Source organism: Alteromonas sp. 5NS40-0096 (assembly GCF_057544385.1).
In genome coordinates this window covers 1-57,671 of sequence record NZ_BAAJLQ010000006.1, presented here as the reverse complement: position 1 = coordinate 57,671, position 57,671 = coordinate 1, and the positions used below count along the sequence as shown (strand labels likewise).

53 protein-coding genes and 1 tRNA gene (1 of these 54 running past the window's edge) are annotated in these 57,671 nt (G+C 44.8%); 27 read left to right on the top strand and 27 right to left on the bottom strand.

Annotated features, from left to right (window positions below; translation table 11 throughout):
• Positions 1–1,162: the 3' portion of a heme biosynthesis HemY N-terminal domain-containing protein gene (locus tag AC27G9_RS17030; RefSeq protein ID WP_487075680.1), read on the top strand. It extends 8 nt beyond the left edge of the window; the window shows 1,162 of its 1,170 coding nt (coding positions 9–1,170); its start codon lies beyond the left edge, outside the window; it ends in the stop codon at positions 1,160–1,162.
• On the opposite strand, the gene feoB is transcribed toward AC27G9_RS17030, so the two are convergent.
• Complete coding sequence (gene feoB / locus AC27G9_RS17025; RefSeq protein WP_487075679.1) at positions 1,159–2,973, bottom strand: ferrous iron transporter B; 1,815 nt, start codon at positions 2,971–2,973, stop codon at positions 1,159–1,161. The genes AC27G9_RS17030 and feoB overlap by 4 nt on opposite strands.
• Positions 2,974–2,996: 23 nt before the next feature.
• Positions 2,997–3,224 carry a FeoA family protein gene (locus AC27G9_RS17020; protein WP_487075678.1) on the bottom strand — a complete coding sequence of 76 codons (228 nt, stop codon included), beginning with the start codon at positions 3,222–3,224 and terminating at the stop codon, positions 2,997–2,999.
• Positions 3,225–3,527: 303 nt separating this feature from the next.
• Between AC27G9_RS17020 and AC27G9_RS17015 the strand changes: the two genes are divergently transcribed.
• The 10 genes from AC27G9_RS17015 (at position 3,528) to AC27G9_RS16970 (ending at position 14,406) form a co-directional block, all read left to right on the top strand.
• Positions 3,528–4,346 carry a MipA/OmpV family protein gene (locus tag AC27G9_RS17015; protein ID WP_487075677.1) on the top strand — a complete coding sequence of 273 codons (819 nt, stop codon included), beginning with the start codon at positions 3,528–3,530 and terminating at the stop codon, positions 4,344–4,346.
• Complete coding sequence (locus AC27G9_RS17010) at positions 4,334–4,762, top strand: DUF3019 domain-containing protein (RefSeq protein WP_487075676.1); 429 nt, start codon at positions 4,334–4,336, stop codon at positions 4,760–4,762. Before AC27G9_RS17015 ends, AC27G9_RS17010 begins: the two co-directional genes overlap by 13 nt.
• 120 nt (positions 4,763–4,882) lie before the next feature.
• Positions 4,883–5,581 carry a hypothetical protein gene (locus tag AC27G9_RS17005; protein WP_487075675.1) on the top strand — a complete coding sequence of 233 codons (699 nt, stop codon included), beginning with the start codon at positions 4,883–4,885 and terminating at the stop codon, positions 5,579–5,581.
• A gap of 54 nt (positions 5,582–5,635) precedes the next feature.
• Positions 5,636–6,364: a response regulator gene (locus AC27G9_RS17000; RefSeq protein WP_487075674.1), complete on the top strand. Its 729-nt coding sequence runs from the start codon at positions 5,636–5,638 to the stop codon at positions 6,362–6,364.
• 81 nt (positions 6,365–6,445) lie between these two features.
• Positions 6,446–7,768 carry an ATP-binding protein gene (locus AC27G9_RS16995; protein ID WP_487075673.1) on the top strand — a complete coding sequence of 441 codons (1,323 nt, stop codon included), beginning with the start codon at positions 6,446–6,448 and terminating at the stop codon, positions 7,766–7,768.
• Positions 7,769–7,856: 88 nt separating this feature from the next.
• Positions 7,857–10,355 carry an efflux RND transporter permease subunit gene (locus AC27G9_RS16990; RefSeq protein ID WP_487075672.1) on the top strand — a complete coding sequence of 833 codons (2,499 nt, stop codon included), beginning with the start codon at positions 7,857–7,859 and terminating at the stop codon, positions 10,353–10,355.
• On the top strand, positions 10,342–11,151 hold the full coding sequence (locus AC27G9_RS16985) for an outer membrane lipoprotein-sorting protein (RefSeq protein ID WP_487075671.1): 810 nt from the start codon (positions 10,342–10,344) through the stop codon (positions 11,149–11,151). Before AC27G9_RS16990 ends, AC27G9_RS16985 begins: the two co-directional genes overlap by 14 nt.
• Position 11,152: 1 nt before the next feature.
• On the top strand, positions 11,153–12,403 hold the full coding sequence (locus AC27G9_RS16980) for a hypothetical protein (RefSeq protein ID WP_487075670.1): 1,251 nt from the start codon (positions 11,153–11,155) through the stop codon (positions 12,401–12,403).
• Between the two features lie 153 nt (positions 12,404–12,556).
• Complete coding sequence (locus AC27G9_RS16975) at positions 12,557–13,477, top strand: lipase family alpha/beta hydrolase (protein ID WP_487075669.1); 921 nt, start codon at positions 12,557–12,559, stop codon at positions 13,475–13,477.
• Positions 13,477–14,406: a lipase secretion chaperone gene (locus AC27G9_RS16970; protein WP_487075668.1), complete on the top strand. Its 930-nt coding sequence runs from the start codon at positions 13,477–13,479 to the stop codon at positions 14,404–14,406. The genes AC27G9_RS16975 and AC27G9_RS16970 overlap by 1 nt, the downstream gene beginning before the upstream one ends.
• Before the next feature lie 17 nt (positions 14,407–14,423).
• Here AC27G9_RS16970 and AC27G9_RS16965 read toward each other — a convergent pair.
• Positions 14,424–14,498 (bottom strand) — tRNA-Arg (locus AC27G9_RS16965).
• Between the two features lie 301 nt (positions 14,499–14,799).
• On the opposite strand from AC27G9_RS16965, the gene AC27G9_RS16960 reads away from it, so the two are divergent.
• Positions 14,800–15,195: a c-type cytochrome gene (locus AC27G9_RS16960; protein WP_487075667.1), complete on the top strand. Its 396-nt coding sequence runs from the start codon at positions 14,800–14,802 to the stop codon at positions 15,193–15,195.
• Between the two features lie 77 nt (positions 15,196–15,272).
• Positions 15,273–17,882 carry a bifunctional diguanylate cyclase/phosphodiesterase gene (locus tag AC27G9_RS16955; RefSeq protein WP_487075666.1) on the top strand — a complete coding sequence of 870 codons (2,610 nt, stop codon included), beginning with the start codon at positions 15,273–15,275 and terminating at the stop codon, positions 17,880–17,882.
• On the opposite strand, the gene rep is transcribed toward AC27G9_RS16955, so the two are convergent.
• The gene (rep, locus tag AC27G9_RS16950; protein WP_487075665.1) at positions 17,860–19,878 is read right to left on the bottom strand and encodes a DNA helicase Rep; all 2,019 of its coding nucleotides are present in this window, start codon (positions 19,876–19,878) and stop codon (positions 17,860–17,862) included. The two genes, AC27G9_RS16955 and rep, sit on opposite strands and share 23 nt — an antisense overlap.
• 121 nt (positions 19,879–19,999) lie before the next feature.
• Between rep and ubiK the strand changes: the two genes are divergently transcribed.
• A complete protein-coding gene (gene ubiK, locus AC27G9_RS16945) occupies positions 20,000–20,242 on the top strand; it encodes a ubiquinone biosynthesis accessory factor UbiK (RefSeq protein WP_487075664.1) in 243 nt (80 codons plus the stop codon).
• 45 nt (positions 20,243–20,287) lie between these two features.
• Here ubiK and AC27G9_RS16940 read toward each other — a convergent pair whose 3' ends face one another.
• Both AC27G9_RS16940 and ubiA read right to left on the bottom strand, forming a co-directional pair.
• Entirely contained in the window at positions 20,288–22,204 is a 1,917-nt protein-coding gene (locus AC27G9_RS16940; protein ID WP_487075663.1) for a methyl-accepting chemotaxis protein, read from the bottom strand.
• A gap of 26 nt (positions 22,205–22,230) precedes the next feature.
• The gene (ubiA, locus tag AC27G9_RS16935) at positions 22,231–23,103 is read right to left on the bottom strand and encodes a 4-hydroxybenzoate octaprenyltransferase (RefSeq protein WP_487075662.1); all 873 of its coding nucleotides are present in this window, start codon (positions 23,101–23,103) and stop codon (positions 22,231–22,233) included.
• A gap of 135 nt (positions 23,104–23,238) precedes the next feature.
• Between ubiA and AC27G9_RS16930 the strand changes: the two genes are divergently transcribed.
• Complete coding sequence (locus tag AC27G9_RS16930; RefSeq protein WP_487075661.1) at positions 23,239–23,664, top strand: flagellar basal body-associated protein FliL; 426 nt, start codon at positions 23,239–23,241, stop codon at positions 23,662–23,664.
• Here AC27G9_RS16930 and glpG read toward each other — a convergent pair.
• The 8 genes from glpG to AC27G9_RS16890 all read right to left on the bottom strand — a co-directional run bounded on the left by glpG (position 23,661) and on the right by AC27G9_RS16890 (position 32,580).
• Positions 23,661–24,533: a rhomboid family intramembrane serine protease GlpG gene (gene glpG / locus AC27G9_RS16925; protein WP_487075660.1), complete on the bottom strand. Its 873-nt coding sequence runs from the start codon at positions 24,531–24,533 to the stop codon at positions 23,661–23,663. The two genes, AC27G9_RS16930 and glpG, sit on opposite strands and share 4 nt — an antisense overlap.
• Entirely contained in the window at positions 24,500–24,811 is a 312-nt protein-coding gene (gene glpE, locus AC27G9_RS16920) for a thiosulfate sulfurtransferase GlpE (protein WP_487075659.1), read from the bottom strand. The genes glpG and glpE overlap by 34 nt, the downstream gene beginning before the upstream one ends.
• A gap of 4 nt (positions 24,812–24,815) precedes the next feature.
• On the bottom strand, positions 24,816–25,841 hold the full coding sequence (gene tdh / locus AC27G9_RS16915) for an L-threonine 3-dehydrogenase (RefSeq protein ID WP_487075658.1): 1,026 nt from the start codon (positions 25,839–25,841) through the stop codon (positions 24,816–24,818).
• Positions 25,841–27,034 carry a glycine C-acetyltransferase gene (kbl, locus tag AC27G9_RS16910; protein ID WP_487075657.1) on the bottom strand — a complete coding sequence of 398 codons (1,194 nt, stop codon included), beginning with the start codon at positions 27,032–27,034 and terminating at the stop codon, positions 25,841–25,843. Before kbl ends, tdh begins: the two co-directional genes overlap by 1 nt.
• Before the next feature lie 233 nt (positions 27,035–27,267).
• Complete coding sequence (locus tag AC27G9_RS16905; protein WP_487075656.1) at positions 27,268–29,736, bottom strand: putative bifunctional diguanylate cyclase/phosphodiesterase; 2,469 nt, start codon at positions 29,734–29,736, stop codon at positions 27,268–27,270.
• A 4-nt stretch (positions 29,737–29,740) separates the two neighbouring features.
• Positions 29,741–30,919 carry a hypothetical protein gene (locus tag AC27G9_RS16900; protein WP_487075655.1) on the bottom strand — a complete coding sequence of 393 codons (1,179 nt, stop codon included), beginning with the start codon at positions 30,917–30,919 and terminating at the stop codon, positions 29,741–29,743.
• On the bottom strand, positions 30,916–31,332 hold the full coding sequence (locus tag AC27G9_RS16895) for a type 2 periplasmic-binding domain-containing protein (protein WP_487075654.1): 417 nt from the start codon (positions 31,330–31,332) through the stop codon (positions 30,916–30,918). The genes AC27G9_RS16900 and AC27G9_RS16895 overlap by 4 nt, the downstream gene beginning before the upstream one ends.
• 189 nt (positions 31,333–31,521) lie before the next feature.
• Positions 31,522–32,580, bottom strand: a complete 1,059-nt coding sequence (locus AC27G9_RS16890; protein WP_487075653.1) for a glycosyltransferase family 9 protein — start codon at positions 32,578–32,580, stop codon at positions 31,522–31,524.
• An 87-nt stretch (positions 32,581–32,667) separates the two neighbouring features.
• Between AC27G9_RS16890 and AC27G9_RS16885 the strand changes: the two genes are divergently transcribed.
• The gene (locus tag AC27G9_RS16885; protein ID WP_487075652.1) at positions 32,668–33,423 is read left to right on the top strand and encodes a 3-deoxy-D-manno-octulosonic acid kinase; all 756 of its coding nucleotides are present in this window, start codon (positions 32,668–32,670) and stop codon (positions 33,421–33,423) included.
• A gap of 69 nt (positions 33,424–33,492) precedes the next feature.
• Positions 33,493–33,984 carry a pantetheine-phosphate adenylyltransferase gene (gene coaD, locus AC27G9_RS16880; protein ID WP_487075651.1) on the top strand — a complete coding sequence of 164 codons (492 nt, stop codon included), beginning with the start codon at positions 33,493–33,495 and terminating at the stop codon, positions 33,982–33,984.
• 59 nt (positions 33,985–34,043) lie between these two features.
• Here the strand turns inward: coaD and mutM are convergent, their stop codons facing one another.
• The 9 genes from mutM to radC form a co-directional block, all read right to left on the bottom strand.
• Positions 34,044–34,853 (bottom strand): bifunctional DNA-formamidopyrimidine glycosylase/DNA-(apurinic or apyrimidinic site) lyase, encoded by an 810-nt coding sequence (gene mutM, locus AC27G9_RS16875; RefSeq protein WP_487075650.1) that lies wholly within the window; start codon positions 34,851–34,853, stop codon positions 34,044–34,046.
• A gap of 3 nt (positions 34,854–34,856) precedes the next feature.
• Complete coding sequence (locus AC27G9_RS16870; RefSeq protein ID WP_487075649.1) at positions 34,857–35,327, bottom strand: hypothetical protein; 471 nt, start codon at positions 35,325–35,327, stop codon at positions 34,857–34,859.
• A 130-nt stretch (positions 35,328–35,457) separates the two neighbouring features.
• Positions 35,458–35,613 carry a 50S ribosomal protein L33 gene (gene rpmG / locus AC27G9_RS16865; RefSeq protein WP_012516577.1) on the bottom strand — a complete coding sequence of 52 codons (156 nt, stop codon included), beginning with the start codon at positions 35,611–35,613 and terminating at the stop codon, positions 35,458–35,460.
• Between the two features lie 11 nt (positions 35,614–35,624).
• Positions 35,625–35,861, bottom strand: a complete 237-nt coding sequence (gene rpmB / locus AC27G9_RS16860; RefSeq protein WP_487075648.1) for a 50S ribosomal protein L28 — start codon at positions 35,859–35,861, stop codon at positions 35,625–35,627.
• Positions 35,862–36,091: 230 nt separating this feature from the next.
• A complete protein-coding gene (locus tag AC27G9_RS16855) occupies positions 36,092–38,146 on the bottom strand; it encodes a YjbH domain-containing protein (RefSeq protein WP_487075880.1) in 2,055 nt (684 codons plus the stop codon).
• A gap of 47 nt (positions 38,147–38,193) precedes the next feature.
• On the bottom strand, positions 38,194–38,940 hold the full coding sequence (locus AC27G9_RS16850) for a capsule biosynthesis GfcC family protein (protein WP_487075647.1): 747 nt from the start codon (positions 38,938–38,940) through the stop codon (positions 38,194–38,196).
• A 4-nt stretch (positions 38,941–38,944) separates the two neighbouring features.
• Positions 38,945–39,616: a YjbF family lipoprotein gene (locus AC27G9_RS16845; protein ID WP_487075646.1), complete on the bottom strand. Its 672-nt coding sequence runs from the start codon at positions 39,614–39,616 to the stop codon at positions 38,945–38,947.
• Positions 39,617–39,695: 79 nt separating this feature from the next.
• Entirely contained in the window at positions 39,696–40,049 is a 354-nt protein-coding gene (locus tag AC27G9_RS16840) for a hypothetical protein (RefSeq protein ID WP_487075645.1), read from the bottom strand.
• A 247-nt stretch (positions 40,050–40,296) separates the two neighbouring features.
• The gene (radC, locus tag AC27G9_RS16835) at positions 40,297–40,968 is read right to left on the bottom strand and encodes a RadC family protein (protein WP_487075644.1); all 672 of its coding nucleotides are present in this window, start codon (positions 40,966–40,968) and stop codon (positions 40,297–40,299) included.
• Positions 40,969–41,114: 146 nt separating this feature from the next.
• On the opposite strand from radC, the gene coaBC reads away from it, so the two are divergent.
• Positions 41,115–42,314, top strand: coding sequence for a bifunctional phosphopantothenoylcysteine decarboxylase/phosphopantothenate--cysteine ligase CoaBC (gene coaBC / locus AC27G9_RS16830; protein ID WP_487075879.1), 1,200 nt, complete (start codon positions 41,115–41,117; stop codon positions 42,312–42,314).
• 122 nt (positions 42,315–42,436) lie between these two features.
• Positions 42,437–43,024, top strand: a complete 588-nt coding sequence (gene slmA / locus AC27G9_RS16825; RefSeq protein WP_487075643.1) for a nucleoid occlusion factor SlmA — start codon at positions 42,437–42,439, stop codon at positions 43,022–43,024.
• 69 nt (positions 43,025–43,093) lie between these two features.
• On the opposite strand, the gene AC27G9_RS16820 is transcribed toward slmA, so the two are convergent.
• On the bottom strand, positions 43,094–44,728 hold the full coding sequence (locus AC27G9_RS16820) for a M28 family metallopeptidase (protein WP_487075642.1): 1,635 nt from the start codon (positions 44,726–44,728) through the stop codon (positions 43,094–43,096).
• A gap of 139 nt (positions 44,729–44,867) precedes the next feature.
• On the opposite strand from AC27G9_RS16820, the gene AC27G9_RS16815 reads away from it, so the two are divergent.
• The 8 genes from AC27G9_RS16815 to AC27G9_RS16780 all read left to right on the top strand — a co-directional run bounded on the left by AC27G9_RS16815 (position 44,868) and on the right by AC27G9_RS16780 (position 54,343).
• Positions 44,868–45,440: a TetR/AcrR family transcriptional regulator gene (locus AC27G9_RS16815; RefSeq protein WP_487075641.1), complete on the top strand. Its 573-nt coding sequence runs from the start codon at positions 44,868–44,870 to the stop codon at positions 45,438–45,440.
• Positions 45,441–45,519: 79 nt separating this feature from the next.
• Positions 45,520–45,846 (top strand): DUF1820 family protein, encoded by a 327-nt coding sequence (locus AC27G9_RS16810; RefSeq protein ID WP_487075640.1) that lies wholly within the window; start codon positions 45,520–45,522, stop codon positions 45,844–45,846.
• Positions 45,847–45,876: 30 nt separating this feature from the next.
• Positions 45,877–47,625: a DUF885 domain-containing protein gene (locus AC27G9_RS16805; protein ID WP_487075639.1), complete on the top strand. Its 1,749-nt coding sequence runs from the start codon at positions 45,877–45,879 to the stop codon at positions 47,623–47,625.
• A gap of 3 nt (positions 47,626–47,628) precedes the next feature.
• Positions 47,629–48,135 (top strand): hypothetical protein, encoded by a 507-nt coding sequence (locus AC27G9_RS16800; RefSeq protein WP_487075638.1) that lies wholly within the window; start codon positions 47,629–47,631, stop codon positions 48,133–48,135.
• A 131-nt stretch (positions 48,136–48,266) separates the two neighbouring features.
• Entirely contained in the window at positions 48,267–48,956 is a 690-nt protein-coding gene (imuA, locus tag AC27G9_RS16795) for a translesion DNA synthesis-associated protein ImuA (protein ID WP_487075637.1), read from the top strand.
• A gap of 9 nt (positions 48,957–48,965) precedes the next feature.
• Entirely contained in the window at positions 48,966–50,357 is a 1,392-nt protein-coding gene (locus AC27G9_RS16790; RefSeq protein WP_487075636.1) for a Y-family DNA polymerase, read from the top strand.
• 3 nt (positions 50,358–50,360) lie between these two features.
• Positions 50,361–53,438 carry an error-prone DNA polymerase gene (locus AC27G9_RS16785; protein ID WP_487075635.1) on the top strand — a complete coding sequence of 1,026 codons (3,078 nt, stop codon included), beginning with the start codon at positions 50,361–50,363 and terminating at the stop codon, positions 53,436–53,438.
• 134 nt (positions 53,439–53,572) lie between these two features.
• Positions 53,573–54,343, top strand: a complete 771-nt coding sequence (locus AC27G9_RS16780; RefSeq protein WP_487075634.1) for a type 2 periplasmic-binding domain-containing protein — start codon at positions 53,573–53,575, stop codon at positions 54,341–54,343.
• Here the strand turns inward: AC27G9_RS16780 and AC27G9_RS16775 are convergent.
• The 3 genes from AC27G9_RS16775 to AC27G9_RS16765 form a co-directional block, all read right to left on the bottom strand.
• Entirely contained in the window at positions 54,340–55,086 is a 747-nt protein-coding gene (locus AC27G9_RS16775; RefSeq protein ID WP_487075633.1) for a type 2 periplasmic-binding domain-containing protein, read from the bottom strand. The two genes, AC27G9_RS16780 and AC27G9_RS16775, sit on opposite strands and share 4 nt — an antisense overlap.
• A gap of 21 nt (positions 55,087–55,107) precedes the next feature.
• A complete protein-coding gene (locus AC27G9_RS16770) occupies positions 55,108–56,061 on the bottom strand; it encodes an alpha/beta hydrolase (RefSeq protein WP_487075632.1) in 954 nt (317 codons plus the stop codon).
• Positions 56,062–56,125: 64 nt separating this feature from the next.
• The gene (locus AC27G9_RS16765) at positions 56,126–56,989 is read right to left on the bottom strand and encodes a hypothetical protein (protein ID WP_487075631.1); all 864 of its coding nucleotides are present in this window, start codon (positions 56,987–56,989) and stop codon (positions 56,126–56,128) included.
• Between the last annotated feature and the right edge of the window lie 682 nt (positions 56,990–57,671).

Below are 57,671 nucleotides of genomic sequence, written 5' to 3'. Positions count from 1 at the left end.
GCTTATCTGGTTAACGTTGGTCGTCGTTACGGTATTAGCGCTTCTGGTCATTGCACCGAGCTTAATCAACCAAAAAGGTTACGTGTTGATTCAAGCGGGTACGCATGTCATTGAGACTAACTTAGTAAGTCTTGGCATTATTGCGGTATTGGCGGGTGTCGCCTTGGTGATACTCAAATGGGCCGTGAAGCGTCTCGTTAGGTTACTCACGGGATCTCGCCATTGGTTGGGGAGACGAAAAACGAAGAAGCAACAACAGCTTTTCGAACAGGGTATGCAAGCCCTAATGTTAAACCAGCCTGAAAATGCAGTCTCGAAGCTACAAGATACCGTTGGTACAGAATTTGGTGGCATGAATTACCTCAGCCTTGGACTGGCAAATATTAGGCTTGGTCAATTTGAAAGTGCAGAAACGTTCCTCAAGTTAGCACAAGAGTATCCGGAGACATCAGAAGCCGCTCTTGTATTGAGTGCAGAAGCGAAGATGGACCAAGGTCAGCCAGCCCAAGCCATTACTTTACTTCAACCGAGTATGGAAGCGAACAAACCATCGCCAATGCTTATCAAAACTTTTGCAAAAGCACTCGCTGAAGATGGCCAATGGAGTACACTCGAGCGCTCATTGGGTCGCTGGAAAAAGCCTTTAGGAGAAGATTATTCGAGATGGGCGGGCAAAATTGCACAAGGTAAATTAAGCGAAGTCGCAAGTCGTCACGGCGCTAATCAGCTCAAACAAACGTGGGCAGACATGCCCCGTAAGCAACGCAATGACGATGCTTACATTTTTGCTTATGTTGAACAGCTATTGGCTCAGGGGATGCACTCTGATGCTCAAGCTTTCTTGCTAGACAGCCAAAAGAAAGGCCCTAATCCTCTGTTGTTGCCACTGTTTAAACGCTTAGAATTGGCGGATCCTTCGCCCAGTTTTAAACGGATTGAGCAGTGGATCAAAGCAGACAGTGACAACGAAAAACTGTATTCAACCCTCGGCCATCTCGCCTATCATTGTGCTGATCCGGTACTGGCTCAAAAAGCGTTAAGCAAAGCAATTACCTTAAAACCGTCACAAGAGGATATGCTGTTATTGGCACAAATCAGCGAAGACAACAATGATGCAAATCAGGCACTTTCCCTATACAAACAAAGTGCCGATTACGTTTAGATAACGGCATAGACTAGGGCTGCAATGCCATAGGCAAGTAGCCCATACGCCACATAAACACCCCACGCTAGCTTGCTACTACCGGTTTCAGCTCGAATCATCGCAACGGTTGCCACACACTGCAGTGCTACTACGTAAAATAGTACGAGTCCTAAGCCCGCACCCAGTGTGAGTCCATCCGCTTGAACCTGCTGTGCTAATCCTTCTACATTCTCCTCAGCATCGTCCATGCCGAAAAGCGTCCCCAGAGCGCCAACAAATACTTCTCGCGCTAAGAAAGACATCAAGATAGCAACACCGTATCGCCAATCCAAACCCAGCGGTGCGAAAACAGGTTCAATGAATTGCCCAATCTGGCCTAAATAAGAATCTTCCAACGGGGTATTCATCGGAAAGTATCCAAGTACCCAAATGCCCACCGAGACCATAAAAATAATCGGTCCGGCACGGCGAATAAAGCTCAAACCACTGCCAATAACTCGTTGGTACAAGGGTTTCCAGTGGGGTAGGCGATACGTCGGTAATTCGAGAATAAATGGCATGTCAGACTGCTCTAAATCCTTTGGCAGTAGTTTATTCAATACCTGGCTAACTACTAGTGCCATAAGAATACCGAAGAAATAGAGACCAAAAAAAGCGGCGCCTTGGAGATTGAACAACCCGAGAAATACACCGTCAGCAGGCACCAATACTGCAATGAGCAACGCATAAACAGGAAGTCGTGCTGAACAGGACATAAGCGGGATGGTCAGCATAGTAATCAATCGTTTATGAGGAGACTCGATAGTCCTCGCTGCCATGATGGCCGGTATGGCGCAAGCGTGGCCTGATAAATAAGGTATAAAGCTACGGCCAGATAGACCAAAAAAACTCAAAGGGCGGTGGCACACCAAAGCGGCTCGGGCGAGATACCCAGAATCCTCCAACAAACCAAGGATAAATGTCAGAACCATAATCTGGGGGACGAATACGAGGAAAGAACCGAAGCCACCAAAGAGGGCGTCATTGAGAAAGTCACTGACTATACCCTCGGGGGTAAAGACGGTGATCCATTGGGCGAGGGCACTAATGGCCGCTTCTGTACCATCCATCAGCGGTGCAGCCAATGTAAAAATACTTTGAAACAAGACAAACATCAGTGCAAAAAAAACGACGCTTCCAAACGCACTGTTGAGCATGAAACTGTCTATTTGATGCTGATTTTTCAGGACAACATCTTGTTTAACACCAAATTGTTTAGCCAATTGTCGGCTGCGGTGTATTGCCGCGGCATTGGAATCGATTGTATTTATCGGTAACCGTGGTGACGACTGTGAGACCATCTCAAGCGCACCTTGCTTCAGTTCGTGCACGCCAGTTAAAGCGCGTGCCGACAGCGCGATTACCGGGCTCCCTAGCTCTCGGCTCAATTGTTCAGTGTCTATATCTTTGCCAAAACGGTGTACTTCGTCGATAAAATTGAGTGCGAACAGCACGGCTTTGTTGTTTTCGGCTGCTAGTTTTTGTACTTGAAGACCAAGTACTAAGCTACGCTCAAGCCGAGTGGCGTCGAGTACACACATTACTAATGCCGTGGCGTCATCTTGAATCGATCGCGTAATTTCCTTTACCGCGATATCTTCGTCTCGAGTAATCGCTGACAATGAATAGGTGCCAGGTAAATCGACAAGTTCATGCTCGCCAAATCGACCAGACTTCACTTCAACAGTTACCCCAGGATAGTTGGCCACTTTTTGGCGTAATCCTGTAAGTTGGTTAAACAACAAGCTCTTACCACAATTTGGCTTGCCAACCATGACAATACGTTGCATATCAACGACCTTATAAAACGGAATTAGAGACGAACGAAAATGGCTTCTGCGAGCGCTTGTTCTAACGCAAAGACACTACCACCTAACTCGAGCACGATCGGGCCGTTAAACGGACCTTTTCTCAAACAATGAATTGATTGTTCAGTTTCAATGCCCATCTCGGTTAATCTAGACAAAACGGCTGGAGAGACTGTATCAGCGATTGTTACGACAACTGCCGTCTGCGTTGGCGAAAGTTCCCATAATGTCATCGAAATTCTCACTACTGAAATAGATTTGGCCGGCAATTTCACCTTCCAAATAATAATAATTATTATTTAGAGTACCAAACTTTTTGATTGAGCTCTATGAGATAGATCTAAAGTCGCGAGTTTATACTGGGTGGTTTGGATGGAATCACAATGAAAAGTGCCGACTTACTCAGTACAAATGTAACGTTTTGTAATAAACCGCAGCTTTTTGATGATTTTAAATACAAGTCACCGCTAAAATTCAGACTCGATAAATATAACAAGCGCAATTATGTGCGATGGACTCCTTTGGAATACTGAGCTGTGAATGTCTCAAAGACCGTAACGATTATTTTTTCTGCCTGTTTGCTGCTATCGAGTTGGCTCGTAAGTGCCGCAGAGTCAACAGAAACCAAAATAGAGTGGCAAGTCGATCTCGGCTTAACCGTTAACTACAATCGCCATTTTATTGAAGGCCTAACAGAAAGAGACGACTCTTTTGGTTTATCGCCCTTTGTAAGTGGTGGCGTTTATTACGGTAAGTTTTACGCCGAGGCCTCGCCTAATACACTACACCCTCTGACATTCGGCTATGTTCTTCACGATTCGGACTCACACCAGTTTAATCTGGTCGCAGAGTCATGGTTTTTCGAAATATCAGAAGAAAACCAAAGTGAGGATAGTTCTAATCTAGACGGTATCATCACCAGAAAGGCCTCTTTCGAAGCCGGTGTTGAGTACATATCAACGAACCACAAATACGACTTTAGAGTCAGATTACTCCACGATGCACTGGGTCGCCACAACGGTACCGTAGCGACAATTGAAATGGCGCGCCCAATCTATACTGAAACGACGCTATGGTTGCCGGCACTGAGTATTGCGTTTGTCAGCAGTAATGCCGTCGACTACTACTATGGCGTGCATGCCAGTGAGGTAAGAGTTGGCCGTCCCGAATATACCGCCGGTTCAGCCTACATCACGGCAGCTCAACTGTATGTTGAAAGACCATTTGGTGAAAGATGGTCGATCATAGGCTTTGCTGGAATAGCATTACCGAGTCGAAATATAACGGAAAGTCCATTAGTGACTCCTCGAAGCAATGGCTTCAACGTTGGTGTAGGAGCAATATGGACGTTTTAAACACAAGGCAGTGTATACCATTTTTCCTTTTCGCTGTTCTGTTGGGCATCTCAACCAATAGCCACGGTGAAGACACTGCGAAAACAGCGGTTGCGAGCCTCGTTGCTGGCCCACAAGTTTGTATTCGCGAACAAGGAAAAACACTTTGCGAGATGGAAGCTGCATTAATATGGGAAGTACCCGAGTCAGGAGGCTATTGCCTGTGGGATGAAGGTCGTGAAGAGCCAATACAGTGTTGGTCGGAAGCCGTTTCAGGAACGGTAAAGCTAACCTTCAGTGGAGACACTAGCAGGACCTTTAGGCTTACTCGCTCAGAACAGCGTGTTGTATTGGCTACTGCGACTATCAAAGTCATGGGAGCCTTGGAACAACGTTTACGCGCAAGACGACGAAATCGCTTCTGGCGAGTCTTTTAAACGCATTACATAAAATTACAAACACACAACACTTTTGCACATCAACGCGAAAGATTAAGACAAACAGTGTCTTTACACTTTGCTCATCAAATCAGGAAACACAGAAAACGGAGCAAAACCATGAAAAAGACACTCACAACACTATTATTAGGACTGGCCAGCTTTTCATCATTTGCCGATGAAGTAAGCCCAGACAACCCTGTTCTTCGACCGCTTACACTAGTCGATAATGAAATCTTCTTGGCGGCAGGTGTCGCCCATGAAGTAACAGAAGGCAACGATTGGAAAATTGGCCTACAAGCAGCCTACGGGATCAATGACAATTTAACCATTGGTCTTGATGGATTGCGTTATAAAATCGTCGGTCGTGAAAACAACGGACTCGGTTGGGATGTGGCGCTAGGCGGTGGACTCAGAGGCTACAGAGAGAACGGCAATGGAGAGGCATTTGCTTACGGCGTAGATTTAAGTAGCAAATATGTAGTCAGCGAAAATCGTGCTTATCTATTCGCAGCAGAGTATATTTTGTGGGACGAAGAACGCAGAGACAACCGGAACGAATATCGTTTTAGCGTGGGCGCGATGCAAAACATTACAGACCAGATTACACTGACAGGAACATACAGCTACAGTGTACTGAATGATTTTGTTACTGATGACGCTCACAGCGTATCCTTGGGCGCAGAGTACGTTTTCTCAAAGCACACAAGTATGGGCGTATTCGCCGAATACACTAACTTTGATGCGGTAGAAAACGGCTACGATCAACGAACCAACTACGAGTCTTTGGTCGGTGCATTTTTGACATATCGATTTTAAAGTAGCACTGGGAGGCATCAACTGTCTCCCAACTCTACAAAAGGAAAATAAGGTTTGAGCAATACAAACAATCTCGCACACATCTTCTTAGTAGAAGACGATCATAGCCTAGCAACCCTGGTCAAAGAGTATTTTGAATTACAGGGGTTCAAAGTCAGTGTCGAGAACATGGGTGACAACGCCACAGATCGCATATTGCAAACACAACCTGACTTAGTCATTTTAGACTTGATGTTACCCGGTAAAAACGGCCTCGATATCTGTCGTGAGCTGCGCCTCCAAAGTCAGGTACCCGTTGTCATGCTTACAGCAAGAACCGATGATATTGACCAAATTGTCGGTCTAGAAGTAGGCGCTGATGACTACATCTGCAAGCCGGTACAGCCGCGATTACTACTCGCTCGTGTGACAGCACTTCTCAGACGCACACCGCAACAATCAACCGTATCACAAAGCGGCAAACTCAATGAAAATGAGTACCAGTTTGGCGAGCTGTATATCAATAGCCTCAAGCAGATTGTTTCTCTTGAAGATCAAAATATTGATATCACAACCAACGAGTTGTCACTGCTATGCTTGTTTGCTGAAAATGCCGATAAGGTCTTATCCAGAGACGATCTATTGAACAACTTAAGAGGGTTTGGCTACGATGGCATGGACAGAACAGTAGACATGCTGGTATCGCGATTGCGCAAAAAGCTGGGCGACAATGCGACTAAACCGGAAAAAATCAAAACGGTTTGGAAGAAAGGCTATTTGTTTGTTAGCGATGCTTGGGCGTAAGCAACGAAGCCTCGAATAACACTGTATTTTTAGACGTCCACGTGAGCGTTGCATGCGCTTCTTTTTAGTTGATATTTGCTTATGAAAAACCTCTTTTTTCGTCTCTACCTTTTTATCATTGTTATGGTTATTGGTTTGGGCTGGAGTCTCGATAGGCTCTACGATGAGCACATGCAAGAAGCGAACGTCACAACCGATTTGGACTTGCATAAGGGCACTTTTTTTCTGCTGAACCGCGAATTGGCCAGACAGTCTGCCGAACAACAGCAAGATTATCTCAGCGCGATTTCTGCGTCATTTGGATACCCATTATCTTTACAACCTGCCTACAAGGTTATACAAGGTGAAACACTTAACCAAACACCGCTTACTGAATCGCAACAATTCTTTCTTGAAGAAGGCGGAATTGTCACTATTTTCGACGATTTCAGCGGTGAAAGCTGGTTTATTCAACGTTACGCTCAGTCTGAAAACATCATTGTCATCGGGCCAATCGTCAACCATTCCTCAACCGAAAATGATGCAATTTTTACCAGTGTTTTCTTGTTCGGGCTTGCACTGGCGGTATTTGTTTGGGTATGGCCAATTTCGAAAGGGCTAGTTAACCTCACCAGAGCGGCAGAACAATTCGGCAAAGGCGAATTCGATGCGCGAGTTGATGCGCATGTCGCCGCGCCGCTCAAACCCCTCGCTGAGCGTTTCAATAGTATGGCCCAGCGCATACAGCGCTTGATCAAGTCACACAAAGAGTTGTCTCATGCTGTCTCTCACGAGCTGCGAACCCCTATCGCGCGTATCCGCTTTGCAATGGAAATGGTCAGTGCTGTGGATTGCAATAATTCTCGACAAAAATACCTAACAACGATGGATGAGAACATCGTTGAGCTTGATAGCTTGGTAGACGAGCTATTGGTTTACGCTCGATTTGATAGAGAAGAGCCGCAACTTACTATTAAACCGATACCACTGTGCAAAGTCATCGCCGATACGCTGGCTAAGTTTCAAATGATTCACAGCCACCTGAGGTTCGAATTGAAGACAGCATTACCTGTTGAGACTCTCATTCAATGTGATGAGGATGCCATGGTAAGGGTGTTAGATAACCTCGTTCGCAACGCCGTGCGCTATGCAGAAACTCACATTTTGATTCAATTACAAATCAATGATGGCCATACCAACCTCAGTATAAACGATGACGGTCCTGGGATTCCGCCATCGAGCTGGCAAACGCTTTTTGAGCCCTTTGTACGTTTAGATCAAAGCCGAGATCGCAATTCTGGCGGTATTGGGTTGGGGCTCGCTATCGTAAAACGCTACGTTGAGCTCCATAAAGGTAGTATCAGTATCGGACAATCTGATATGGGCGGCGCCGCGTTTATCATCGACTTACCCGCCTCCGCGTAAGCAACATTAATACATAGACTTTAGTCGACTTGTATTTCTTCGGCATAAAATATAAGATTTTACTAATATTAGATAAACCTTATGTTTTATGCATTTTTTATTTTCTCATTCCAAATCCGTTATTACAGCAATTGTGCTGATCGTGTTGGGCTGTGCGTGGCAATTGCCACAAATTCAGATTGATACGGATCCTGAGAATATGCTGGTGCAACACCACCCAGACCGAGTTTTTCATAATCAAATAAAGCAAACCTTTGCGTTGAAAGATGTCATTGTGCTCGGTATCTCAGTTGATAAAGCGTTGTTTGAGCCTGCTTACCTGGCGGATATCGATGTCGTTAGTCAATTTGTATTGGCAAATCCACACGTCGTACATCGCGACGTATTGTCGTTAAGTACCGTGGATAACATCAAACATATCGATTCAGGCACACTTCGTTTCGAGTGGTTAATGAAGGAAGCACCTGATAGCCCAGCCAAAGCCATTCAAATTCGCGAGGCCGCGCTCAACATTCCTCTTTTTAAAAATACACTGGTGTCGGAAGATGGTAAGGCATCGATTATTTTTATACCTGTTACCGATAAGCAAAAAAGCTATGAAATTGCACAAGTTTTGCGTGAGTTCATCTCTCAATTACCTTCTGCTCCTCATTGGTATATCACAGGTTTACCTATCGCAGAAAACCAGTTTGGCGTAGAAATGTTCGTTCAAATGGCGATTTCGGCGCCGCTTGCTGGACTGACGATTTTCGGTTTGATGTGGCTGTTTTTTCGTAGTATTCCACTGATTCTTGCGCCCATGTTCGTCGCCATTGCGACTGTCATCATCACTATGGGGGCACTCATTGGAATGGGGTTTACCGTCCATATCATGTCATCAATGATCGCTATCTTTCTCATGCCAATAGCTGTGGTTGACGGTGTACATGTATTGTCGGAATTCAGTGAAAAATACGACGGTAATAGCGATGTTAAATATACTATCGCCTTGGTTTTAAAAGACCTGTTCAAACCTATGTTGTTAACATCGGTGACTTCATCAGCTGGCTTCTTATCATTGCTGTTAACTCCTATTCCCCCAGTACAAATATTTGGTGCGTTTATCGGGCTAGGGATTCTCGTCGCTTTTGCCCTAACGCTTGTTATTATCCCGATATACATCAACAGTATGTCGGCATCTTCACTGCAATCACTGCATCGCATTCATACTAACAAGGGAGCAATTCAGCATTTGTGCAGTGTCATTGGCAACCTCGCGATGAATCACAAATCAGTTTGGGTTGGTTTAGCTGCATTTGTGTGCGCCGTGGCAATAGTAGGTATGACCAAAATCCAGGTTAATGACAACCCGGTACGTTGGTTTAAATCAAATCATGAGATCCGCATAGCAGATGCCAAGCTCAATGAACAATTTAGTGGCACTTACAATGCCTATCTCGTAATTTCGCACACCGGCAAACGCCAATCTGTTGCTCAATTAATGCCGACAAACCCACCCGCCAAACTAAAGCCTTGGATTGCGTCGCTGGCGGAAGATATAAGTTTGCCGTCACTACTCAACGAAATTGAAGACCAGTTATTCTTGAACAATGTTGAGACAGAACAATGGTTGCTAGAGTTTGCCCATACTGTTGAACAGGCAATCGGGTCGCAACAAATTATGTTACAACCCGACGTACTAAAATACATTGATACCTTAGAACAGGCTCTTGAAGAGCAGGCCTTTGTTGGTAAGGCGAATTCTGTGATCGATATCGTCAAGTTAATGAATAGGGAGATAGTGAGCGGTAATCAAAGCGATTATCGACTCCCCCTTCGTCGCGATGCGATTGCGCAATTACTGTTGCAATATCAGTCATCCCATCGACCTCAAGACCTTTGGCATTATGTTACGCCGGACTATCGACAAACCTTGTTGTGGCTGCAAATGACAAGTGGCGACAATACGACTATGTCTTCGGTCAAAGCGTTCGTGGAGGATTACACTAAAACGAACCCGCTACCCAAAGCGCTTAAGCTGCAATGGGCGGGTAAGTCGTATCTCAATTTAGTGTGGCAAGAGAACATGGTCGGCGGCATGCTGGAGAGCTTGATCGGGGCATTTGCCGTTGTTTTTGTTGTCATGTTGTTGCTTTTGCGGTCGGTGCAACTGGCGGTAATAGCCATGCTTCCGCTGAGTATCTCCATTTTGGGCATTTATGGCCTTATTGGCTTTATCGGCAAAGATTACGATATGCCAATTGCCGTGTTATCAGCACTGACGTTGGGATTATCTGTTGATTTCGCCATTCACTTTCTTGTCCGTGCGAAATCTCACCTTGAACAAAGCAAGGACATACAAGCCACCCTTGAGTATATGTTCACCGAACCATCAACTGCGATTGTCAGAAATGCTTTAGTGGTCGCGTTCGGGTTTGTTCCCCTGCTCTTTGCGCCACTCGTACCATACATCACTGTTGGTTTTTTCCTCGCTGCAATCATGCTGATTTCTGCCTTAGTCACATTACTAATTTTGCCTGTTTGTTTGCATTGGCTACACCACAAAACGACTCGTCGTTATGAAGGATTGAATTATGAAACACATTAGATGCTGGCTGACGTTTTTACTGTTGTCACTTATGGCGTGTTGCCCACAATCATTCGCCAGTACTAGCCCGAAGGAGGCGAAGAAGTGGGCGCTAAAAGCAGAAAAGGCGGCTTATTACAGCGGCAATACTGCCAGGTCTCAGGTGCGAATGATGATTGTCGATGGTCAACAAAGAAAGCAATTCCGCCAGTTTACATTGCTAAGGAAAAACAATGTGGAAAACGCAGACCAACAAATGATGGTATTTTTTTCTCGTCCTGCAGAAGTCAAAAATACTGTCTTCAGAGTAGAAAAACACGCTGGTAACAACACTACAGATGATCGTTGGCTTTACCTCCCTGCCCTCGATCTCGTCAAGCGAATCGCATCGACGGACAAGCGAACATCCTTCGTCGGATCACATTTTTACTACGAAGATGTGTCTGGTAGGAACATTCGAGAAGACACTTTCGAAATCGCCGAAGACAAGCAGTCTGAGGTCTCACTATTGGCCACTCCCAACTTGCCAGATTCTGTCGAGTTTACGAGCTATTTAGTTACCATAGATAAAGCCACTTTTCTGCCGGTAAAAATAGACTACTTAGATGGCAAAGGCCAAGTATATCGGCGAGTAGAAGCGATCGAAACGAAGGTGATTCAGGGTTTTCCCACTGTCGTTAAAAGCAAAGTATCGGATCTTGTCACTGGCGGCTTTACGCTTATGGAATTTCGCAACATACAGTATGAACTTGCGATATCAGATGACGTATTCACCGAGCGAAGCTTACGCACTCCGCCTACTCGTTTTTTGAAGTAATATGAGATTAATTGTTCTTTTAACGCTATTTCTGTTTACCCAGTGGCTTAACGCGCAGGAAATGGCCGAATCCGCAGATAGTGTGTGGGAAGAAGCATGGACAGATTGGGAGGACGATTCCACATTAAATGCTTTTTTCGAAATTGGTATGGGCAATAGGTTCCACCGTGATCCTGCGTTGCTCCAAGCTGCAACGATGAGAGATACAAGGCTTAACCTATCTTGGCAAAAAGCGCTCGATCGAATATCGATGTCCCCAGAAGTAGAATTGGTCCATGACGCCGTCACGAAGAAATTCACTCTAAACGTAAGAGAATTGAGTGCTTCCTTAGCAACGTTTGAAAAAGCCGATATTAAAATAGGTCGTCAGATTCTGACTTGGGGTGTAGGAGATTATCTATTCTTAAATGATTTATTTCCTAAAGACTTCCAGTCTTTTTTTAACGGTAGAGATGACAGATACCTAAAAGCCCCTTCTGACGCTATCAAATTTAGCTACTTCCACACATTGCTAACCCTTGATGTGATTTACAGCCCTCGCTTTGAACCCGATAACTATATCAATGGCGAGTATTTCTCATTTTACCAACCAGCAATAAACGGTAACACGAGCACCTCCCCTCATGTGCAGTTACCCAATGGGAGAGAATGGTCTACTCGAATTTCCACTCAATTGGGCCGCTCGGACATTGCTCTCTATGCGTCGCAAGGTTTTGCCAGATCTCCTTTAAGTACAGACATGCAGGGCGCTCCAGCTCATCACAAAATGGAGAGTATCGGTTTAAGCCTTGTAGTACCCAGTTCTGTGGGACTGTTGAAAGCCGAATATAGTTACTATTCAATACCTCGAGGACAGGCCCTGATATCTCATCCACCAAACGAGTCTCGTTGGTTGTTCGGAATAGACACAGAAATTGCCACGTCGCTTGTCTTGAATCTCCAACTTTACACTGAGCAATTTCACAACAAACAATCTCATGAAGCTAACAATGTGGCAGTATCAAACCGCTGGCTGTTGACGACAGGGCTGAATTACACCACACCACGCCAATATTGGTCGTTCAAGGCATTTCACTTTTATTCGATAGAGGATAACGATGGCTATTTACGATTATCGAGTTCGTATAAGTTCAATGACACCACTTCGATTACGACAGGTATCAACTACTTTTACGGTAAAAATCCAACCACATCTTTTAATCAGTTTGAAAAGGCGAGTAACGCTTACGTGCGAATGCGTTGGTATTTTTAGTATTCGATACTTAACAAAAACGCTTTGATTTAGCATAAATTTTCAACTTCATCATTTGTTCAATTAATAACCAGCATTCACCACATCTAGTTTGACCTCTGACCAGCTTAATGATAATTATTTGTAAACAAACTGTTAAAAGAGAGAGTTGGCGTGAAAAAACTAATAAAAACCCTACCTGCCCTTCTGCTTGCACTGAGTTTTAACGCATTTAGTGGGACTTACACGAAAACCGAACACCCGATTGTATTGGTCCACGGCATATTTGGCTTTGACTCGGTACTCGGCGTGGATTATTTCTATCGTATTCCTTACTCGTTAAGTAAAGATGGTGCAACAGTGTTTACGACAGCAGTATCCGCTGCCAATAGCTCAGAACTCAGGGGAGAGCAGCTATTAGTACAAGTGGAACAAGTGCTGGCGATAACAGGTGCCGACAAGGTTAACTTGTTTGCCCATAGTCAAGGCGCACAAACCGCCCGATACGTGGCCAGCGTAAGGCCTGACCTCGTCGCTTCTGTCACCAGTATTGGTGGCGTGAATTGGGGCAGCCCTGTTGCCGACGTTATCCGTGATAAAGTACCTGAGGGCTCTGTTAGTGAGACCTTGGCGGCAGGTGCTGCAAACGCGTTGGCTACTGTGATTGACTGGTTTTCGGGCAACGAAAATTTACCACAAGATTCACTCGAAGGTTTGGAAGTATTAACTACCCAAGGCACACTGGCGTTTAATGCAAAGTATCCAGAAGGCGTGCCCTCGAGTTACTGCGGACAGGGGGATTTTCTTGCCCCCAATGGCGTCTATTATTTCTCATGGAGCGGCACTCGCCCACTGACAAACGTGTTTGACCCGCTAGATGGACCCATGTTTACTACCAGCCTTCTCATCGACGAAGCCAACGATGGTTTAGTACCTCGTTGCAGTAGTCATTTGGGCTACGTGATAAAGGACAACTACCGAATGAATCACATAGATGAAGTCAATCACACGTTCGGTATCCATCACTTGTTTGAAACAGACCCCATTACGGTTTACCGCCAGCAAGCAAATCGTCTCAAAAACATGGGCTTGTAATGTTTCAAAAAGGGCTAGTATTCAGTGCAGCAACGATGGTTGCTGCCTTCTTGCTTTTCCATGTCTTCACTCAGACACCGGAACCGTCGGTCTCACCCAAAGCCCGTGTTGAAATCAATCCGCAGGAATCGCCACAAACCCCGCCAAGGGTACTGACGATCGATATCGACGGCGCGCAAAGCAACGATGTTGAGCACTGGTTGACCCAAAACACTCGGCGTCTATTTGATCATTTTCTGTTGCGCTACCAAGATGGCGAAGAGGAAATGTGGGTGGCATTTAAGGCCCACTGTAAACCACTGAGCTATTGTCCCGAACTGACGGCTTTGTTCAAGCGTTACATCGACTACAAGCTCGCCCTTTCAGCAATAGACACCGGGCCTATTCGTCAAGCCGATGGCTTCTATCGCCGATTGGATTTGCTAAAAGACCTTCGCGCGCGTTTTTTTACTGAAGTCGAAAAATTAGCATTGTTTGCTGGTGACGAACATTGGGATGAGAACGCATTACAACGCCTAGCGATTTATTACGACGATGCGTTAGACAGCGAGCAAAAACAAGCGCTTTTAGACGCGCATTTTGCGGGCTTACCCAAAGATCAACTGGATGCCATACAACCCACCCAACAGCTTCAAAAACTGCAACAGATGACTCTGTCTAACGGCAATCCATACAATATGCTCGCCGCCGAATTTGGTCACACTGCCGCTCAGCGCCTGGTCGAAGTAACACAAAAACAAGAACAATGGAAAAGCCGAGTCAATGCGTTTCTTGAGGCATCACGAGAATTGACAGAGACGTTATCAGACAACCCGCAAGCGGCAGAGTATGAGATTAACGCGTTGAAACAGTCGTCATTTGACGAGAAAGAACAGAAAAGGCTAGCGGTATTTGTTGCCAACCCGCAGCTTTTAGACAAAAGCCACTGAGCATAAAAACAAAGAAATGGCGCTCCCGGTAGGAATCGAACCTACGACTTATCCTCCGGAGGGACACGTGATATCCACTTCACCACGGGAGCGTTACATTGATCTAGCGCTACAAATGGTCAGATAAACCGACGATTAGCTGGTGTTTAATCGTTAAACCTGAGTAATCTAATGTAGCGTGATCGGCGTAATCATACTGACCGAGACTCTCTGCATCAACCCATTTCGCTATCAAACCGCCAGAGTGTTAGGGATATCAGCATTTTGTTCATTTTATGAACACTAAATGGTTACTTTTTGTAGGTATTTAGTCGTAAAGTGTTGTCGGGGGTTGATTTAAAGTTATAATCTGGCCAATTACTATTAAAAGACCGAGTTTCCCTGGAGACAAATGTGAAAGTAAAAACCTGGATAAGTGTTATTGGCGCTGCACTCACTGTGTTTGCCGCACAGGCACAAGACACAAATAACGACGAAATTATCAAGCGTATTAAGCCAGTGGGTTCTGTTCATGTAGCCGGCGCGGTTGCAGCTGAACCAGCAGGAGCGTTGTCAGGTGAAGATATTTACAACAAATCTTGCGTGAATTGCCACGGCGCTGGTGTTCTAGGTGCACCAAAGCTTCAAGCAGCTGCGGATTGGCAGCCTCGTATCGATGAAAAAGGGTTTGATACACTATGGCAAAATGCCATCAATGGTATCAACGCTATGCCACCGAAAGGCACATGTGGCACTTGTAGTGATGATGACATCAAAGCTGCAATCGAGTACATGATCGAAGGTATCTAATGGTTTGTGTACCTGTGGAATACCGCAGGTACACGCACCTCTATGCGTGTTTGAACGCATTTCAACTGGCTTGCTAAATGTCGACGGATCCATTTCAGAACGAGCTATCGGAAGAAGAGTTACGAGAGCTAATCCCACAGCTTCAACAACTGACCGATAAGTACAAAAGGGCCGAACGAGTCCAAAAAGCGTTACTCGACATCTCGGAGTTAGCCAGCTCCGTGAGCAACCTCGCTCTGCTGTATTCTGCTATCCACGAAATCATCGGTGATTTCATGATAGCTGATAACTTCTTTGTCGCATTCTACGAACAAGACAACGACTCCATCGATTTCTCATACTTTATTGATGAGCATGATGAGGATGTCGTCAGGCAATTGCCTCCTGAACGATTGAATAATGGCATCACAGGCTATCTCATCAAGAAAGGCGAGCCTTTGTTCATGAGTAAGTCGGAAATCGAGTCTAATCAAAACATCGATGCCTGCGGCTCAATCCCCGAACAATTGATTGGCGTTCCTCTAAAGCGAGGCTCGCAAATCATTGGTGCAATGGTTGTCCAGACCTATGACCAAGGTGTGGTTTATACCAGAGAAGATCTCGAAGTCTTGTCATTTGTATCTCAACACATTGTCACAACCGTTGACCGTGTAAAGAGCCGTGAACTAACTGAACGCACAATTCGGGAACGCACTCGGCAACTGCGTAAGATCAACGACGACTTACAAGAAGAAATTCTAGAGCGTCAAAAAGTCGAATCACTCCAGCAGGCGTTGTTTGAAATATCGGAATTGGCCGCCAATCTCGAAGGCGATATGGACGGGTTTTATTCTAGTCTTCACGATATCCTCGCTAGGCTCATCAGTGCGCCCAACTGTTTCATCACCACTATCAGCGATGATAGAGGACGTTTGGAATTCCCCTATTTTTGTGATGTCGAAGAGGATGCCGCCTCGCCTCGGCCTATGGGATTAGGATTATCAGAGTTTGTTATTCGAACCGGTCAGGCTCAGTTGATTAATCCACCTCGTATTCTCGAGCTAGCCGAAGAAGGCGAAATCGATGTGACCGTCGCACAAAATATGTTGAACAAAGCGAATTCTTGGCTTGGGTCGCCATTGGTTGTCGATGGTGAAGTGTCAGGTGTCATAGCGGTTCAAACCTACGGTAAGCATTCCAATTACACAAATAGAGACTTAGAACTGCTCCGCTTTGTATCGCACCATATCGCCGTTGCAATGCAAAGAAAGCGCAGTACAGATGAGATTCAAGCTTACAACGTTCAATTGGAAGAGCGGGTTAAAGCTCGCACTTTAGCACTCGACAAAGCGAACCAAGTGCTGAAACAGCAAATTGAAGAACGTAAAGAAATTGAGCTTAAACTGATCCACGACGCGCATCACGATGCATTGACCGACTTGCCGAACCGAGTGATGTTCACTAGTCGCCTAGAGCTAGCTATTGCCAATAAGCAGCGCCATCCAGAAAACTTATTTGCCGTACTTTTTATTGACCTAGACCGTTTTAAAATCATCAATGACACCCTTGGTCATCACGCGGGGGATGAGTTCCTCGTAGAGGTTGCCAAACGCATTGGCTACTGCATTCGTGGGCATGATTTGCTCGCTCGTTTGGGCGGAGATGAATTTGTTGTGTTGCTCGACAACTTTGAAGACATGGCTGATGTTGAAGACGTTGCAGCACGAATCATCAATACCATATCAGCGCCATTCCAGCTCGATGGTAAAGAAATGTACTCAGGTGCGAGTATTGGTATTGCTCACTTGGAAACCTATTACCGTTCGGCAGATGAAGTCTTAAGGGATGCCGATGCTGCCATGTATCAAGCAAAAACCCTTGGGCGCGGTCGCTTAGCCATGTTTGACAAGAGTATGCGAGAGCGTCTTCTGGAAGAAATGGAACTCGAAAACGAGTTTAGACGCGCGCTGAGAGAAGAAGAATTCGAATGTTATCAACAACCGGTGTTCGCACTCTCGAATAGCAACCCTTTGTACTACGAAATGTACGTGCGATGGGCCCACCCAACGTTAGGCAAAGTAGATAGAACACATTTCCGTCAGATTGCTGATCAAAGCGGGCTGACCCTGGAACTCGATTTGTTCCAGTTAGAAAAGAGCTTTGAAATGGTCAAAGCTTGGCAGCAAAAAGGAATGACGGCATTTAAAGTCGGTGTGAATGTATCTATCAACCACCTTTTACAGAGTTCGTTGGTGAATAAAATTATTCAGTCGATTGAAGCAGAAAACATCGATCCAGCTTCGTTAGTTTTTGAATTTGACGAAAACGACTTAAACCGTCGCTCACAGTACATATTACCCGCTATCAAAAAGCTAAAGCGCGCAGGTATTACTTTAGTGCTGGACAATTTCGGCAGTGGGCTGGCGTCGCTCAGCTACTTGTTTTCATACCCATTTGATTACATCAAAATTGACCATAGGTTTGTCAAATCGCTGCCTCGGTCGCAAAGGAATTTAAAACTGATTCAGTCAGTGATGCTGATATCTGAGCACTTAAAGTTCAAAGTCATCGCAGAAGGCGTTGATGGCCAATCGCAATTGGATGCACTGAATGACATTAAATGTGATTATGCTCAAGGCAAAATTCTCATGGAGCCGCGACCAGTATCAGAAATTCCAATACGCCCTAATCCCCTTTCCCCAACATAGCTCTTAAGTTAGCAATACTTGTTTGCCCTTTTTGCTGTCTTTCTTCTGCGCTTGCTTTAGGCTTTTGGTTTTCCCACTGCAAATCATCCACCGGCAACTCATATAGGAATCGACTGGGTTCTGGAATAATAATTTCCCCAAACTGTCTACGCTCTCTGGCCAAGCTGAATACTAGTTCTTTCTGCGCCCGTGTTATACCGACATACGCGAGGCGGCGTTCTTCCTCGACATTGTCTTCATCAATACTACTTTGATGAGGCAATAGGCCTTCTTCCATCCCAACAAGATAAACAATAGGAAATTCCAACCCTTTTGAAGCATGGAGAGTCATTAGCTGTACCTGATCTGACTCAGAATCGTCTTCGCCACGTTCCATCATGTCGCGCAAGATAAGTCGATTGACGACCTCTTGTAACGTCATTGGCGCTTCTAGCTCATTGCCCTCTAACATGCCGGTTATCCAACCGAACAAGGTAGATATATTAGCCATTGCCATTTCCGCCGCTTTCGGACTGGCGCTATGCTCGTAAAGCCACTCTTCATAGCCCATCGCTTTGATCATGGTCCTCAACGCCGTGACCGTATCCCCTCTCGCAGCCTCATCGCTAAGCTCAACTATCCAACGTGCAAATTGACTCACAGCCAATCTTCCCTGCCCTGAAAGCACACCACCCAATCGGTCATCACACGCTGCGGCAAACATGGATACGCCTAGTTCATTGGCAAAATTGCCAAGCTTTTCCATCGTTGCTCGACCAATACCACGGTTCGGAGTATTGATAATGCGCAACAAGGCGTTGTCATCATCTTGATTCACCAGCACCCTTAAGTACGCCATGATATCTTTCACTTCTGCACGGCCAAAAAAGCTCATTCCCCCTGATATTTTATAAGGGATCCGGTTACTCATTAGCACTTTCTCAAATACACGACTCTGGTGGTTGCCTCGATAAAGAATGGCATAGTCTTTAAAGTCAGTGCGATTCATGAACTTGTGAGCAATCAATTCAGCAACGACGCGCTCTGCCTCGTGTTCCTCATTTTTTGCGGTTAGGACTTTAAGGGTCTCGCCATAAGGCAGATCAGAGCGAAGCTTTTTATCAAAAAGGTGTGGATTGTTTTGAATCAAAATATTAGCACAGTGAAGAATACGGCCGGAGGAACGATAATTTTGCTCGAGCTTAATTACATTCAACCGAGGAAAATCGGTCTGTAATAAATGTAAGTTCTTTGGCTGAGCGCCACGCCACGAATAAATTGACTGGTCATCGTCTCCAACCACGGTAAAGCGCGCCCGTTCACCCACTAGCAGTTTTACCAACTCATATTGGCTAGTGTTGGTGTCTTGATATTCATCCACCAATAAGTAACGAATCTTCATTTGCCATTTGTTTCGCACTTCTTCGTTTTGTTTAAGTAGCAACGTCGGCAATAGAATCAAGTCGTCGAAGTCCAACGCATTATAGGCACGCAGGTGATTTTGGTACTGTTGATAGGCCGCAGCGAAATCCCGCTCACCTTGGCTTTTTGCTTGTTTCAGCAAGGCATCTGGCAAAACTAAATCATTTTTCCAGTTTGAAATACAACTTTGTAGCAAAGATAGTTGGTCTTTATCACCGTCCAAAGTGTCAGTCGTAAGGTCGTTGAGTAACGCCATACTGTCTTTATCATCGAATAAAGAGAACCCTGATTTTAAGCCAAGCTGTTTGACATGCGCTTTGATGATGTTCAATCCCAGGGTGTGGAAAGTGGACACTTTCAGGCCCTTTGCCTCTTGCTTACCCAAAGTTTGCGCAACCCGCTCTTTCATTTCTCGAGCGGCTTTATTGGTAAAGGTAACGGCGGCTATCTGCCGAGCAGGCATATCACATTCTCTTACTAAGTAAGCGATTTTGTTGGTAATTACGCGGGTTTTACCACTGCCTGCGCCAGCGAGTACGAGACAAGGGCCAGACACATACGTCACAGCGGATTGTTGTGCTTCATTTAACTTCATAGTGATAATTACCAACGGGCTTTGCCGACTTGTCGGCGGTTGTGCGGGTTTTCATTGCAACTAGACCACAAGTCTCTAATATAAGGTCATTCCATTGCGACGGGCATTATAAGGTAAATTTATGCTAGATCCGAAAAAACTCGAAGAATTGGCGCAGCAAATTGCGGGAACTATGCCAGCTGGCATGAAAAACATGGCCGAAGAAGTTGAGTCGAAAGTCAAACAAGTGCTGCAAGCTCAATTATCAAAGCTTGATATGGTCACTCGTGACGAATTTGATATCCAAACCCAAGTTCTCATGAGAACTAGAGAAAAGCTCGAAGCGCTAGAAGCACGTCTAGATGCATTAGAGAACAAAGAATAGCAGTACAAACCTTTACTCTTGGCAAAGGTAATATCAGCGAAACTATTAGCCTTGAAGCCTTCGAAGCTGTTGCTGAAGATCTTGAATAACTTGTTCTATACCAGTAACAGCTGACCCTGTTTCTTCCGCTCCAGCTTTAGCACGTTGTGCAATCTTGGCGATATCGTCAAGTTGCTCTGCAACGGATTCGGTTTCTCGTCGCTGATTACTCGCTTCACTTGAGATATCGGTACTGGCGAGATTGATTTGCGCTACGAGCTCGCTAATACGCTGAATTGCAATACCAACATTCTTCGCTTCATCAATACTCAAATTCATTTGTTCGCGACTTTGCGTCATGCTGGTATGGGTGTCTTTGGTAGCAGATTGCAACGCATCAATGATAGTTTGAATTTCTTGAGTTTGACTTTGAGTCCGTTGAGCTAATGTTCTAACTTCATCAGCAACTACGGCAAAGCCTCTGCCCTGTTCGCCCGCTCGAGCCGCTTCAATGGCCGCATTAAGCGCTAATAAATTAGTTTGTTCAGCAATCTCATCAATACCACGGGACACTTTACTAATGGCTTCTGTATCTTCAACCAACTTATCCAGTGAAGCCTGCGATGTTTTGGCTTGTTTTTCCATCGCCTGCATCACTTGTTCTAAGGTTTGAAGTTGCTGGATACTCTGCTGAGCGGCTTCATCCGCTTCGCTAGCCGTTTGAGAGGCCGACTCAGAGTTATCATCAACATTTTGCGCCATACCTGCCATTCGCGACATTGAATCCACTATTTGCTGCGTTTCTTCTTGCTGTGCAAGGGTGCCTTCTAAGGTCGTTCGTGTTACTGATTGCAAAGAGCCTGCCGCTGTCGTCAAACTATCGGTAGCGACAGCCATGTTCTTGACAGTTTGCTCCAAATTTTCCGCCATGCTATTTACATCTTCACCGATGGTTTTCATTTCATCACAGGTTTGCAATTTCACCCTAGCATTCAGCTTTCCCTGAGCAATGGCGTGCACAACTCTAACGACCTCCGCGATGTTTAGGGTAACGTTGGCGTACATGCCAATAAAGAAAAAGGCCGCGAGCAAAATCGCAATCACAGCTAAACCCACAATAAATCTATGCGTGTATACCGCGCCAGATACCCGTTTTTTCAACGTATCATCTAACATGGGAATCGCTGTATTTAAGTACGTGCCCAAGGCTTCAACGACTTGCTTATAGTGACGCTCCACATCGCTTGGCGAAACTAAAATGCTGTCAGGGTCTAACATTTGGTCTTTGACCATCACCAAGTAACGCTCAAGTTGCTCGTTTAGTGATTGCCACTGGCTCGGTACCGGCTGGTCTGATTCCACGCTTGCAAGCGTCAGAATTTCATCAATTTGCTTTTTCTTAAACAACAATTCGCGTTGTGCGTTAGATAAACCAATAAACGAATCTTGAGTGAAACGATTAGCTTGTGCGATTTCAACTGCCAACTCGTGGGCATTTCTGAAACTATCAATGTAGGCAGGTAACTGTGCTGTGAGCACATCAATCGAGTAATGTGTGTCTAACTGAGACTCAAGCGACAAATTGCTCTCATCTGCTACTGCGCTAATCAGAAGGCTGAGCTGAGCTTCAACGTTACCGACGTCACCACCATTGAATTCTGTTGGCAGTTCAGCAAGTAACTTTCCGCTGCGTCGTGTTAGTAAGGAAGGGTATTCAGTATCAATGAGGTTTCTAATTTTTGCGGTATTTAGACGATTGCTGCCCATCATCGCGGCATCTTTTTGGTCATACAGCTCGGCAACAATATGCAACCCAGCGACTTCACCCTGGCCAAATCGAATATCAGCCCGTAATTCGTCATCGAGAAAGTAAAGGGTGATTAACAAAGGCAAAATCAAAATTGCGCTGAGTAGTACAAACTTACCAGAGTAGCGCAAACCAGACATAATGGATTGAGCTGGCTTTGTTAGCGTGAGCAGCATGTTAACCACCTTTCGTGTGTTATGTGTTATTGGAGTAGGTAGTGCGCACCAATCCCCAACGTAAAAACAAGTCCAGCATAATGATTGTTGAGAAATGCTTTAAAGCAAGCATCCCTGTCACGATGAAAAATCAACACTTGTTGGTATATAAATAAGCCGGCCATGGCTATGATAGAACCGTAAACAATGGGTCCCAAAAACAGTATCGATGCAACGTATGCTAATAACAGTATTGTCGTTATCTGCAACAGTGCAATTATTACCCTATCCTGTTGACCGAATAAAATCGCAGTTGATTTCACGCCAATGTGAATATCATCGTTTCTATCGACCATTGCATACATAGTATCGTATGCCACGGTCCAAAATAAGTTGGCAAAAAACAACAACCATCCCCACAGCGGCACCTCACCGAGAACTGCACCAATGGCCATTGGGATAGCCCACCCAAATGCGGCGCCGAGAACAACTTGGGGCAGATGGGTATAACGTTTCATGAAGGGATAAGAGGATGCCAACAATAACGCAGGTATAGATAGCAAAACGGTGAACCAGCTCATTGTAATAACCAACAAAAAGGCAATGACAATGAGTAGTGAAAACAGCTGAAGCGCCTCAGTAGGGGTGACTTGCCCAGACACCAACGGACGATGTTTCGTTCGCTCAACGTCACCATCAAAGTTGCGGTCTGCGTAATCATTGATAATGCAACCCGCGCTTCGCATGATAATGACACCAAGAATAAACACGATACCCACGTGTAAAGAAGGCAAGCCTTGGGACGCCAGCAACAAAGCCCATAACGTGGGCCATAACAACAAGTAGATACCTACAGGCTTATCCAAACGCATCAGTAATGCATAACCCGCACGGTTATGCCAGTTCAATTCTAGCTTCATGATTCCCAACCACTTCTAGTTGAACTAGGAATATTATCAATTAGTCGAGTGCAGATAAATTTCATCGGGTTTTACTAGTGCGAGTATTAACTAAGTTGCTACACTATACAGTAACTTAGATAAGATTGAGCGACTATGATTAACGGAATTTTTCGTCGTATTGGGCACAAGCTACTAGTAGCAGGCATTTTGCTTGCGTCGCTGTCGTTGCCGACTCAAGCACAGGACAACACTAATTTTGCCTACATCGGCCTAGAGCCAGATATTGTTACAAATTACGTTGGTTCTTCTGCAAGGAAGCTGGGGTATGTCAGAGTCACAATCGAACTGATGATTCACGATGTTGAGTTGTTGGAAATAGCAGAGCACCATATGCCGCTCTTGCGCTCAACGGCGATTGAAATATTCGGCCGTCAACCTGAAGAAAAAGTTAAATCCCTCACAGGTCGAGAAGATATTCGCCGCGCCATACTCAAAGCCCTGCAAAATCAAATGCAACAAGAGACTGGAGCGGAAGTGATCAGGGACGTCATCTTTACGAAGTATTTGTACCAACGCTAGGCTTTGTTAGGACGCTTTACATAGAGCAAAGCCAGCAGGCAGCCCGTTATCAGTCCCAGTGTGTGTGCGGTATTTGCTGTGCTAAACCAGAGCACATCAGCATAGCCTATCAACAGCCAGACCAGCATAAACCCAACAATGTAAGGTGGTATCATCAAGCCTCTGTCGGGCGCCAACCATTGCATCCACCACACGAATCCGACAACGGCGTATACTACACCGGACAGCCCACCGAAATTCGTGCCTGATATAAACGTTTGTCCAATGCTAGTGATTACAGACGCAAAAACAAAAACAAGAAGCAATGTGCTAACGCCCATCTTTCGTTCTATTTGCCCGCCAAATACGCCCCACCACAACAAGTTAAAGGCAATATGCATTAAGGAGAAATGAATGACACTCGGACCAAGTAAACGCCAAAACTCCATCGATTCAAGGAGTATGGGCAGCGGTTGCATCATCAAATTCCGTCCTATAACTGGCCAGAATCCAATATACATTCCTAGATAAACCATTACCGCAATCACTATAACCAATGCAGTCAATGGCGCAGACGTTGCCCATATGCGAACAGGAGATAAATCCCAACTCACCGGCTTTGAGCTGACAGGCATATCATCACTGAGCCAGGCTTGTTCTTGATAACGACGGTTTGTTGGATCCTTCAGATATGCTCGACAAAGGTGTGTCGCCGCTTCGATGTGTTCTTCCCTATTAACGACGACAAGGTAATCGTTGTCTTTAGCGACGACAGCTGCGGCAATGCCCTCTTGAGAGAGGTGATTGGACAACAGATAAGCATGGCGTTCTTGTTTGAACGCGATGAGAGGGAAGTTCACCCAGTCACAACGTCTTGCGCGAGCTTCCAAGCCTCAAATCCACCGTCCATGCTATAGACCTCGTCATAGCCTTGCTCAATGAGGAATTGTGCCGCTTGCTGACTACTCACTCCATGGTAGCAAACCACGACAACCGGCGAATCTTTGGGAGCATTTTCCAAGAAGGTAGGAAGGTTGTCGTTGTTCAGCGGGCTAGCATTCGGCATATGTCCCATAGCGTATGACTGTGGATCTCGAATATCCACTATCGTGAGTTCATCTTTACGCTGGGCGACGTCTTGTACACTAATATGCTCGAATGCTTTCATGATGTTACTGCCAGTTAAGTATTACTTTACCAGATTGGCCAGACCCCATCGCATCAAAACCCTTTTGGAAATCATCAATTGAAAATTGATGCGTAATGATAGGTGTAAGATCTAAACCGCTCTGAATGAGGCTTGCCATTTTATACCAAGTTTCAAACATTTCACGACCATAAATGCCTTTTATTGTTAGGCCTTTAAAAATGACTTGGTTCCAATCCACCGCGACGTCTTTAGGTGGAATGCCCAGCATGGCTACCTTGCCACCATTGTTCATCTTTTCTAGCATATCTCTGAGAGCTACCGGAACACCTGACATTTCCAAGCCAATATCAAAGCCTTCAGTCATACCCAGTTCAGACATTACGTCTTCGAGTTTTTGTTCGCTGACATTGACCGCCCTCGTTGCCCCCATTTTTTCAGCGAGTGCCAATCGATAAGGGTTGATATCTGTAATCACAACGTGGCGAGCACCAACGTGTTTTGCAACTGCGGCTGCCATTATTCCAATCGGGCCAGCGCCGGTAATTAATACGTCCTCACCGACTAAATCAAACGAGAGCGCAGTGTGTACGGCATTGCCAAAGGGATCGAATATCGAAGCTAAATCATCGCTGATATTGTCTGGGATTTTGAAAGCATTGAAGGCAGGGATCACCAAATACTCGGCAAATGCACCAGGGCGATTCACGCCTACACCTTCAGTATTTCGGCACAAATGGCGACGACCAGCACGACAATTACGGCAATGCCCACATGTGATATGCCCCTCGCCCGATACGCGGTCTCCAATTGCGAAACCCTGTACTTCTTGCCCCATACCAACGACTTCACCAACGTATTCATGACCAACGACCATGGGCACAGGTATGGTATTTTGAGACCACTCATCCCATTGGTAAATGTGCATGTCAGTACCACAAATGGCTGTCTTGCGAATTTTAATCAACAAGTCGTTGTGACCGACCTCAGGCTTTGGCGAATCTATGCACCAAATGCCAGGTTCGCGATGAATCTTGGCTAGCGACTTCATCAGATTACTCCCATCTCACGGCCTACCTCGATAAAGGCGTCTACCGCTCTATCGACATGCTCAAGGGTATGACCCGCTGACATTTGGGTGCGAATGCGCGCTTGGCCTTTCGGTACTACTGGGTAAGAGAAACCAACTACATATATCCCTTTCGCTAACATTTTGTCTGCCATTTCTGCCGCAAGGCGGGCGTCACCAAGCATCACAGGAATAATCGGATGGTCTTTACCCGCTAACGTGAAACCGGCCTCTTCCATACGCTGACGGAAATGAGCGGCGTTACGCCAGAGTTGGTCACGCAATGCTTTGCCCTGCTCCATCATTTCGAACACTTTCAACGATGCCGCAACGATCGGTGGCGCAACGGAATTCGAAAACAAGTAAGGCCTTGAGCGCTGACGCAACCACTCGACGATTTCTTTTTTACCTGCAGTATAACCACCTGATGCACCGCCCAAGGCCTTGCCTAGGGTCCCAGTGATAATATCGATACGGCCGACAACATCGCAGTATTCATGGCTACCGCGACCATTGTCACCTAGGAAACCTGTCGCGTGACAATCATCAACCATAACAAGCGCGTTGTATTTATCCGCTAAGTCGCATACCGAAGCCAAATCGGCGATAACACCGTCCATTGAAAAGACGCCATCTGTGGCAATCAACTTATATCGCGCACCATCCGCGTCAGCTTGTTGCAGCTGAGCTTCCAATGCCGCCATGTCATTGTTCGCATAACGGTAACGTTTAGCCTTACAAAGTCGTACCCCATCGATAATGCTGGCGTGGTTTAGCGCATCTGAAATAATGGCGTCTTCTGGCCCTAATAAGGTCTCAAATAAACCGCCATTTGCATCAAAACAAGAAGGATAGAGAATCGTATCTTCTGTACCAAGGAAACGACTGATTTTTTCTTCCAAAGCTTTGTGAATATCTTGGGTACCACAAATAAAACGTACCGAAGCCATACCAAATCCATGGTCTTCCAGTCCGACTTTTGCGGCATCGATAAGATCGGGATGATTCGCTAAACCTAAGTAGTTATTCGCACAGAAGTTAACCACCTGACTGCCATCGCTCACCGAGATATCGGCTTGTTGTTGCGACGTTATCACGCGTTCGTTTTTGTACAACCCGTCGGCTTTCGCGGCATCAATTTGCGCTTGTAGATGCTGGGTAAATGCTAATGGCATAGCGCGCCCCTTCTTATCATTAAAAATACCATTTTAATCAACACACTGGGTCGGGTATACAGGTAAACTCATGATTTAAATTCACACGTTGCCCAAATGTAACTAATGCGTTACACCCGTATCCTAGAGTTAAAAAGGTAGACGTATTTGGCGCGCTAATCCACCAGCACGAGTGATTGCGTTGATAACATAAGTTGCAATTAGCCCCATAAACCTACTATCACCGAGCGAGTTTAGGTTGCTGTACGCTTTTCGATGTCTTTACTCACCTGTTCAGCGAATTCCCACGCACCGTCAACAACATGCCGTTCTAGTTGTTGCCACAAATCGCTTTCTTTAACTGGCTTACTGATTAGATATCCTTGGCCAAAGTGACAATCGAAATGACTTAACAGTTCAAATTGTTGTTCTGTCTCTATGCCTTCTGCGAGAACATGTAGCCCCATGTTCCGAACCATAGAAATGGTGGAATACACAATGTTGCGGTCGTCTCGGTTATCCAACATACCTTTGACGAAACTTTGATCGATTTTAATTAGATCCGCAGGAATGGATTTTAAGTAACTCAAACTAGAATAACCGGTACCGAAATCATCTATCGCAATTTGGCACCCTAACGCTTGAATATCACGCATGACCGAAGTTGCTCGGTTCATATCGGCAACCAAGGCCGTCTCAGTCAACTCCAATTCAATCAAGCTTGGTGAGATGGCATATTGTTGAATTTGGCTGACCAAATAATCCTTGAGTGATGGATCCATGAATTGGCCAGCAGACAAGTTTATTGCCATTCGAACATCGGGATAACCATTAATATTAATCGCTTTTAGCAACCTGATCGCTCTAGCGATAACCCAATAATCAAGTTGCAACATAAAAGGGGTGTTTTCGAGCATCGGAATAAATTCACCCGGCGAAATGTCGCCCTTTTCAGGGTGAGACCAACGCAATAACGCTTCGAATCCCACTAGTTTCCCGGATTTCAAGTCAACTTGCGGCTGCAAAGCAAGATAAAACTGGTCGTCGCGCAAAGCAATTCGAGCCTCGTTTTCGAGTTCAACTTTACGCAATACCCGTTGATTCATTGTGGCGTCATAAATCTGATAGTTGTTGCCCGCAGCAGATTTGGCTTCGTACATTGCGATGTCGGCATGGCGGAGTAGATCAACGGCATTAGTTTGCGAAACTTCTGAAATGGAAATACCCACACTAATAGAGATATAAAAATTCATTTCACCAACATGCATGGGAGTAGTGAAACTCTCGAGTAACCGAGTTGCCACATCTTCAAAGTGGTGTTTGTCCCCACCAGACAAAAGAATGACAAATTCATCCCCGCCAAATCGTGACGCGATATGCCCTTCATCAATGGCATTGGATATTCGTTTGGCTGCCGCTTTAAGCAGTAAGTCTCCTACCTCGTGACCATAACTGTCATTCACCTTTTTGAAGTCATCGAGGTCGATAAACATGATGGCAACCAATTTAGGGGAATCTGCAGACGACGCTAACTGTTGCTCTATTTGATAAGTCAACATATTGCGATTGGGCAGACCCGTTAAGGTGTCGAAAAGAGCCATTTGCTCCAATTGTGCGGTATTCTTGGCCACTTGATCATTGAGGTTTTCTAGTTCGTCAGCAAGCTCACCCGCCGTTGACTCCAAAACGTCCAATTCATCTGGAAAACGTTTTTCCGATGGCAGGCGAGCGAAGACGCTTTTCTGTCGAAAGTCTTCATATTTATGCTCAGCCAATAGCGGCAGTCGTTCACTGATACTGACCATTTTTTGTCGATAAGTATTAAGCAGCAGATACAATATGAAGGAGAAAATAGTGAATAACACAATTGCCCCGCCGACAATCCATCGCTGGTAGCTTCGAGTGCCTGCCAATAAGGTTGTAATGTCGTTCACGACTATGACGTAGTTGGAATGATGAATTGAGTTTTCCAGTGGCAACAAACTGACTAACCAATCTTTACCAGACAATGAAACTTGCAGGCCAGACTCCGTCAAAGGTTGCAACGCCAGCTTATCGGGTAATCGCGTAAGTACTTGTGCAAAAAAAGTTTGGCTATTTTTCGACAGCTGATCGACGAGTTTCAAAGACTGGCTTTGCTCATCAACCGTCACAACGGACAATCTTGCGTTTGAAGCCTCACTTAAAACCGCGAGCAGCTCTCGCAGTGACGTTTCTAAAATTACTACGGCGGTATCCTGTTCACTCACCATAATGGGAACAGTAATCCATTGTTTACATACCTGTTTGCAGTCGATAATCGTGAGTGGCCTAAACTGTCGCTGAGTTTGAGTCACGGCCAATGTGGCACTCTCGGGTAAAGATACATTTTCGGGCGCAGTAGCTGGGGTATCTGGGCTAACGACCCACACATTATTAACGTTTAGATTAAGCGCCATGTATGGCGTAATTGTCGACAGCACCTCGCTTAGCGCCTTGGCATTTGGCGATTCACCGCTGGCAAACGAATATATGGATTCAACCAGATACAAAGAGCGATTTACCAGTAAATCCGAGAGTAAGTTCAGTCTTGCGAGGTTTTCTTTTTGGGTAGATTCATGTGTTCGCTGAATATCGCCATTTGAACGCACAATCAGTGCTGAGCTTATCGCCACGCAAAGCGACAATATCATAACAAGGAGTACGAACATGACCTTGGTAGTGAGTGATATTGATGCTTTCATCGATTCAGAACCAATGCATAACTTGGATAGACCACATTTGCCAATATTCGTTGGCGTCTATGATCGCCTCGCCTGTCCCAAGCAGATTTAATCTTGCAGTCCCTCTCACCCATTGGTGCTCACCTTGGATACGCCAATTTGAGTCGAAGTCCCATCGCCCTCCCAACATAAATGAGTCCATGTAGCCACTGAAAGCTGGCTGAAGCCCCATGGTCAGCTGTTCAAAACGTCGTCCGTTACGGTCACTTCGATCTCGATCAAATGTATCTACACCCGCGATGAGACTCGTTGTTGGATTAACAATGTAGCGGGCGTGTATGTAGCCCCCTTCGGCCGTTCGATCGCTGGTGAATCCATCAAATAGTCCGCCATTGTTAACTTGCTTTTCACGGAAAATTTCACTATTAATTTCCCACTTGCTACTGAAATAGCTAAGCGAGAACATATAGCGCTGAATCGAAGAGCTACCTTGTACATACCTCTCGTCAGGCGCGGGGTCATAACGAAAATCTGAATCTAAATAGCTAAAACCGACCCGCCAATTCAGTAAATCAGGCTGCCAGAATACGCTAGCTTGGTGCACAAAATCTTGCTCGGCATCTCCTCTTGCATCCGGTGCGACAAGCGCTCTGGTAGTCGCTTGACTGATAGGCGAGCTGCCGTAACTCCAATTCACTTCCCATGTGCCGTAATTATTGTATTTGAAGACTCTAAGGTCGACACCATCGCTGCCGATGATGACATCTCTGAGACTATCTGAGTAAACAGACTGCGGAAGCACTGCCATCGGTCTTGTTTGAGGAACATCTCGGGTACTTGAATACAGCCAATGCCTATTCTTAAACCTGCCAATATTTAAACTGCTGTTCCATCCCCAAAGCTCGGGTAACTTCCAATCGATAAATAAATAATCGAGTCTCCCCCCTTCCTCAAATCGATTGCCTCCGTTTAAATACACCGCTTGACCAACTACACCAACTTTAGAAGAGAGTTGCAGCCTTGTATTAACGCCGAGTTCTGTAAGCTGGGCTGTCACGCTATCGTTGTTGGTAATAAATTCACTGTTGTCCGATTGTACGATGCCCTGGGAAGCAAACCCGTGCCAGGTAAGTTCTTGCGCCTCTAAATGGGCCGACAGCCCCAGAATACTGATGATAGAGCTCGCAATTAATTTCCTATTCATTGCGTATCTCCACTGATTACTTTGATATTTGACATAACTTGATCGGGTGTAGCATAGCCAATTGCACCGGGAGTATCGGCAACCGCTTCAACGAGTGCGTCTAATGATTGAACGATGATGGGTGGTTCACCTTGACCAGAATAGGTCAGCTGACTCCACAGGCGCTCCAGTTGGTAACTGAACATTTTGAGTTGTTTCTTGCAAAATACTTGATGATTCGGATCACTGGGCTCGAGTACGAACACTTTGATTTTGTCACCGTTGTCCCAAAACTGAATTTGCCCGCTAAACACGTGCCTGAGATAGACAGGAGAGAGCTCGTCCTGTTGAACACTATTGTGAGTAATAATTACTAGCTCTTCAGTACTCGAGTCGCCAAGAGCAACTCCAGCTACCTGAAGTAACAGTATCATTAGAAGAAGACGCTTTAGCAAACTAAGCCCTTAGTCACACTTTGTGTTTGCACACGCATCCCACCGCATTGATTGCACTGTAGATCCGTTACATCGAAACACACCTTAAGTGTTTACAATCTATAGTAAAAGTGTAGAAAAAGTCTCGTTTTTTGCGAGCTTAAAAAAGCATCAAAAAAAAATTTTTAGTTATTTGTTCTGATTTAATACGTTTTTTATACAATTTTTCACCGCATCGACTTCAATTCTCGACATCAGAGAATCCCCTTTAACGCGCGTGCCATAAGGCAATTCTCGCCATGGTTTGCCAAATTGTTCAATAGCAATGTCATCATAGACTGAGGTAACAAATTCTATACCTAAATAAGGCCCTGTTCGCACCGGATTGGAATGCGCATACAAGCCGACAACCGACGTACCGACTGTTCGAGCCATATGTGCAGGCCCCGTGTCTGGCGCGACGACAAGTTCCGCATGTTTGAGTACACCGAGTTGTTGTTTTAACGATGTTTTACCAACTAAGTCTTCAGACACATTCTTTGAACGTTGTTTGATTTGATCAGCCAGTTGCCTATCCAGCGGACCTGGGCCACCACACACGACTACTTTTAAGCCTTGCTCACTGAGATAATCGGCGATAGCAGCGTACCGCTCAGGTAGCCAGTTTCTCTCCGCTTTTGACGCTGCTGGACAAATGACAGCATAGGCTTGGTGTCTTACAACAAGTGTTTTGCCAAGGGCTTCACTCTCTTGATCCAACGGCATTGCCCATTGAGTTTTTGGTTGTTGAGGTATACCCATTTTATCGGCGAACGCCATAAAGCCTTCAAGGACATGGGGAAAGTCTTGGGAGTCAATGCGCTTATTAATAAACAAGCTATGACCTTCTTTACTTCGCGCCCAATCAAAGCCTAATTTTACCTTTGCTTTAATCGCGCGAGACAACCAGTTGGCTCTTAATGCCACTTGCATAACACAGAGCACATCGAACACTTGGCCATTTAATGTTTGCTTCACCGCTTGAATACCGGCCTTGCCAGCTTTCTTATCGAAAATGACAAATTTGACGCCGTCCATACCTTTCAATAACTGATATTCAATCTTGCCAATCACCCATGTGATAGCAATATCAGGCCGAGTTTGACGGATACGCGTCACCATCGCTGCAGCGTGGCAGACATCACCAATCGCTGACAAACGTAGGATACAAATTTCTGCGTTTTGCTTAAGTTGAAGTGAAGTAGCCAAAGAAAGTCTCTAAGTAAACTGAATCTTTCGAATAATATCATTACAATATCGACTTATTAACCGTATTGACTAAGGAATACTGGATTCGTGACCACATCGCTTGAATACGCTTCTGAAAACGGCACCACCATCATTATGGATACCCGTTCGTGCCAGACGTTAGGGATTCATTCACTGTCAAGCGAATGGTTTGAGTCCGAGTATTGGCAAAACAATAACGCCATAACAGGGCAAGCCTCTGGCCGCGGTTCGACACTCTTTGTGCGTTGGCAAGATGTAGACCTTATCATGCGTCATTATTGCCGGGGCGGAGCGATTCGGCACATCAGTAGAGACAAGTATGTATTTGGTGGCTTGCAACGCACTCGAGCGTGGCGTGAATTAGCGCTGCTACAGCATATGAATAATTTGAAACTGCCGGTGCCTCAAGGTGTAGGTGCTCGAGTTCAAAGAGACGCCTTTTTTTATCGCGCCGACCTCTTGTGCTTGCGAATTCCACACGCAAAAGACATACATCAATTACTGGTTAGCAAGCCTCTAGCAACCAACATTTGGAAACAAATAGGAAGTGCGATACGCCAACTTCACAATGCTCAGGTCTACCACCACGATTTGAACATCCGCAATATCATGTTAGACAACGACGAAAAAGTGTGGGTTATCGATTTCGATAAGTGCGCGCTCAAAGCGGGCGATAAATGGAAAAAGGACAATCTCGACAGGCTTCACAGGTCACTGCTAAAAGAACGTGAAAAAGCGTCACAGTTTCATTTTGATCAACGAGAGTGGCAATCATTGATCTCGGGATATAGTGAATATTCAGAGCAGTTTACCGCCAGATAAACGCCAGAAATTGCATCTAAGGGCAATAATCGTTACTGTTGCAGAAAATTGTCTATTAACAAGAACATTATGCATACACGAGCGATTTACCCGGGGACATTCGATCCAATTACGAATGGCCACGCTGACCTTATCCATCGAGCAGCAGACATGTTTTCCCACGTAATCGTGGGCATTGCGTCTAATCCAAGTAAAAAACCCCTATTCACGTTAGAAGAACGGGTGGAGATGATTCAGCAGATTACCGCGACACTCGATAACGTCGAAGTTATGGGCTTCACAGGGCTTCTGGCAGACTTCGCCGATACGCAAAATGCAACCATACTGATTCGAGGGCTACGGGCGGTATCTGATTTTGAGTACGAATTTCAATTAGCCAATATGAATCGACGTTTAAATCCCAAACTTGAAAGCGTATTTTTGACGCCAGCTGAAGAGAATTCTTTTATCTCTTCGACACTAGTAAAAGAAGTTGCGCTTCATCGCGGCAATGTCAGTGGATTTTGTCATCCGGTTGTAGAAAAAGCCTTGAAGCAACGCTTCCATAGCGAGCAAAAGTAGGCAACTTTCCGGCCATAAAAAAGTGATTAATAGTCGCCATCTAAGTGGCGAATTGGCGACTATTTCTGGCAAGTTGGGCAGTAAAACGTGTTGCGTTGCCCAATGGTGACGCTTTTAATAGGTGTATCGCAAACGGAGCACGCCTGCTTCGCTCTTCCATATACCAACAGTGTTTGCTGGAAATAACCTGGATTACCATCGGTTTGAGCAAAGTCTTTCAAGGTAGTTCCGCCTTGTTCAATCGCTCTCGCTAACACCGTTTTTATAGATTGAGTGAGTGAACGATAACGCGCCTCACTTACCCGCCCAGCAGCACGTCGGGGATCAATACCAGACATAAACAAAGCTTCGTTCGCGTAGATATTGCCGACACCAACGACAATATGATTGTCCATTATAAAATTTTTCACCGGCCCCGTTTTTCCTCGTGAAAGCTGATATAACCGTTTATCGTCAAAATCATCTGTGAGCGGCTCTGGGCCGAGATTTTCAAGCTGCTTCAGCAATTGCCCCTTAGGTTGCCACAAACAAGCTCCAAAACGCCTAGGGTCGTTAAATCGAAGACATTGACCATCGTCGAGAATGATATCAATGTGATCATGTTTGATAACGGGATGTTTGGCATCAATTACCCTTATTTTCCCAGACATACCCAAATGCAAAATAATGGCGCCATCTGGCAGGTCAATCAGTAGGTATTTTGCGCGGCGCCGAACACCCAACACCGGTTGATCGGATAACTGTTTAATCTCACTGGGTACAGGCCAACGCAAACGGTCGTCTCTAACAATAACCCGAGAAATATGCCTAGCGGTAAGATGTGGGGTAATACCAAGTCTACTGACTTCTACCTCTGGTAACTCAGGCAATGTCTAACTCCTTGACCAAGGCAGGAGCAATTCAATCGCGGTATTGTCTAATCGATACCAGTTGCCTTGGTGTTCTGTGTAAAGTTCATTTTCAATCTGATACAGCGCGTAAACCAATCCCTTGGGTTCTCCAGCAAGCCAAACGACAACAACTTGAGGGGCTTGAGTTAGAACGGATTCGGGAACTCTCTCAACTGGCGTTAGCACAGCGGTTTTCCAAGCGTTGAGTTGCTCTGCGGGCGAGACGCCAGTGTTTATCACAGCGCCAACTTGTCGCCACTCTTGCCCGACTCTCTCTAATTTCGCACTATCGTGTTCAACCTTGAGCAAATAGCTATCCGGTGAAAGGAGTAAAAAAGCATCAGATTGGGAAGCTGAGGGTAAAAGGCGATCTAAGTTGAATAATGCCATCATAAGTAACATGGCAATAATAACCACGTTGTTCAGCGAGCGTTGTGACAGTCGATTTAACATAAGCGTCCTTTTAACTTGAACCGTTACTTTACTCGCTGGCGAAAGAAGGTCAACGCTAAATACACGGATTCAAAACGCAAAAAACCCGGTAGCAAAGACCGGGTTTTCGTGGAGACAAAAGCAAGCTTTCTTACTTGATTTTGGCCTCTTTGAACATAACGTGCTTACGTACAACGGGATCGTACTTTTTGATCTCCATTTTGCCAGGCATGTTACGCTTGTTTTTGTCAGTGGTATAGAAGAAACCTGTACCTGCTGAAGAAACTAGTTTGATTTTATCACGCATCGTAGGCTTCCTTAGATTTTCTCACCACGGGCACGGATGTCAGTCAATACTGCATCAATACCTTTTTTATCGATGATACGCATGCCTTTAGCAGACAAACGCAATTTAACGAAACGGTTTTCACTCTCAACCCAAAAACGGTGAGAATGAAGATTTGGCAAAAAGCGACGACGAGTCGCGTTTCTAGCGTGTGAACGGTTATTACCAACCGCAGGACGCTTACCTGTAACTTGACATACTTTAGACATCGTATTTGTCTCCAGAACAACGAAAACTGTCTTGCCAATCAATTCAGCAATATTTGAGTGCTGACTATTTGGCTTAAACCATAAATAAGAGGGCGCATTTTATACAGCAAATCCCTCCTGAGTTCAATAAAAAATAACAAAAACTCGTTAATTGATCCTTTTTGATCCTCGGATCGAGCCTCCACTCTTACTCAATTACCTCATCTGATCCTGTGACAAGGTAACCAGATTTAATCGTAAAACGGCGATCTCAGTTCGGTGTGGTCTATTAATCTCACCGGTCGGCTAAGCATTTGTCCGCCATCTCGAGCAATTGGTATCCATGGAATACGGCCTCTACCCTTAGCAGATTTTGGTACAAACAGGTCAAACGGAATAGATACGTAGAAACCTTTGGTGAACGAACCTTCACCGTATTCTTCCGACGAAACATTGGTTAACGCAGCAAAAGCGCCAACAATAATTCCACTGTCAAATCGCTTGGCAAAATCAATGTTTACGCCTTTGTCCTTCGCCAAGAATTGACCCGCGCTTAACGTCAATTGTACATCCGGCAGCCACTCTGGTCGCCAGTAAACACTGGCATGCCCAGTGAATGCCTTGTAATCGCGGAAGCTAAAATCATCTTCAAAAGAGCGCTGCTGGACGTAATTTACGTCGAATCCAAACGCGATATTAGAATCGATTGGTCTATAAAGTACTTCACCACCGACACCACCAAACATGGTTTCTAAGTACCCACCATACGCTTGGGCGTACCAGTCTTTGGCAATTTTATCACTCCAGTTCAGATACAAGGTATCAACCCCGAGATCCGTTCGAGTCACATACTCACGCACAAATGTTCTTACGCGAGGTAGGGCTGAGTCTTCGTTGTCTACGGTAAAATTAAACTTGTCGAGGTTATCAAACAAGTTAACACGCAAACTGCCAAAGAGACCGAAGTTTGGATTTACCACGTAACCACTGCTGACAAGTAAACCGGCTTGATACAAGAAGAAGTCTTCGGGGTTACCAAAAGATTGAGACCAAAAGAAGTCGGTTGAAAAAACCAACCCAGAATTGATTGAAGGGTCATATTCATTTTCAATCGTTGTACTTGGGTCAGTGCGCTTATACGTTGCTTGAATATTCGGCTCCAACACCTCGTGCAAGGTGTGGCGTTTAAATGCATCGGCATCAATAACCGTATCGACCATAGGTTGGTTTCTTGACGCTTCGACAATGTGATATGTTTCAACACTATCTGGCAAGCCAGAGGCAAGTACACGTCCAATGCGATCAACGGCCTCATCTTGGTCTCGATAAGCTAGCTGCGTACCGTAGAATATTGCCTTTTTGTCATCAACATGGTGATCGGCGGGAAAGAAGCCAGCAGAGTTATAAAGATTTGTACGAAGTTCATTGATATCAACTTCACTCAAATCAACAGGGCGCTGAGCTTTTGCTAAATTTTGCTTTGGTGGATCAAATTTAGCTTGTCGAATGGTATCCATATTCAGTCGGTAAGACACCCCAAACCCTATGGTATTACCACGCTGATAGTTCAGGCTAAAATCGACATCTTTCCAACGATAGATAGCTCCGACATTCCAACGCGTCTTTTGCTCTAACTCTCCGGCGCGGTCGTTTGAGTAATCGTTGCCCTCAAATTCGACCATGAGTTTCAATGGCTCCCAAGGTGTTTGATATTCGACACCACCAAATACCGCCATAGACCCTTTGAAGAACTGGTTGTAATCAACTCTACCACCTCGCCCTTCAAATCCATCGGGGCGCTCACAAAACCGATCGCTGACCTCACAAAAAGGATTATTGAAGTCAGAATGAGTGCCCATATAGCCCCACCCCAAGCCCAAGTGAAAATCGAGGTAACCATAGGCTTTACTCATAGTGACATATTCACTCTCAAAAAAGCCGGTTCCCCCAAAGTCTCTAAAGCCCATTGATATTTCAGGTAGGTATTGGGACTCTTCCCACAGTCTAAATTTCACGTCCAACCCTTTGTCTTTCAAGGTTTGGTCACCACTGAAGTTAGGATCCGGGCTGTATAATTGGGTTCTTACATCGGTGTAACGCGCTGTTGCTTCCATCCAGGGAAACAATTGCATGCTCACGCTCCAGAAACGGTATTGGTCGTTATCTGTATAATTCATCGCTAATGCGCCTTCTTGACGCATTCTGGATGTGGGTGTTTGGATTAACCCTGTACCACCTTGTACCATTTGTGAACGAAACGGCTGTAATTTGATCTCATCTTGCGCTTGTGCAAATTGCGATACCATTAATGCGCTCAAGAGCGATAATCGAAATGTAGGCAATGCTGTTAACTTCACTTTGGCATCCTATTTACGGCTAGTTCAGCAACGGCCTGATTAAACGCGGCGATACTGGGAAGAAAATTCGTTTCCGTTATCGGAATATAAATGGCACTACCCGGCTCAATAGGACGATAGTCACGATTCCAATACGCGATACCTACCTTTTCGACATTCCCAGACAAGGTGACCAAATAGGCCCAATCAGAATCCGATTTTTTCAAAGGGTTAGCTGCGGCAACATAATCAGCCACAGTGAAACCTGAACGATGTACTAAATTAACAGGCTTAGCGACAGAACCGAACACTTCAATATCGGTGGGGCGTTCGGTCAAAAACATTCGGTAAACACCCTGAGGAAAGCTTGGTGAATCTTCTAAGAATAAACGTGAACGATCGAAATCAATTCGCCGCATCAACCTTTTCCCCAAAAACCAATTGTCCAATTGGGACTTAATTGAACGTAGAGAGGCTATCGCGGAAGAGTCACCCCTGGCATCTTTAAACAGTTCGTCCAGCTGAGCAATCACATTGTAGTAATCTTCCCGTACTTCTGGGCGGTTTACTTCAAAAACCTTGCTTGCAGGCCAATACCAGTCTTTTTCAGTCGCAATAGGGGCCAAAACGGAGGTAAGCCTTGGTGATGCTTCATATCGGTATAGTGTACCGTTGAGAATAATATCGACCGTACTGTGAGCAACAGACGAATAAACCAAAGCAGCAACGGTCACAATCAAAAGTTTAGGTATCTGATTCCACATCAATTTACTTTCCATCGATAATACGAGCAGCGCGACTCAAATAGGTGAAGGCAATGGGATCTTGTGTTGGAGAAAGCTTTTGCCAAGAATAAAGCACCAAGTTTGACTTGGGGTCTACAAGGTAGCGATTAGTCCATGACAACCCGGATTCCCAGTAGGGCCTCACGCTATCAAATTGAATATGTTCTTCATACACATTAGCTGTGATCGATTGTCCCCAGACTTCCAATGTAGATTGGCCTTTGAATTCCCACTGAGAGCGCACAGGGTGGGAATAAGCCAATTCAGCAACATCGACGAAGTAACTGTATGTTTGCGTTTGCTGTTCAAGAGGAATGGCTCTTTGCGCCCCACCAACAAACTGTAAATCACTTTCAAGACCCGTTGTACGGGCTAAAATGTCATTTCGCGTATGAAACATCACTTGGTCGCTGGACACCCATTTCCTGTAACCATTTTCGATATAGGCTAATGCGACGATTGCAGCGGGTCGCTCACCGTATTCCACTTTGGCAATATCGATTTGGCTCTGGCGCGTTTCTTCCAACGAACGGCTGGTATCAGTTTGATTAAAAACAATGTTTATTGAGTCAACATAGGTTTTAAGGGTTGAAGAACAACCAGAAATTGCAAGAAGCAATGTTACACATATTGCAGGGACAAGGGGTCTAATCATGAATAAGGGGCTTATTTTAGACAATGTCAGAAACAAAAAAGCCGCCGTATACAGGCGGCTTTTCGAGACCAAATGGCTCTTACTGAAGCGTAGGCAGGTACGTGAAAGTCACTGTCGCCGTTGCAGTAGTTGTGCCAGATACTGTTACTGTCGTAGTAGTACCAGTACAAACACCATTTGAAAGTGGGTCATCACCTTCACACGTTGGTACAGGATCTGGATCTGGGTCTGGGTTAGGTGCAGAAGTACCACTGCTGTTGCTTGCTGCGCCAGCAACTACACCAGCAAATACTGTTGCTGCTACGATAGTTTCAACAGCGATAGTACCACCAGCTACCGTCACTGAACCCAAACCACCGGCAGACTCCTGTTGTGCAGTCGCAGAAAACGCTAGTGACGCTCCTAAAACTGCAGACAAAATTGTCTTTTTCATAATACGTTCCTTAATAAACACTAGTGCTTGAGTATATTATCGTATAAATTCTCGCCGCACTACTGCTGCGAAACAAAATTTAACTCAATATACAGCCATAGGGCTTTTACTGATGCTATCAGTTGCAGCAAAAATTGCTACAATTTGTAATTATAAGATCAAAAAAGTAAAAACACGATAGAGTATTTCCACTTTTTATTGCATAAATATGATCAAAATATCACAAAAGGCTGTTTTTTCGTGAGGATCAGAGCAATCCCTTCTGTGCAAACGAGATGATCTCGCCATCTCCTACGACAAGATGGTCAAGCAAATCGACATCGATTAGCTGCATGGCTTGCTTGAGCTCAACCGTTAACTCCATGTCAGCGCGACTTGGTTGAGCATGGCCAGAGGGGTGGTTGTGGACCAGTATTACAGCCGCCCCGTTTGACAATAATACCTGTTTAGCTAACTCTCTTGGGTACACCGCGGCGGCATTAATAGTGCCGAAAAATAATTTTTTCATAGTAATAAGGCGATGTTGGCTATCGAGTATAAGCGCTCCAAATACCTCTGATTCTAAATCGGTGAACTGCATTTTGACGTACATCTTAACGTCATCAACATGCGTAAAAACGGGGAATCGTTGCATCGATTGCTGCAAGCTTCGTTGATGTAACTCCATAACAGCGCGCAGTAATATGTATTTGCTATTACCCACACCACAGACGCCACATAGTTGCTTATGCGTTGCTTTTCGTATGCCTCGTAAATCGACAAACCGCTCCAACAGGTTATAGCTAATCTCTGTCACACTTTGGTATTTGCTCCCGCTACCTATCCATATGGCAATGAGCTCCTGGTCGGTCAATGCTTCTGGACCATATGCCATTAGTTTTTCTCTGGGTCTAAGTGTGTCTGGCCAGTTTTTTATCACTAGGCTTTCCTTTTAATCTGCACACGATTGTGAAGCATGCGTGAAAGAAGGCGCTTTGAAAACTGGTCACAGATAGGGTTTCCTCTACACTCCGTATCCGTGGCATGTTAGGCTACAGTTTAAATAGGTGTTTAAAATCCGATATGATGTCGATAAAAAATAAGCGTATTCTTCTGGGCGTATCTGGTGGCATTGCTGCCTATAAAACGCCAGATCTTGTCAGAAAACTCAAGGCCGCCGGCGCCACCGTAAGAGTCGTTTTGACAGACTCAGCACAAGAATTTGTTAGCCCATTGTCTCTCCAAGCCGTTTCGGGATATCCCGTAAGTAACAGCCTGCTCGACCCAGCTGCTGAGGCAGCAATGGGGCATATCGAGCTAGCAAAGTGGGCTGATATTTTGTTGATTGCGCCAGCCACTGCGAATGTAATAGCGAAGTTAGCCAATGGTATTGCAGATGACCTGCTTACCACGTTAGCGCTCGCCACAACCGCCGATCTATACATTGCGCCAGCAATGAATCAACAAATGTGGAAAGCGCCTTCCACTGCTCGAAACCTTACCCAGTTATTATCCGACGGGTACCAACAAATCGGCCCCGATGCAGGAGATCAAGCTTGTGGTGATGTGGGCCCTGGTCGCATGCCAGATCCTCTTGATATTGTCGAAGCGTTAAACTCCAGATATCACGCGATTCTCTCGGACATCAACCTTTTAATCACAGCGGGTCCAACGAGAGAGGCACTTGATCCAGTGCGGTACATATCAAACCATAGCTCTGGGAAAATGGGATATGCCATTGCCCAAGCTGCTGCACAACTCGGCGCAAAAGTCACTTTAGTCAGCGGTCCGGTGAGTTTACCCACTCCCCAAAATGTCAATAGAATCAACGTACAATCTGCTCAAGAGATGCTAGATGCCGTTAGCGACAATGTACAACAGTGTAATATTTTCATCGCGACCGCAGCCGTAGCCGATTATCGCGCACACCAAGTGGCAGATAACAAGATCAAGAAAAATGACGACGAGTTAACACTTACTTTTGTTAAAAACCCTGATATTCTTAAAACCGTTGCCGCGTTAGAAGAGCCTCCTTTCACCGTTGGTTTTGCCGCGGAAAGCCAAGATGTGGAGAAATATGCCAGAGGCAAGTTAGCAAATAAGCGATTAAACATGATTGCAGCTAATGATATAACCGAAGCAGGTTTGGGCTTTAACAGTGATCGCAATGCGTTACACGTAATCTGGCCTGATGGTGACAAACGTTTACCTGCAGCAACTAAAACAGAGTTAGCGCATCAATTACTGTCATTGGTTGCTGAACACTATAAAAAAAATAACAGTTAAATCTGCCTCAATTCGGCCGATAAAAGCTGAGAAAAATAATAACATCGCGAGCCAACAGGGCTTGCTAATTCAACATGGACTACGGGTTGATATAACCCGATAGCGGAGGAAACACTGTCGTTATGCCTGCTGTCAAAAAAACCAATCGTCGCGCACAAATATTACAAGCGCTAGCCGGTATGCTTGAAACAAACCAAGGCCAGCGTATTACTACAGCAAAACTAGCGGAGAAAGTTGGCGTGTCGGAAGCGGCACTATATCGTCACTTCCCAAGTAAAGCACGTATGTTCGAAGGCCTTATCGAATTTATTGAAGAGACGCTGTTTTCTCGAATCAATAAAATTGTGAATGAGGAAAAGGACTCTGCGACGCGCTGCCAGCTTATCCTTCATCTCATCCTTGGCTTTGCTGAAAAAAACCCAGGTATTACTCGCATTTTAAACGGCGACGCCTTGCTAGGTGAGCAAGATAGGCTCAGAGCCCGCATCGCCAAGCTTTATGAGCGACTTGAAACACAACTCAAGCAAGTGCTGAGAGAACGCAAACTCCGCGAAGGAAAAACGCTAGCGGCAGATGAAGCGGTGCTAGCAAATATGTTCATTTGCTATACGGACGGCCGAATCAACTTGTTTATCCGCAGTGGGTTTACGCGTAAACCAACTGAACAGTTTGCCGAACAATGGCAATGCTTTAAACAAACGTTTTTATAGCCGATGCAATAAATACAATAGATACAAAAAAGGCGCTGTTAGCGCCTTTTTTATTTGTTCAGATTCGACTTATTTAGCAAAGGTGTTTCCGAAGAAATCACCTTCATTCCACTTTGGTCGAGCGTCTTGGTTAGCAAGCGTATATCCAATTTGCGCATTTACATTGGCAAATTTCTCTGCTGCCTTCCAATTAAAGGGCTGATGAATATCATCCGTTGGCTTGTGGTAGTGAGTCGACAGGAATGTGCCAAAGACTTTTGCACCGTCAACCTCTGGGTCAGCTGAAACTAAACCAGGTACTAAAAATACGGCAGGGACGCCCTGCTTCACAAATGCATAATGATCAGAACGTGTAAATAACGCTTGTTCTGGCCACGGATCTTCACTCAATGTGATATCAGCATTTGCTGCAGCCTGTTCTACTGACGCTTTCATGTCCGAGTGATTGGCACCAAACGCAATTACATCAGCAAATTCATAAGTTAAGATTGGCATATCTAGATTGACGTTCGCTACCATGGAACCAGCAGGCACTGTAGGGTTTCTGGCGAAGTAATCAGCGCCTAATAGCCCCTTTTCCTCACCGGTTACAGATACAAACAAAATCGAACGCTTTGGCTTGACTTTCATATCACTAAACAAGCGTGCAGTTTCTAGCATAATCGCCGTACCCGACGCATTGTCCATGGCACCATTATTGATATTGTCTTTTTTGACGGTTTTAGCAAAGCCAATGTGGTCGGAGTGAGCAGTGAAAACAACATACTCATTCTTCAGTTCAGGGTCTGAACCTTCGATCATACCAACAACATTAGGGCTGTCGATCGTCATATGGCTGCTTTTTTTAGCGATATCCACTGAGGCATCAAGTGCAAACCCTTTAGGAGATTTGTCCTCCTCTACCATTGCGTAGATATCGTCTAGCGAGACTTTTGAGCCAGCAAACAACTTTTGCGCTGCAGGCATGCTCATATAGGCACTGCCTTTTAGCTGACTAAACGCATTGGCAGGAACATCATTATCGTCTAACCATGCTAAACGCGGAGTGTGAATGTAGCTCAACGAACGTTGATAAGGGCGCACTTTTTCCGAAACTGGCGTAGAAAGTGTAATCATACCAATTGCACCGTGGTCTACCGCATACTTCTGCTTTTGGTAGCCAGACGCAAAATGCGCTCCTTCTTCACTCGGAAACGACTTAGGCTTACCCGCCAGTGTGACAACAATTTTGCCCTCTACGTCTAAGTCCTTGTAGTCATTGTGATCCAACTCATCAGCAACAATGCCGTATCCCACAAAAACTAACTCGCCCTTTAGTGCAGATTGCTCATTGAGTAAATCTGGGCCAGTAATGAAGTCTTTTGGATAGTCAAAACTTCCAGCGCCCTCGGCGTTGCTGTAAGTGAATACGGGCGACTCTTGAACCAAACTGGCCTTGCGGAAGTTAACTTGCTGCATGTATCCGTCAGTTCCAGCTGGCTTTAAGCCGTATTTTGCGAATTCCGTCGCAATATACAAAGCTGCGATATCATGACCTCTAGAGCCTGTATCGCGACCTTCTAGTAGGTCATCGGCTAGGAAAAATAGGTGTGATTTAATTTTTTGTGTATCGGGAGCAAACACCATTTCTTGCTCATGTTCATGAGCAATAGTCGATAAGCTCCCCACCAGCATTAAGCTGCTAAGTAGGAATTTTTTCATCATGTGATTTTTTATTGCGATATTAAAACCGTGTCATGGTATACCACTCGGGTTCAATAGCCTAGTGTTTGCGGTGTATGCCTTGACGCTGCGTTAATTTGCGCTAATCTGACTGAGAATAGTAATTCTCAAAAAGACTGATATGCCACGCACCGCACTTTACGAGGTCGACGTTGTTCTCGACCAAGCCATAGATATATTCCTCGAACACAGTTATCACGGCGCAATCATGGATGAAATTATTGCTCGCACCGATTTTAACCGTAGGGGGTTTTATCTCGAGTTTGGCAGTAAACAAATTTTTCTATACAAAGTGCTATCTCACTATGAAACAACGGTATTAGGTCCGATTGTCAGTGAACTCGACAGCCACCAAGGCATAGTATCAATTCAGCAATTTTTTGACCGCTACATAGAGCTAATTTATCAAAAAGGATGTTTGTTGATTAACATGGTGACTGAACTTGGTGTTGATAACCCCACCGTTAAGGATATGGGGCGTCATTATTTAGACAAACTTCAAATTGGCTTTATTGGGTGTTTGGAGCAAGGGCAAAAACTGAGACAAATTCAACCAACAGCTAATATTGAAGCGGCGGCGTTGCAGCTTACGAGTTTTGTGCAAGGTTTCGCTGTCAACGCCATACTCGCTGAAAGTATTGACGAGATGAAGATTGCGACAAAAGCCCTGCTCGGCCCTTTGCAGATCGATTGACAATCGCGCTAAAATGCCTCCAATTTCGATGCCTCAAGGCATTGATGTTGGTTTTATTTGAGCAGGTTTAATAGATTATATGAGCAGTAAAGAACCTTTGTTTCGCGTGCAATTTGTCAGTAATGGCGAACGCTATGAACTGTACGTTCAAGAAGTATCTCAAGGTGGGTTATTCGGGTTTATCGAAATTGGAGGGTTTGTTTGGGACAACCACACACAACTCGTTTTAGACCCAAGCCATGAGAAACTCAAAGATGAATTCAGTGATGTTACTCGTACTTACATCCCAATGCACAATGTATTGAGAGTCGACGAAGTCAAAAAACAAGGGACTGCTAAGATCACTCAACTTTCAGATAAAGTCACTGCGTTTCCTAGTCCGATATACACGCCTAAAAAAGAATAATCCACCGTAGAGTGGCAAATGGAGTACCCCATGCGACAGCTAATCACAACCTGCCTTTACTTAGGAATAGTGGTCTTTAGCCTATCGAGTTCAGCGAAAACACTGCCAGAACTCGTTGAGGAAATTTGGCAATTCGAAGTGCACTCTTCCCCTTTTCTAGCCACAGCAGAGGGTGTTGACGGCTACAATCACGTTCTTCCAGACCTATCAGCGGATCACTTAGCGACGCTACACAAACAGCGTCTTGCTTTTATGCAAGAGCTAGAAGCGCTAGACAGTACAAAGATGAGCAGGGAAGATCAGATTACTTTGCACATGCAAAAATATCGCTTGCAGAATGCCATCAGTGAATACAACTTCAACGCCCACTGGGTGCCCATAACATCTGAGTATGGCTTTCATAGTGCAATTGGTGGTTTACCCAATACCATGCCTTTCAAACAAGAAAAGGATTACCAAAACTATTTAGCCAGATTGGCAGCATTTGATACGTATTTTGGTCAAAACATTGACTGGATGCGCAAAGGGTTAGCGGTTGATTATACTCAGCCAAAGGCGGTGCTTGAAGGGTATGAAGATTCCATCAAACCCTACTTAGTAAAAGACGCAAAGGAGAGCAGTTTCTACACGCCTTTTACACAGTTTCCCAACCATTTCACACAGCAACAAAAGGAAGCTTTAGAAAAGCAAGCTGTTGACGTTATCGAAATTATTGTAGTGCCTGCGTATCAACGTTTTTATGATTTCATGGTGAATGAATACATGCCTGGCGCTCGAGATGACATTGCTGCACGTCATTGGCCACATGGCGAGGCATATTATAGAGATCGTGCAAAGCATTACACGACAACCTCGATGACTCCGGAGGAAATTCACGAGTTAGGCCTTGCTGAAGTCAAGCGTATTCGCACAGAGATGCAAAGTATTATTGATTCGCTGGCTTTCAAAGGTAGCTTCGCTGACTTTATCCATTTTCTGCGTACTGACCCACAGTTTTATGCCAAATCAGAAGAAGAGCTAATTCAAACCGCATCCTATATCGCGAAAAAAATGGACGCCAAGCTACCAGCACTCTTTTCCTACTTACCTCGTACTCCATATGGCGTGGCGCCTGTACCTGCGAGCATCGCCCCCAAGTATACAACAGGCCGTTATATTAGTCCGAGGCGAGATGATCAGCCCGGATATTATTGGGTCAATACGTATGCGTTGGACAAGCGCCCTTTGTATGCTTTGCCTGCACTAACGTTACACGAAGCAGTTCCCGGCCATCATCTACAAATCTCCCTAGCTAGTGAAATGACCGACCTACCCAAAGTGCGTCAGAGTACTTACATCTCTGCTTTCGGCGAAGGTTGGGGTTTATATTCTGAGTACCTCGGAATTGAGGCTGGTATGTATGAAGATCCCTACGATGACTTTGGTCGTTTAAGCTATGAAATGTGGCGCGCTTGCCGCCTAGTCGTCGATACGGGCATGCATATGTTTGGCTGGTCTCGGGAGCAAGCATTAAACTTTATGCTCGAAAATACAGCGTTATCCGCACATAACGTCAAGACTGAAATAGACAGATACATCTCTTGGCCGGCGCAAGCTTTGTCATATAAGATTGGCGAAATTAAAATTAAATCGCTCAGACAACGGTCTGAATCTGAACTGGGTGCAGATTTCGATATCAGAGAGTTTCACAAAGCGGTACTCGCTCATGGATCAGTACCGTTGTTTATTCTCGAGCAGAATATTGACGATTATATTCAATTACATAAAACGGATAACTAAATTATGGTGGTGTCATTTTCTATCATTGGTGTTTTAGTACTTGCGCTGATCTTTTTGGTTTTGCGAAGCCAGAATATGCAAAAAGAACTCGCACTCACCAGAAACGCCGTTAAGTCTAATACGAAAAAAATCACCTATGCCTTTCACAACTTAGTATTGATGTCGAAAGAATTACAGAAAGTGTATGCCTCTAGAGTCGATAATGCTCACAAAAAAGGGCTCATATCAGGGGCAGAATACAGCGTATTGAGCATTATCATGCACAACTTTAGCCAAATCACTATGGATTGCTGTGAAAAGGGTGACACGGTTGAAGAAGCGCTGAGCAAAGCACTAAAAGATACGGAAGTGACAATGGAAAGCGTACGAGAACTCATTAAAGAAAAACCCAGTGAAATTCGTGTAGCTTGGTGTCGAAATACAGTAGACGGTTTTATGGCAGCGTGTCATGCATTATCTCAATCGGCACTCAATATTGCCACTGAATCCAAAGACGCTAAAACATCTTAACTAGCTGATTATAAAAATGATATTAAGCCTTGCTTCGCGCAGGGCTTTTTTATTTGCACACAGATCTTGGCGTAAGCTTTTCGCTGATCTAAAATACTGTATATCTATACAGTATTTTATGGTGATTGATTATGTCTTTGCAGTTACTAGAACGTAATCCTCTCATATGGAAAGGACGGGATTATATTGCCACCTCTCACGAGAAAATCACAACGGGCCACCACGAATTAGACAAAGCCTTAAACGGTGGTTTACCAAATGCAGGAGCCATCAGTTTAGCGACAAATTACAATGGTATTGGGGAGATCACTTTATTTTCCAATGTGTTAAAGCAGCAGCAAAAAACACGAAAGCTCACCGTCTTTATTCGCCCTCCAGCGAATATCAATGGCCCATGGTTAATACAAGAAAAGCTCGACCCTAAGCTCGTATATCAAGTAAATAGTGGTTCAGAAGAAAACACACTGTGGGCAGCAGAACAATGCCTACGCAGCCAAGCATGTAGTGTGGTCATGACTTGGGTTAGCAATATTACCCATAAGCAAGCCCGTCGATTACAAGTAGCAGCAGCACAACACCAAACCTTGTTGATACTCTATCGTGCGGCTCTGCCACAACATCAAGTCATGCCGATGAACGTCGACCTCAGTATGCAATGTAATGACATCCAGCCTGTCATCCATATCCATAAGCAAGTAGGTGGATGGGCACGGCACAATATTCCGATCAACCTCGGCCATATCCCGTCTAACCACATCATTACCCAACTTATGCAAAAAGGCCGAGAACTAACGATTCAGCCACTCGACCTCGTACGATAGTGATAGCTTATGCACTGGATGTATCTTTATTTCTATCAGTTACAACTCGACGGCTTATCACTTTCTGATAGTCAGAATACAAGAGCTATTGCGATATATGACAATGCGCTAAATGCCATTGTCCAATGCAATGACGTCGCGACATCGCAAGGCATTAAACAAGGCATGGGGTTAGCCACTGCGAGCGCAATGTGTTCATCTTTACATTTGATTGCCTATGACGCTAACGCTGAGAAGCACCGCCTAGAAGCCGTAGCTAATGCATTGTATATGGTGGTTTCAGACATTGTCATCTGCACCCACAATGCCATGGCCATAAAGCTCGACAACATGCTCACCTACTATGATGGCCTTGAGCCATTACTTGCAACACTCGCTCGTCAGCTACAAGCCCAACAGCTGCATTATCACTACGCAACAGCGTGGAGCATAGAAGCAGCCCAAGTTTTGGCATTATCTGGGTTGAATAAAGTATCAATGAATCAGCAAACGATTAAAGCATGGCTTGCTGATCGCCCTATTGCGTTATGCCAGCTTACTGCCAAACAACAAACGTCACTGCACCGCGTGGGCATTAGAAAGGTAGGCGATATTCTAAAGATAAGCACACAAGAAATTAGCAAACGCTTCCCCAATACACTAATTCATTACCTGACAGCACTGAAAGGTGAAGTCTACCCCAAGGTTGTGTATTACCATCCTAGAGAAACGTTTTTCTCTCCTGTAGAACTGCCTTTCGAATTAGACAAAACAACACTATTAATGCCGTGGTTTACACAACTTTTAAATGAGTTGGAAACCTATCTTGTGCTACGTAACAAGCTGACAAATAGCCTCGTTTTACAACTCTTCGGTCGAGACAATGAAGAAACAACCATTCCGTTAAATTCGATACAACATATCAACCGAGCCAATGACTGGCTGTCTCTACTCACGTTAAAATGCGAAGCGATTACATTATCAGAGCCCATTCGTCGTATCACACTAAGTTGCGACGTGTTAGTTGATATTACGGAACAAAAAACAGACTTTTTTTCCCAACGCCAGCACCAGTTTGCTCACCTACAGTTGATTGGTCATTTACAAGCAAAGCTTGGCGTTTCCAATGTGATACAACCATTACCAGCAAATGAGCATCAACCGGAAAAGCAAACCACGTCGACACCCGCTAATCCATCCTCTATGGTTTATGCTCCCTACGCCCCGTGTTTACTTACTTTTAACCCGCTTCCTTTAGCTCAAGAATCACGCATTATTTATGGCCCAAGACGCTTGCAAACCGCATGGTGGGATACCCCGATTTTTCGCGATTACTTTGTTGCTCAAGATGAGCTCGGGCAATATTTATGGATATACCGAGATAAACAAAAGCGCTGGTTTTTACAAGGTTGGTATAGCTAAATCATGAGTTACTCTGAACTAGTTTGTCGCTCCCATTTTTCCTTTTTAGATGGGGCGTCTTCTCCTGAAGAGTTAGTGACAACAGCATCGTTTTTAGGCTACCAAAGTATCGCTATTACTGATGAATGCTCAGTAGCAGGTGTTGTTCGCGCTTATACAGAAATAAATCGCAACCGATTGCCTATCAAGCTAATTATTGGCAGCCGTTTTCAATTCTCTGAATCACTCGAGTTAGTCCTACTTTGCCCTACTAAAGCGGCATATAGCGAACTCTGCCGTATTATTACCAATGCTAGACGCAGAGCTACAAAGGGGACTTATCAATTAGCTGAATGGGATCTTAAAAGTATTAAGCACTGCTTACTCATTTGGATGCCATCAATAGACGGTAAAGACAATAATTACTGGGCAAAATGGTTGGCGAAGTATCATCCCTCTCGGACTTGGATAGGCGCCCATCGAAAGCTGGATGGCCGAGATACACAAAGGTACGAGTGCTATGATGTACTACACCAAACTTATGCATTCCCTATCGTAGCGTGCGGCGATATCCTGATGCATCACGCTGATAGACTACAGCAACAACATGTACTACATGCTATTCGAACAAGAAAAACGGTTGATACATTAGGGCAAGCATCTCTCAGTAATGCCGAGCAAAGCCTGCGCCCCATTCCCAAGCTAGTCTCATTATTTCCAGCACATTGGCTTACAGAAACACTTAACATCAACCAAAAATGCGATTTTAGTCTCGATGAACTCAAGTATCAGTACCCTGCTGAGCTCATTCCACAAGGTAAGACAGCAACTGAATATTTAAGAGAATGCGTAGAGGTGGGTATTACTCGCCGCTTTCCCAATGGTATTACACAAAGGGTAAGAGACATCATAGAGAAAGAGCTCCATTTGATCGCTGAGCAGTCTTACGAGTATTTTTTTCTTACTATTCACGATGTGGTGCAATTTGCCAAACGCCAAGGCATTCTCTATCAGGGCAGAGGTTCAGCTGCGAATTCCGTTGTTTGTTACTGTCTTGAAATCACCTCCGTGGATCCAGAACAGATCAATGTACTTTTTGAACGTTTCATTTCAAAAGAGCGTAACGAGCCTCCTGATATTGACGTTGATTTTGAACATGAACGGCGAGAAGAAGTTATCCAATATATTTACCAAAAATACGGTAGAGAGCGCACCGCTTTAGCCGCTACTGTCATCTCTTTTCGCTTCAAGTCGGCGTTCAGAGAAGTTGGTAAAGCATTAGGTTATGACGAAAGCCAACTTGATTTCTTTATCAAAAATGTCAATCGCCGAGATCGGGCCCAACCATGGCAATCTCAACTTGCCAGTACCGGATTAAATAGAAACAGTAAACAAACCGACATTTTTATCAAACTAGTGGAGGATATCGTTGGTACTCCTCGCCATCTATCTCAGCATGTAGGCGGGTTTGTCATATCAGAAGGGCCCTTGTATAACCTTGTCCCGGTAGAAAATGCCTCAATGCCAGAAAGAACGGTGATTCAATGGGATAAAGATGACTTGGAAAGTTTAGGGTTACTTAAAGTGGATGTGCTTGCTCTGGGTATGTTGACTGCAATTCGCAAAGCCTTTCATTTGATTAAATGCAATTTTGGCTATGATCTTAGCATCGCTAGTATCACAGCGATGCCCGATGACCCTCAAGTCTTTGATATGCTCTGCCGAGCAGATACTGTTGGCGTTTTTCAGATCGAGTCTCGAGCACAGATGTCGATGTTGCCTAGGCTGAAACCTAGATGTTACTACGACCTGGTCGTGCAAATCGCCATCGTTAGACCCGGCCCCATTCAAGGGGACATGGTTCATCCATACCTTCGTCGGCGTCACGCTAAAGAAGTCATCAGTTATCCGTCCAAAGCAGTTGAGTCTGTACTCAAACGCACTATGGGTGTGCCAATCTTTCAAGAGCAAGTCATTCAACTCGCTATGGTGGCAGCAGGCTTTAGTGGGGGTGAGGCTGACCAACTGAGACGTGCAATGGCTAGCTGGAAAAAGACCGGTGAGCTGAATAAGTTTAGAGACAAGCTTGTATCTGGGATGGAATCTAGAGGCTACGACACTCACTTTGCCATTCAACTTTTTGAGCAAATCAAAGGCTTTGGCGAGTATGGCTTTCCCGAATCTCATTCTGCTTCTTTTGCTGTACTGGCCTATGTTTCAGCTTGGCTGAAACATTATTTCCCAGCAGAATTTTATGCCGCGTTGCTCAATAGTTTACCTATGGGCTTTTATTCTGCTAGCCAATTAATCCAAGATGCTCAGAGACATAATATAGAAGTACTTCCTCCCTGTATTAATGCCTCCCAAATAGACTACACGCTAGAAGGCTCACAACAAATCAAGGCGTTAAGAATCGGATTACGGCAAGTCAAAGGAGCAAGCCAACAGTGTCTCACCTCACTGGTTTCAAAACGTCCCCAGGAAGGTTACGCAGACCTCACAGCACTCTTAGCTGTTAAGATTAAACAAGACTCCTTGCAAGCACTGACAAGCGCTAATGCGCTCTGTGTCATCGCGGGTAGTAATCGTTTTAATACGCGCTGGCAGTTAATGGATAGCCATCAGAAGCTACCACTTTTCGATAGTGACCCTCTACCCAAAAGCATAGAGCACATGCCCAACGATGTAGAAGGGTTATTGGAAGACTATGCATCAATGAGCTTGTCTGTAGATAAGCACCCTATCGCCTTACTTCAACAACGCGGTTATTTTAACAAAGTAAAGTTAGCTAAAGATTTACAGCATACTCGACCCAATAGTGTCGTTAGCATTGTAGGCTGCGTGACTGGACGTCAAGCACCAGGGACGGCTTCAGGTGTCACCTTTGTCACACTCGAAGATCATACTGGAAATATCAATGTTGTCGTCTGGCAAGCCACTGCACGGCATCAAAAAGTACCTTTTTTAAATGCTAAAGTACTGCAAATAGATGGCATTGTAGAAAAATCGGAAGAAGGGGTGGTTCATGTCATAGCCGGCAAACTCACTGACCATACTGAACTACTTGGTCAGCTCACATTGAACGCCCGAAATTTTCATTAAATCAATCATATAGGTCAAAGCTAATTTTTGCACCTTTACATTGAAGAAAGAGCGTGAGATTGTACCAGCTTAAGCTTCTGAAACTCGACTAAAGTCGAACATGTAAAATCGGTAAAAAACGCGGAGTATGTTAGGTGCGCAAGTTTCTTGTTGTATTGACAGCGATTATGCTGCACACCTCAGTTAAAGCTGAGCATTACATTGTCGGGGCGCAAAATATCAGCTACTTTCCTCACTATGCCTTTCAATCCCCAATAGATAAAGGTTTAGCATGGGCGATTCTCGAAGCCTACGCTGAAAAATCTGGCCATACTTTCGATTATGTCGCCTTGCCCATCGTCCGACTGCGCAAAGAGTTGGTCAAAGGCAATGTTGACATCATCTATCCAGACAATCCGAAGTGGTTTAACAGCCAACTAGAAACTGACAATAAATATTATTCATCGCCTTTGGTTAGGGCTTTAGGCGGAACAATTGTCACTCTGGATAAGCAAGGAAAAGGGATAGACGCCGTCAAACGATTGGGGCTACCTGCCGGTTTTTCTCCGGTGAAGTGGCAATCTAGAATTGAGAGTAAACAAACTAAACTCATACCTGCAGAAGATAGCTTATCCGCATTGTTATTACTGGCGGAACAACAAGCCGATGCCGTAGACCTAGAGTACAACGTCGCCAGCTATCTTAGTCGTAACAAACACAAACTCAGCAACATAAGATTAGATCCAAGCTTACCTTTTGATGATGTTGGCTTCAGATTGGCGACAATAAAACACAAGCGATTAATTGATGGACTCAATCAGTTTCTTATCGAAGAGGAAGCGTTGGTTGAAAGTTTGAAGCGGCGCTACAATATTGAAGACCCCAATATCGTTATCTCTCGACTACAGCGACAACAGCAAAATTAGTTGTTAGTAGCATTGTCCAGCAGATACTTACCGTCAACAGAGTCGACATAAGCCTCAAGAATGTCCGTAACAATCGCGACGTTATCAGATGCTGTACTTACCGCGTAATACGTATTGGCTTTACCTATATACTCAATAGACAAAGACAACGGCATTTCAAAATCACTACTCGCGATGAACGCATTAAAAGGTCCTACATAACTCACTAGATGACTCGTTCGACGACGTAGAAAGAGCGTAATCGCATCCGTTGCCGACGGCACATCAAAAAACGTATGAGCCCTATCTTCTAGTAATGCCCTGACACCGTGATAGTCGAAACCACGTATGGCGGCTACGGATTTTGCGGAAGCCATATCGGCATGTTTATAAATACCAATATTTAGTTGCCCAACCGGATGATCGATGAACTGCACAATATTCTGTAGCGCCTCCGTTGACTTTACATTAATCGTGAGGTCAACAGCTCCAAGCTCCAGTAACTTGTATATTCTAGCAGCGGGCGCACATATGACTTTAATCGTAATATTCGCATTTTCGAAAATTTGTTTCGTTAGGCTGATACCGCGCCCTATACACTCACCACTTTCCTTATCAATATAGGTCGTTGGCGGAAACACCACAGCACCAAACACGATAGTTTGTTCGTCTTTGAGTAAGGGTAAAGTCTGAGCTTCAATACCCGTAGTCCAGAAACTGATGAGAATAATGAAGGTACTGATTTGAGTAGGAAACAACCGCAATTCACTCTCCTAACGCCACGACTAATGTTCGGCAGATATAAAACTCGAGGGTGCCATAAGGTAAAGTATGGGCGCTTTTAAGCGTTTACGCCACGCATTTTCGTTGTGGCCTTCTCCGGGGTAGCTTCGAATCTCAATAGCTTCATCGGGAAGTGCCATTGAAGATAACGCTTTGCTTATTTGATCCTGCAACGGTGGATACAGGCTATCTAGCTCGGCATCACCGTGATCCATATACCAACGCATGCCCTCTCTGTATTGCAGCGAGTGCGTTATATACTGTTCAAACGCATTAATAATACGCTTATCGTCAACCGCCATGGTCCCCGGCCAATGGGTAGAGATACTTGCCGCCCGACCAAACTCTTCTGGATATTCCAATAGACCATACCAAGATATTAAGCCCCCCATACTAGAGCCCAACAACACGTTGCGATTACTCTTTTTACTGGTTTTAAAGCGGCCTTGTATCATGGGTTTAAGCTCTTTCACGATAAACTTTAGATACTTATCAGATTGAACATTGTTACCGCCAAACAATAGCCTATCCCCTCTGGCAAGCTGATAAAGTTCCTGTTGGTAGGGTGCTTCTAGGCTCTCAAACGGCTTTTGTGGAAAATATTCGGCATGCCTAAGTAAGCTACCACCATTATCTATCCCAACAACGATAAAAGGTATGACTTGCCTCTCATCAAACAACACGGAAAGAGTCTCATCCACGCCCCATTCTTGTTGATTCCATGTTGTTGACGCGTCAAATAGCATTTGGCCATCATGCATATAAAGTGTTGCTATCTCTTCGCCATTTTTCAACCAAGTGTCATATTGCTTGGGGAGCCACACACGAATATCTCGTGGCGCTATGAATTTAGACTTAACATTGTCAATGACAATCAGTGTACCCGAAGACACTACCTCTGCACCGAGATTAAAATGAACGAACAAACAAAGTAATACTGTCAACACCCTTTTCATGACATAGATTCTCTTATAATTTTCCGATACATTAATTCAATCAGATTGTGCAACACTTACTATTTCACTGTTCTCTAATGACATCACAAATAGGCTTCCAATCCTTTGCCTCGGTACTGACAGCCCCTACTGATTCGTAATGCTTCAGCAGAGAACCATCTTCTCGCATTTCTACTAACCGGTTATTAAGCGTTTTTGCGAGTGAGAAACCAAACGATAACTTAGAGGATATAAGATAGTGGCTAGAATCTGGTATAACGAGTTTATAGCCAGGTATAGGGACGAGCTCTACACCAAACTCTCTACGACCTACCCCAAATTCTTTCCCAAACGCGAGAGGCAATACATCCGCTCGTTCTCTTTGCAGCATGTGAAACATTTGCTCATAATGGTCAACGTGCAATACATCGCCCATTCCACATTTCAACATGCCCCAATCATAGGACCAATTTCGATTCGACACAGCTATCATCTTATCGAAATCGACTGCTTGTGTTTTTCTAGTAGCAATATTTAACGTCTGCAGAGTCTTTGGGGTGACAAACAAGCCCTTATTAAATTCCCCAAACTCCAGCAAAGGCATGGTGCGAATAATACCAACCTTATTTGATTCTCCTGACCATACGCCAAAGCCAGTTAAATCGGCTTCACCTTCTGCCACAGCATTAACAGCACGTAATGCTACAGGATAACCAACCAATTTTAACTTTATATCTGGTAATAGTTCGATTAACGATTGGCAGAGTAGCTGATACTCCATCACCATTTGATTATTTTGGTAACTGTCAGGGTTGAGTGGAGTGCAACCATTTGAATCCAAATCTTTTTGTATATTTGACAATTGATCGGAAAACACGGCGACACGCAATGTTTGTTCATTTCCATGAGCATGCAATGAAAATACAATTAACATAAGCCAGATTTTCACTTTCCCTCGCGTAATCAAAGTACTCCCCTTTCAAACACTCTACGCCACTATGTCCAAACTACCCGCCATAGTTAAAGTAATAACCCACTATATGACAACTGACAACGATTCTAAGAGACAATTTTCTTAAAAGATGGCAAGTACAGATCAACCTAGCCTAAATTTATCAAATAGCTTAGCCAGTAAAAGTGCAGGAATTATGAACAAGTTTAACTGCAAACAGCACCTATAGTGGTTGAGGTATTACGCCAATCATAAGATTCATATAAACGTTATAAATAACTCGATCGCAAACAAACCTAAGGGCGTCTGCATACCCGCCAATGAACATGCAAGTAATGCGTCTTCAATACGCGCCTAAGAACAAGATAACCATTCAATAGAGCAGGGAGCCCTGTACCGGCGAGGGACGGTGGCGACGCTCACACGGTTCGAACCTGTGAATCGAGTTAAATTGTGGGCGTCGTGAATAAGGAATGCCCTATAGCACGTCAAGAATATAAATGGGTCTGGTATTAAGGTCGCACATTTTTCTGCGCCTAAAACAAAAAAGCCCACTCAATCGAGTGGGCTCTTCGGAATGGGAGCCCCGTACCGGCGAGGGACGGTGGCGACTCTCACGGGCTAGCCCCAGTGAGTAAAGATAAAGATGACGCTTTTTACTGCACTTAAAACAAAAAAA

Bases quoted from the DNA above. Each gene is read 5' to 3' on its own strand.
- feoB (WP_487075679.1), bottom strand. From the start codon at position 2,973: ATGCAACGTATTGTCATGGTTGGCAAGCCAAATTGTGGTAAGAGCTTG.
- AC27G9_RS17020 (WP_487075678.1), bottom strand. From the start codon at position 3,224: ATGACATTATGGGAACTTTCGCCAACGCAGACGGCAGTTGTCGTAACA.
- AC27G9_RS17010 (WP_487075676.1), top strand. From the start codon at position 4,334: ATGGACGTTTTAAACACAAGGCAGTGTATACCATTTTTCCTTTTCGCT.
- AC27G9_RS17005 (WP_487075675.1), top strand. From the start codon at position 4,883: ATGAAAAAGACACTCACAACACTATTATTAGGACTGGCCAGCTTTTCA.
- AC27G9_RS16995 (WP_487075673.1), top strand. From the start codon at position 6,446: ATGAAAAACCTCTTTTTTCGTCTCTACCTTTTTATCATTGTTATGGTT.
- AC27G9_RS16990 (WP_487075672.1), top strand. From the start codon at position 7,857: ATGCATTTTTTATTTTCTCATTCCAAATCCGTTATTACAGCAATTGTG.
- AC27G9_RS16985 (WP_487075671.1), top strand. From the start codon at position 10,342: ATGAAACACATTAGATGCTGGCTGACGTTTTTACTGTTGTCACTTATG.
- AC27G9_RS16980 (WP_487075670.1), top strand. From the start codon at position 11,153: ATGAGATTAATTGTTCTTTTAACGCTATTTCTGTTTACCCAGTGGCTT.
- AC27G9_RS16970 (WP_487075668.1), top strand. From the start codon at position 13,477: ATGTTTCAAAAAGGGCTAGTATTCAGTGCAGCAACGATGGTTGCTGCC.
- AC27G9_RS16955 (WP_487075666.1), top strand. From the start codon at position 15,273: ATGTCGACGGATCCATTTCAGAACGAGCTATCGGAAGAAGAGTTACGA.
- rep (WP_487075665.1), bottom strand. From the start codon at position 19,878: ATGAAGTTAAATGAAGCACAACAATCCGCTGTGACGTATGTGTCTGGC.
- ubiK (WP_487075664.1), top strand. From the start codon at position 20,000: ATGCTAGATCCGAAAAAACTCGAAGAATTGGCGCAGCAAATTGCGGGA.
- AC27G9_RS16940 (WP_487075663.1), bottom strand. From the start codon at position 22,204: ATGCTGCTCACGCTAACAAAGCCAGCTCAATCCATTATGTCTGGTTTG.
- ubiA (WP_487075662.1), bottom strand. From the start codon at position 23,103: ATGAAGCTAGAATTGAACTGGCATAACCGTGCGGGTTATGCATTACTG.
- AC27G9_RS16930 (WP_487075661.1), top strand. From the start codon at position 23,239: ATGATTAACGGAATTTTTCGTCGTATTGGGCACAAGCTACTAGTAGCA.
- glpE (WP_487075659.1), bottom strand. From the start codon at position 24,811: ATGAAAGCATTCGAGCATATTAGTGTACAAGACGTCGCCCAGCGTAAA.
- tdh (WP_487075658.1), bottom strand. From the start codon at position 25,841: ATGAAGTCGCTAGCCAAGATTCATCGCGAACCTGGCATTTGGTGCATA.
- kbl (WP_487075657.1), bottom strand. From the start codon at position 27,034: ATGCCATTAGCATTTACCCAGCATCTACAAGCGCAAATTGATGCCGCG.
- AC27G9_RS16905 (WP_487075656.1), bottom strand. From the start codon at position 29,736: ATGAAAGCATCAATATCACTCACTACCAAGGTCATGTTCGTACTCCTT.
- AC27G9_RS16900 (WP_487075655.1), bottom strand. From the start codon at position 30,919: ATGAATAGGAAATTAATTGCGAGCTCTATCATCAGTATTCTGGGGCTG.
- AC27G9_RS16895 (WP_487075654.1), bottom strand. From the start codon at position 31,332: ATGATACTGTTACTTCAGGTAGCTGGAGTTGCTCTTGGCGACTCGAGT.
- coaD (WP_487075651.1), top strand. From the start codon at position 33,493: ATGCATACACGAGCGATTTACCCGGGGACATTCGATCCAATTACGAAT.
- AC27G9_RS16870 (WP_487075649.1), bottom strand. From the start codon at position 35,327: ATGTTAAATCGACTGTCACAACGCTCGCTGAACAACGTGGTTATTATT.
- rpmG (WP_012516577.1), bottom strand. From the start codon at position 35,613: ATGCGTGATAAAATCAAACTAGTTTCTTCAGCAGGTACAGGTTTCTTC.
- rpmB (WP_487075648.1), bottom strand. From the start codon at position 35,861: ATGTCTAAAGTATGTCAAGTTACAGGTAAGCGTCCTGCGGTTGGTAAT.
- AC27G9_RS16855 (WP_487075880.1), bottom strand. From the start codon at position 38,146: ATGGTATCGCAATTTGCACAAGCGCAAGATGAGATCAAATTACAGCCG.
- AC27G9_RS16850 (WP_487075647.1), bottom strand. From the start codon at position 38,940: ATGTGGAATCAGATACCTAAACTTTTGATTGTGACCGTTGCTGCTTTG.
- AC27G9_RS16845 (WP_487075646.1), bottom strand. From the start codon at position 39,616: ATGATTAGACCCCTTGTCCCTGCAATATGTGTAACATTGCTTCTTGCA.
- AC27G9_RS16840 (WP_487075645.1), bottom strand. From the start codon at position 40,049: ATGAAAAAGACAATTTTGTCTGCAGTTTTAGGAGCGTCACTAGCGTTT.
- coaBC (WP_487075879.1), top strand. From the start codon at position 41,115: ATGTCGATAAAAAATAAGCGTATTCTTCTGGGCGTATCTGGTGGCATT.
- slmA (WP_487075643.1), top strand. From the start codon at position 42,437: ATGCCTGCTGTCAAAAAAACCAATCGTCGCGCACAAATATTACAAGCG.
- AC27G9_RS16820 (WP_487075642.1), bottom strand. From the start codon at position 44,728: ATGATGAAAAAATTCCTACTTAGCAGCTTAATGCTGGTGGGGAGCTTA.
- AC27G9_RS16815 (WP_487075641.1), top strand. From the start codon at position 44,868: ATGCCACGCACCGCACTTTACGAGGTCGACGTTGTTCTCGACCAAGCC.
- AC27G9_RS16810 (WP_487075640.1), top strand. From the start codon at position 45,520: ATGAGCAGTAAAGAACCTTTGTTTCGCGTGCAATTTGTCAGTAATGGC.
- AC27G9_RS16805 (WP_487075639.1), top strand. From the start codon at position 45,877: ATGCGACAGCTAATCACAACCTGCCTTTACTTAGGAATAGTGGTCTTT.
- AC27G9_RS16800 (WP_487075638.1), top strand. From the start codon at position 47,629: ATGGTGGTGTCATTTTCTATCATTGGTGTTTTAGTACTTGCGCTGATC.
- imuA (WP_487075637.1), top strand. From the start codon at position 48,267: ATGTCTTTGCAGTTACTAGAACGTAATCCTCTCATATGGAAAGGACGG.
- AC27G9_RS16790 (WP_487075636.1), top strand. From the start codon at position 48,966: ATGCACTGGATGTATCTTTATTTCTATCAGTTACAACTCGACGGCTTA.
- AC27G9_RS16785 (WP_487075635.1), top strand. From the start codon at position 50,361: ATGAGTTACTCTGAACTAGTTTGTCGCTCCCATTTTTCCTTTTTAGAT.
- AC27G9_RS16770 (WP_487075632.1), bottom strand. From the start codon at position 56,061: ATGAAAAGGGTGTTGACAGTATTACTTTGTTTGTTCGTTCATTTTAAT.